The 54622-nt window shown below is 64.6% G+C and carries 59 protein-coding genes, 1 tRNA gene and 1 riboswitch (1 of these 61 only partly in view); of the genes, 34 read left to right on the forward strand and 26 right to left on the reverse strand.

Features of this window, described 5'->3' with window-relative positions; all coding sequences use genetic code 11:
* Positions 1-15: 15 nt before the first annotated feature.
* The gene (locus AABA86_RS08985) at positions 16-1569 is read right to left on the reverse strand and encodes an alpha/beta hydrolase (protein ID WP_338306489.1); all 1554 of its coding nucleotides are present in this window, start codon (positions 1567-1569) and stop codon (positions 16-18) included.
* Positions 1570-1716: 147 nt separating this feature from the next.
* Between AABA86_RS08985 and mddA the strand changes: the two genes are divergently transcribed.
* Genes mddA through AABA86_RS09005 form a run of 4 tightly spaced genes read left to right on the forward strand, consistent with a single transcriptional unit; the run spans position 1717 to position 4943 of the window.
* Positions 1717-2508, forward strand: coding sequence for a methanethiol S-methyltransferase (gene mddA, locus AABA86_RS08990; RefSeq protein ID WP_338306490.1), 792 nt, complete (start codon positions 1717-1719; stop codon positions 2506-2508).
* Complete coding sequence (locus tag AABA86_RS08995; RefSeq protein WP_283814281.1) at positions 2505-3191, forward strand: helix-turn-helix transcriptional regulator; 687 nt, start codon at positions 2505-2507, stop codon at positions 3189-3191. Before mddA ends, AABA86_RS08995 begins: the two co-directional genes overlap by 4 nt.
* The gene (locus tag AABA86_RS09000; RefSeq protein ID WP_338306491.1) at positions 3188-4165 is read left to right on the forward strand and encodes an NADPH:quinone oxidoreductase family protein; all 978 of its coding nucleotides are present in this window, start codon (positions 3188-3190) and stop codon (positions 4163-4165) included. The genes AABA86_RS08995 and AABA86_RS09000 overlap by 4 nt, the downstream gene beginning before the upstream one ends.
* A gap of 25 nt (positions 4166-4190) precedes the next feature.
* On the forward strand, positions 4191-4943 hold the full coding sequence (locus tag AABA86_RS09005) for a hypothetical protein (protein WP_212251806.1): 753 nt from the start codon (positions 4191-4193) through the stop codon (positions 4941-4943).
* A gap of 42 nt (positions 4944-4985) precedes the next feature.
* On the opposite strand, the gene AABA86_RS09010 is transcribed toward AABA86_RS09005, so the two are convergent.
* The 3 genes from AABA86_RS09010 to AABA86_RS09020 all read right to left on the reverse strand — a co-directional run bounded on the left by AABA86_RS09010 (position 4986) and on the right by AABA86_RS09020 (position 8463).
* Complete coding sequence (locus AABA86_RS09010; protein WP_338306492.1) at positions 4986-5423, reverse strand: DUF2721 domain-containing protein; 438 nt, start codon at positions 5421-5423, stop codon at positions 4986-4988.
* A gap of 44 nt (positions 5424-5467) precedes the next feature.
* Positions 5468-6907 (reverse strand): DUF1254 domain-containing protein, encoded by a 1440-nt coding sequence (locus AABA86_RS09015; RefSeq protein ID WP_212251810.1) that lies wholly within the window; start codon positions 6905-6907, stop codon positions 5468-5470.
* Between the two features lie 356 nt (positions 6908-7263).
* The gene (locus AABA86_RS09020) at positions 7264-8463 is read right to left on the reverse strand and encodes a TrmJ/YjtD family RNA methyltransferase (protein WP_212252809.1); all 1200 of its coding nucleotides are present in this window, start codon (positions 8461-8463) and stop codon (positions 7264-7266) included.
* A gap of 337 nt (positions 8464-8800) precedes the next feature.
* Here AABA86_RS09020 and AABA86_RS09025 point away from each other — a divergent pair, with 337 nt between their 5' ends.
* Together AABA86_RS09025 and AABA86_RS09030 are read left to right on the forward strand one after the other, a co-directional pair.
* A complete protein-coding gene (locus AABA86_RS09025) occupies positions 8801-10015 on the forward strand; it encodes an NADP-dependent isocitrate dehydrogenase (RefSeq protein ID WP_338306493.1) in 1215 nt (404 codons plus the stop codon).
* 97 nt (positions 10016-10112) lie between these two features.
* Entirely contained in the window at positions 10113-10613 is a 501-nt protein-coding gene (locus AABA86_RS09030) for a DUF3455 domain-containing protein (RefSeq protein ID WP_338306494.1), read from the forward strand.
* Between the two features lie 4 nt (positions 10614-10617).
* Here the strand turns inward: AABA86_RS09030 and AABA86_RS09035 are convergent, their stop codons facing one another.
* Both AABA86_RS09035 and alaS read right to left on the reverse strand, forming a co-directional pair.
* Positions 10618-11844, reverse strand: a complete 1227-nt coding sequence (locus AABA86_RS09035; RefSeq protein ID WP_338306495.1) for a cyclic nucleotide-gated ion channel — start codon at positions 11842-11844, stop codon at positions 10618-10620.
* 6 nt (positions 11845-11850) lie between these two features.
* Positions 11851-14532, reverse strand: coding sequence for an alanine--tRNA ligase (gene alaS / locus AABA86_RS09040; protein WP_212252817.1), 2682 nt, complete (start codon positions 14530-14532; stop codon positions 11851-11853).
* A 234-nt stretch (positions 14533-14766) separates the two neighbouring features.
* A riboswitch (glycine riboswitch) is annotated at positions 14767-14855 on the forward strand.
* Positions 14856-14999: 144 nt separating this feature from the next.
* On the opposite strand from alaS, the gene gcvT reads away from it, so the two are divergent.
* The 3 genes from gcvT to gcvP are packed head-to-tail and all read left to right on the forward strand — an operon-like array spanning position 15000 to position 19412.
* Positions 15000-16148, forward strand: a complete 1149-nt coding sequence (gene gcvT, locus AABA86_RS09045) for a glycine cleavage system aminomethyltransferase GcvT (RefSeq protein ID WP_338306727.1) — start codon at positions 15000-15002, stop codon at positions 16146-16148.
* Between the two features lie 10 nt (positions 16149-16158).
* Positions 16159-16527 carry a glycine cleavage system protein GcvH gene (gcvH, locus tag AABA86_RS09050; RefSeq protein ID WP_212252819.1) on the forward strand — a complete coding sequence of 123 codons (369 nt, stop codon included), beginning with the start codon at positions 16159-16161 and terminating at the stop codon, positions 16525-16527.
* A 17-nt stretch (positions 16528-16544) separates the two neighbouring features.
* Positions 16545-19412, forward strand: a complete 2868-nt coding sequence (gcvP, locus tag AABA86_RS09055; protein ID WP_338306496.1) for an aminomethyl-transferring glycine dehydrogenase — start codon at positions 16545-16547, stop codon at positions 19410-19412.
* Positions 19413-19530: 118 nt separating this feature from the next.
* Here the strand turns inward: gcvP and AABA86_RS09060 are convergent, their stop codons facing one another.
* Entirely contained in the window at positions 19531-20532 is a 1002-nt protein-coding gene (locus tag AABA86_RS09060; RefSeq protein ID WP_338306497.1) for a hypothetical protein, read from the reverse strand.
* A gap of 106 nt (positions 20533-20638) precedes the next feature.
* Positions 20639-21727 carry a recombinase RecA gene (gene recA, locus AABA86_RS09065; protein WP_063195387.1) on the reverse strand — a complete coding sequence of 363 codons (1089 nt, stop codon included), beginning with the start codon at positions 21725-21727 and terminating at the stop codon, positions 20639-20641.
* 223 nt (positions 21728-21950) lie between these two features.
* Between recA and AABA86_RS09070 the strand changes: the two genes are divergently transcribed.
* Positions 21951-22997 (forward strand): hypothetical protein, encoded by a 1047-nt coding sequence (locus tag AABA86_RS09070; protein WP_338306498.1) that lies wholly within the window; start codon positions 21951-21953, stop codon positions 22995-22997.
* Between the two features lie 28 nt (positions 22998-23025).
* Here the strand turns inward: AABA86_RS09070 and AABA86_RS09075 are convergent, their stop codons facing one another.
* Complete coding sequence (locus tag AABA86_RS09075; RefSeq protein ID WP_338306499.1) at positions 23026-23859, reverse strand: hypothetical protein; 834 nt, start codon at positions 23857-23859, stop codon at positions 23026-23028.
* Between the two features lie 258 nt (positions 23860-24117).
* Between AABA86_RS09075 and AABA86_RS09080 the strand changes: the two genes are divergently transcribed.
* Positions 24118-24189 (forward strand) — tRNA-OTHER (locus AABA86_RS09080).
* Positions 24190-24350: 161 nt separating this feature from the next.
* Positions 24351-25241: a transposase gene (locus tag AABA86_RS09085; RefSeq protein WP_338306500.1), complete on the forward strand. Its 891-nt coding sequence runs from the start codon at positions 24351-24353 to the stop codon at positions 25239-25241.
* A gap of 89 nt (positions 25242-25330) precedes the next feature.
* Here the strand turns inward: AABA86_RS09085 and AABA86_RS09090 are convergent, their stop codons facing one another.
* Positions 25331-25477: a hypothetical protein gene (locus tag AABA86_RS09090; RefSeq protein WP_338306501.1), complete on the reverse strand. Its 147-nt coding sequence runs from the start codon at positions 25475-25477 to the stop codon at positions 25331-25333.
* A 39-nt stretch (positions 25478-25516) separates the two neighbouring features.
* Positions 25517-26026 carry a hypothetical protein gene (locus AABA86_RS09095; protein ID WP_338306502.1) on the reverse strand — a complete coding sequence of 170 codons (510 nt, stop codon included), beginning with the start codon at positions 26024-26026 and terminating at the stop codon, positions 25517-25519.
* A 429-nt stretch (positions 26027-26455) separates the two neighbouring features.
* Here AABA86_RS09095 and AABA86_RS09100 point away from each other — a divergent pair, with 429 nt between their 5' ends.
* Both AABA86_RS09100 and AABA86_RS09105 read left to right on the forward strand, forming a co-directional pair.
* A complete protein-coding gene (locus AABA86_RS09100; RefSeq protein ID WP_212252825.1) occupies positions 26456-26659 on the forward strand; it encodes a hypothetical protein in 204 nt (67 codons plus the stop codon).
* A gap of 155 nt (positions 26660-26814) precedes the next feature.
* Positions 26815-26982, forward strand: coding sequence for a hypothetical protein (locus AABA86_RS09105; protein WP_338306503.1), 168 nt, complete (start codon positions 26815-26817; stop codon positions 26980-26982).
* Between the two features lie 672 nt (positions 26983-27654).
* Here AABA86_RS09105 and AABA86_RS09110 read toward each other — a convergent pair.
* The gene (locus tag AABA86_RS09110; protein ID WP_338306504.1) at positions 27655-27912 is read right to left on the reverse strand and encodes a DUF2798 domain-containing protein; all 258 of its coding nucleotides are present in this window, start codon (positions 27910-27912) and stop codon (positions 27655-27657) included.
* Positions 27913-28235: 323 nt separating this feature from the next.
* On the opposite strand from AABA86_RS09110, the gene AABA86_RS09115 reads away from it, so the two are divergent.
* Both AABA86_RS09115 and AABA86_RS09120 read left to right on the forward strand, forming a co-directional pair.
* Positions 28236-28433, forward strand: coding sequence for a hypothetical protein (locus AABA86_RS09115; RefSeq protein WP_212252831.1), 198 nt, complete (start codon positions 28236-28238; stop codon positions 28431-28433).
* 168 nt (positions 28434-28601) lie between these two features.
* Positions 28602-28835 (forward strand): DUF6894 family protein, encoded by a 234-nt coding sequence (locus tag AABA86_RS09120; RefSeq protein WP_212252833.1) that lies wholly within the window; start codon positions 28602-28604, stop codon positions 28833-28835.
* Positions 28836-28917: 82 nt separating this feature from the next.
* On the opposite strand, the gene AABA86_RS09125 is transcribed toward AABA86_RS09120, so the two are convergent.
* Both AABA86_RS09125 and AABA86_RS09130 read right to left on the reverse strand, forming a co-directional pair.
* On the reverse strand, positions 28918-29172 hold the full coding sequence (locus AABA86_RS09125) for a hypothetical protein (protein WP_338306505.1): 255 nt from the start codon (positions 29170-29172) through the stop codon (positions 28918-28920).
* Between the two features lie 127 nt (positions 29173-29299).
* Entirely contained in the window at positions 29300-29596 is a 297-nt protein-coding gene (locus AABA86_RS09130; RefSeq protein ID WP_091965475.1) for a hypothetical protein, read from the reverse strand.
* 365 nt (positions 29597-29961) lie between these two features.
* Between AABA86_RS09130 and AABA86_RS09135 the strand changes: the two genes are divergently transcribed.
* Positions 29962-30426, forward strand: coding sequence for a PaaI family thioesterase (locus tag AABA86_RS09135; RefSeq protein WP_338306506.1), 465 nt, complete (start codon positions 29962-29964; stop codon positions 30424-30426).
* 133 nt (positions 30427-30559) lie between these two features.
* Here the strand turns inward: AABA86_RS09135 and AABA86_RS09140 are convergent, their stop codons facing one another.
* Positions 30560-30853: an HdeA family protein gene (locus AABA86_RS09140; RefSeq protein ID WP_026201704.1), complete on the reverse strand. Its 294-nt coding sequence runs from the start codon at positions 30851-30853 to the stop codon at positions 30560-30562.
* A gap of 181 nt (positions 30854-31034) precedes the next feature.
* Between AABA86_RS09140 and AABA86_RS09145 the strand changes: the two genes are divergently transcribed.
* Positions 31035-31277: a PilZ domain-containing protein gene (locus AABA86_RS09145; protein ID WP_338306507.1), complete on the forward strand. Its 243-nt coding sequence runs from the start codon at positions 31035-31037 to the stop codon at positions 31275-31277.
* A gap of 44 nt (positions 31278-31321) precedes the next feature.
* Here AABA86_RS09145 and AABA86_RS09150 read toward each other — a convergent pair whose 3' ends face one another.
* Positions 31322-33358: a pyrroloquinoline quinone-dependent dehydrogenase gene (locus AABA86_RS09150; protein WP_338306508.1), complete on the reverse strand. Its 2037-nt coding sequence runs from the start codon at positions 33356-33358 to the stop codon at positions 31322-31324.
* Positions 33359-33371: 13 nt separating this feature from the next.
* Positions 33372-33596, reverse strand: coding sequence for a hypothetical protein (locus AABA86_RS09155; RefSeq protein ID WP_212252841.1), 225 nt, complete (start codon positions 33594-33596; stop codon positions 33372-33374).
* A 164-nt stretch (positions 33597-33760) separates the two neighbouring features.
* On the opposite strand from AABA86_RS09155, the gene AABA86_RS09160 reads away from it, so the two are divergent.
* Entirely contained in the window at positions 33761-34165 is a 405-nt protein-coding gene (locus tag AABA86_RS09160; protein WP_212252843.1) for a hypothetical protein, read from the forward strand.
* Positions 34166-34264: 99 nt separating this feature from the next.
* A complete protein-coding gene (locus tag AABA86_RS09165; protein WP_338306509.1) occupies positions 34265-34600 on the forward strand; it encodes a hypothetical protein in 336 nt (111 codons plus the stop codon).
* Between the two features lie 78 nt (positions 34601-34678).
* Here AABA86_RS09165 and AABA86_RS09170 read toward each other — a convergent pair whose 3' ends face one another.
* The 4 genes from AABA86_RS09170 to AABA86_RS09185 all read right to left on the reverse strand — a co-directional run bounded on the left by AABA86_RS09170 (position 34679) and on the right by AABA86_RS09185 (position 39690).
* On the reverse strand, positions 34679-35035 hold the full coding sequence (locus tag AABA86_RS09170) for a carboxymuconolactone decarboxylase family protein (RefSeq protein WP_212252847.1): 357 nt from the start codon (positions 35033-35035) through the stop codon (positions 34679-34681).
* 10 nt (positions 35036-35045) lie between these two features.
* A complete protein-coding gene (locus tag AABA86_RS09175; RefSeq protein ID WP_338306510.1) occupies positions 35046-38270 on the reverse strand; it encodes an efflux RND transporter permease subunit in 3225 nt (1074 codons plus the stop codon).
* A complete protein-coding gene (locus tag AABA86_RS09180; RefSeq protein ID WP_445083460.1) occupies positions 38267-39277 on the reverse strand; it encodes an efflux RND transporter periplasmic adaptor subunit in 1011 nt (336 codons plus the stop codon). Before AABA86_RS09180 ends, AABA86_RS09175 begins: the two co-directional genes overlap by 4 nt.
* Before the next feature lie 113 nt (positions 39278-39390).
* Complete coding sequence (locus tag AABA86_RS09185; RefSeq protein WP_246550997.1) at positions 39391-39690, reverse strand: ArsR/SmtB family transcription factor; 300 nt, start codon at positions 39688-39690, stop codon at positions 39391-39393.
* Between the two features lie 115 nt (positions 39691-39805).
* On the opposite strand from AABA86_RS09185, the gene AABA86_RS09190 reads away from it, so the two are divergent.
* The 4 genes from AABA86_RS09190 (at position 39806) to AABA86_RS09205 (ending at position 44183) form a co-directional block, all read left to right on the forward strand.
* Positions 39806-41092: an NAD(P)/FAD-dependent oxidoreductase gene (locus AABA86_RS09190; RefSeq protein ID WP_338306512.1), complete on the forward strand. Its 1287-nt coding sequence runs from the start codon at positions 39806-39808 to the stop codon at positions 41090-41092.
* A gap of 94 nt (positions 41093-41186) precedes the next feature.
* Positions 41187-41390 (forward strand): YgaP family membrane protein, encoded by a 204-nt coding sequence (locus AABA86_RS09195; RefSeq protein WP_106951808.1) that lies wholly within the window; start codon positions 41187-41189, stop codon positions 41388-41390.
* 39 nt (positions 41391-41429) lie between these two features.
* Positions 41430-42869: a cytochrome c oxidase accessory protein CcoG gene (gene ccoG / locus AABA86_RS09200; protein ID WP_338306513.1), complete on the forward strand. Its 1440-nt coding sequence runs from the start codon at positions 41430-41432 to the stop codon at positions 42867-42869.
* Between the two features lie 150 nt (positions 42870-43019).
* The gene (locus tag AABA86_RS09205; protein WP_338306514.1) at positions 43020-44183 is read left to right on the forward strand and encodes a GNAT family N-acetyltransferase; all 1164 of its coding nucleotides are present in this window, start codon (positions 43020-43022) and stop codon (positions 44181-44183) included.
* Positions 44184-44189: 6 nt separating this feature from the next.
* On the opposite strand, the gene AABA86_RS09210 is transcribed toward AABA86_RS09205, so the two are convergent.
* Together AABA86_RS09210 and AABA86_RS09215 are read right to left on the reverse strand one after the other, a co-directional pair.
* On the reverse strand, positions 44190-44855 hold the full coding sequence (locus tag AABA86_RS09210) for a DsbA family oxidoreductase (protein WP_166468788.1): 666 nt from the start codon (positions 44853-44855) through the stop codon (positions 44190-44192).
* Between the two features lie 106 nt (positions 44856-44961).
* Positions 44962-45783 carry a helix-turn-helix domain-containing protein gene (locus AABA86_RS09215; RefSeq protein ID WP_338306515.1) on the reverse strand — a complete coding sequence of 274 codons (822 nt, stop codon included), beginning with the start codon at positions 45781-45783 and terminating at the stop codon, positions 44962-44964.
* Positions 45784-45884: 101 nt separating this feature from the next.
* On the opposite strand from AABA86_RS09215, the gene AABA86_RS09220 reads away from it, so the two are divergent.
* Entirely contained in the window at positions 45885-46115 is a 231-nt protein-coding gene (locus AABA86_RS09220; RefSeq protein WP_212252865.1) for a hypothetical protein, read from the forward strand.
* Between the two features lie 38 nt (positions 46116-46153).
* Entirely contained in the window at positions 46154-46552 is a 399-nt protein-coding gene (locus AABA86_RS09225) for a hypothetical protein (RefSeq protein WP_338306516.1), read from the forward strand.
* A gap of 43 nt (positions 46553-46595) precedes the next feature.
* Here AABA86_RS09225 and AABA86_RS09230 read toward each other — a convergent pair whose 3' ends face one another.
* Complete coding sequence (locus AABA86_RS09230; protein ID WP_212252869.1) at positions 46596-47159, reverse strand: SET domain-containing protein; 564 nt, start codon at positions 47157-47159, stop codon at positions 46596-46598.
* A 163-nt stretch (positions 47160-47322) separates the two neighbouring features.
* On the opposite strand from AABA86_RS09230, the gene AABA86_RS09235 reads away from it, so the two are divergent.
* Positions 47323-47928: a hypothetical protein gene (locus AABA86_RS09235; protein ID WP_338306728.1), complete on the forward strand. Its 606-nt coding sequence runs from the start codon at positions 47323-47325 to the stop codon at positions 47926-47928.
* A 21-nt stretch (positions 47929-47949) separates the two neighbouring features.
* Here the strand turns inward: AABA86_RS09235 and AABA86_RS09240 are convergent, their stop codons facing one another.
* The gene (locus AABA86_RS09240; protein ID WP_338306517.1) at positions 47950-48693 is read right to left on the reverse strand and encodes a TetR/AcrR family transcriptional regulator; all 744 of its coding nucleotides are present in this window, start codon (positions 48691-48693) and stop codon (positions 47950-47952) included.
* Between the two features lie 106 nt (positions 48694-48799).
* Between AABA86_RS09240 and AABA86_RS09245 the strand changes: the two genes are divergently transcribed.
* The 7 genes from AABA86_RS09245 to AABA86_RS09275 all read left to right on the forward strand — a co-directional run bounded on the left by AABA86_RS09245 (position 48800) and on the right by AABA86_RS09275 (position 54225).
* Positions 48800-50197 carry a carotenoid oxygenase family protein gene (locus tag AABA86_RS09245; protein ID WP_338306518.1) on the forward strand — a complete coding sequence of 466 codons (1398 nt, stop codon included), beginning with the start codon at positions 48800-48802 and terminating at the stop codon, positions 50195-50197.
* Positions 50198-50270: 73 nt separating this feature from the next.
* Positions 50271-50546 carry a hypothetical protein gene (locus AABA86_RS09250; RefSeq protein ID WP_338306519.1) on the forward strand — a complete coding sequence of 92 codons (276 nt, stop codon included), beginning with the start codon at positions 50271-50273 and terminating at the stop codon, positions 50544-50546.
* Between the two features lie 76 nt (positions 50547-50622).
* Complete coding sequence (locus AABA86_RS09255; RefSeq protein ID WP_338306520.1) at positions 50623-51198, forward strand: hypothetical protein; 576 nt, start codon at positions 50623-50625, stop codon at positions 51196-51198.
* Between the two features lie 12 nt (positions 51199-51210).
* Positions 51211-51765: an inner membrane-spanning protein YciB gene (locus AABA86_RS09260; RefSeq protein ID WP_338306521.1), complete on the forward strand. Its 555-nt coding sequence runs from the start codon at positions 51211-51213 to the stop codon at positions 51763-51765.
* A 101-nt stretch (positions 51766-51866) separates the two neighbouring features.
* On the forward strand, positions 51867-52163 hold the full coding sequence (locus AABA86_RS09265) for a hypothetical protein (protein ID WP_338306522.1): 297 nt from the start codon (positions 51867-51869) through the stop codon (positions 52161-52163).
* A gap of 11 nt (positions 52164-52174) precedes the next feature.
* Positions 52175-53095, forward strand: a complete 921-nt coding sequence (locus AABA86_RS09270) for an SH3 domain-containing protein (protein WP_338306523.1) — start codon at positions 52175-52177, stop codon at positions 53093-53095.
* Positions 53053-54225, forward strand: a complete 1173-nt coding sequence (locus AABA86_RS09275) for a DUF3616 domain-containing protein (protein WP_338306524.1) — start codon at positions 53053-53055, stop codon at positions 54223-54225. Before AABA86_RS09270 ends, AABA86_RS09275 begins: the two co-directional genes overlap by 43 nt.
* 58 nt (positions 54226-54283) lie before the next feature.
* Here AABA86_RS09275 and AABA86_RS09280 read toward each other — a convergent pair whose 3' ends face one another.
* Positions 54284-54622: the 3' portion of a fumarate hydratase gene (locus AABA86_RS09280; protein WP_038948099.1), read on the reverse strand. The gene runs 1317 nt beyond the window's last position; only the last 339 of its 1656 coding nucleotides appear in the window; its start codon lies beyond the right edge, outside the window; its stop codon occupies positions 54284-54286.

The raw sequence follows: 54622 nt of genomic DNA on the forward strand, positions 1-54622 counted from the left end.
AATGGGAGCGGCGGGTTACGCCCTGCGAAGCGGCAGCGCATCCGTGAATCGCTTGATCGCCGCGAGCACCGGGCGCTGATCGCCGGCGAAGAACCAATGATCGTTGCCGTCGAGCTCGACGAACTCCGCACCGCTGATCCGGCTCGCGATATCGCGGCCGGCCGCGATCCGCACCGCCTGGTCGCCGCGCCGGTGCAGCACCAGCGTCGGCACCGTGATCTGCGCCAGGAGATGCCGCACGTCGGCGTCGCGAAAGGCCTCGAGCACGGCCGAGATGCCGCCGGGACTGGACGCCGCACGCAATAGCCCGGCCCACCAGGCGCGCGCCTGCGGATCACCGGCCAAACTCGGCGCAAAGGTCTCGATGCCGACCGGGCCGCCCCACTGCGCGACGAGCTGTCTGCTCCAGGCGTCATACTGGCTGGCGCGCAACGCGTACGGATAGTCCTCCGCCCAACATCCCTTGGCCAGCGCACCGAACAGGATGAGCCCGGCCACGCGGCGCGGCTCATCGACCGCAAATTTGACGCAGGCCGGCCCGCATTCGGAGGCGCCGAACAGCACGACGCGGCGGGAATCCACCGCCCGCAGCACGGTGCCGATATCCTCAGCGGTGACGTCGATCCCCGGGGCCGATCCGACCCGGTCGGACAGCCCGATGCCGCGACGGTCGAACACGATGAGACGCCCGAGCTTGATCAACGACGCCAGGAACGTCCGGCTTGCAGGGCTCTCCCAGGCCCGCTCCACATGCGACACGAAGCCGGGCATCACCAGGATATCGAGCGGGCCGCTGCCATAGGTCTGATACGCCAGGTGCACGCCGACGCCCTTCACATAGCGCGTGGTCGGAACAGCGTTCAGCGCCGTTGCGGGACTCATCAGCGCCTCGGTCTCGGCTTCCGGCGCAACCCCGAGTTCGTCCCGCAGCCGCTGTGTCAGGGCCGCATGATGACGTTCGGCCGCGCTGCGGTCGCCGGCCAGCAGAAGGCTGCGGATCAGATGCCGGCCATAGACTTCGCTGAGCGGATCGAGTTCAGCCAGGCGTCCCGCATGCGCGGCCGCGGCAAAATGGTCGCCGGCGGCATTCTTGTCCTGCACGAGACGCTCGAGCGCATGCATCAGCCGTCCCCTCAGCGCCTCCCGGTGAAAGAACGCCCAATCGTCGAACTCGGGACAGTCGCCTAGCGCAAAGCCCGCCAGGAAGTCGCCGCGATAGACCCGGCAGGCCTCCTCGAAGTCGCCGCGGTCACAGGCGCTCTCGAATGAATGCGCATCGGCCTTCAGCACGGTCGCCGGAGACCACCGCACGCTGGTGCGGTCGGTCTCGAATACCGGCTGACCGAGCGCGAGCTCGACGCGATGAAGCAGCCGCCGCAGCCGGGCGAGGCCCGTCTCTCGATCGGTCTCAGGCCAGAGCAGCGTGGCAATGACGTCGCGCGCGACCGCCGCCTTGGCCTCCGCCAAATAGACGAGCAGCGCAAGACCCTTGCGCAGGTTCAACTTGATCGGACGGCCGTCAGCATGGACCTCCGGGAACCCGAATGTCTCCAGCGAGAAAGCCGTCATGGAAATCCTCTCTCCCCCCAGGGCGTCCCCAGGGGACGCACAGGGGACGGCGCCGCGGTAGCCATCGGCCCAGATCGAGCCGGCTCGCCGGCGGCCGCCTCGAGCTCTGCATGCGGCACCGCTGGATCAGGCACAATAGGAAAAACCATGTTCTCACGCCTCGCAATCCTGCTCTACGCAATCGTGAGCTATGCCGTATTCACGGTGTCCTTCCTCTATGCACTCGGTTTCGTCGGCAATTATGTCGTACCCAAGTCAATCGATCAGTCGATCGACGTCGGCAACCCTTCGAACTTGACCGAGGCCATCGTCGTCAACCTGCTGCTGATGAGCCTGTTTGCCATCCAGCACAGCGTCATGGCGCGCCCGGCCTTCAAACGCTGGTGGACCAAAGTTCTTCCGGTGGCCTGCGAGCGCAGCACCTATGTGCTGCTTTCCAGCCTCATCCTCCTCCTGCTGTTCTGGCAGTGGCGTCCGATCCCGATATCGATTTGGCAGACCAGCGGAATCGTGGCGTGGTTGCTGACCGCCGTCCATTGGCTCGGCTGGCTGATCGCATTCGCATCGACCCACATGATCGATCATTTCGACCTGTTCGGCCTGCGCCAGGCCTTCTCGTCGCTGCGCGGGACCGAGTTGCCCGGTCAATCCTTCAAGGCGCCACTGCTTTACAAGATCGTGCGGCATCCGATCATGCTGGGCTTCCTCCTCGCATTCTGGGCCACGCCCGAGATGACCGCCGGCCATCTGCTGTTCGCGCTCGCGAACACCGCCTATATCCTGACCGCGTTGCAGTTCGAAGAACGGGATCTGATCGCGGAGTTCGGGGAGACCTATCGGCAGTATCGCCGCCGCGTGCCGATGCTGGTGCCGCGCCTTTTCGCGCGGACCCGGACCAAAGACCGTGACGTGACCCGGAGCATCGGAGCGCCCCGATGAGCGCGATGGTGTGGAGCGTGTCCCCCTGTCCCCAAATGTCTGCCGACGCTGCCATGTTTGCCGATGCTTTCGACGGGCTCCATGCCGGGATGTATCTGGTCGAGGCGGACGCCCATCTCATTCACACTAATATCGCCGGCCGGGCCCTCATCGATGCGGGGGACATCCTGCATGAGGTTCGCGGGCGTCTCGTCATCAGCGATCTGCCCGCCAACCTGACATTGCAACGGGCGTTCGCCGCGGCGGGCCGCGCGGAGTGGATTCCCGCCGCCGGCGCGACTGCCGTGCCGATGACCGGGATGGACGGACAGCGCTACGTCGCCGATACGCTGCCGCTGCCCGCGGGCCCGCGCCGACGCTCCGGCGCAAACCACCGAGCGGCGGCAGCGCTGTTCGTTCGCAAGACGGCGCTGCTGATCCCGTCCCGGGCGGACGTGATCAGCAAGGCGTTCAAATTGACGCCGGCCGAGTTACGCGTCCTGCTCGCCATCGTCGAGCTCGGCAGCATTCCCGAAGTCGCCGCGACGCTCGGCGTTGCCGGATCGACGGTCAAGACGCATGTCCGCCGTCTGTTCGAAAAGACCGGCGCGGCGCGGCAGGCTGATTTTGTCAAGATCGTCGCAGGATACGCGACACCGCTGAGAGAATTCGCCAAATGCAACCCCGTTGGAGCGCCACGATGAAAGCGGTTCTGTGCCATTCGTTCACTGGACCCGACGATTTGCGCCTCGGCGAGATCGATGCGCCCAAGCCTGCCGGCGATGAGATCCTCATCGACGTCCACGCGGCCTCCGTCAGCTTCATGGACCAGTTGCTGGTCTCGGGCCTCTACCAGATGCGGCCGCAGACGCCCTTCGTGCCCGGCACGGAATCATCCGGAACCGTCGTCGCGGTCGGCGGCAAGGTGACAAAGTTCGCGCCCGGCGATCGCGTCGCCTGCAGCAGCTGGACCGGCGGCTACGCCGAACGGATGATCGCGAAGGAGTCGAAGACCGTACGCCTGCCTGACGGCGTCGCGTTCGAAGCGGCGGCAACCATCCTGCACAATTACGGCACGGCCTATTATGCGCTGGTCGAACGGGCACGAGCCGAGCGCGGCGAAACGCTGTTCGTCACCGGCGCTGCCGGCGGGGTTGGACTGGCCGCCGTCGACCTCGGCCGCCATCTCGGCCTGCGCGTCGTCGCCGGCGTCGGCTCCGACGACAAGGCGGCCCTGGTCCGCGGCTACGGCGCCAGCGAGGTCATCAACTATCGCAGCGAGGATCTGCGCGACCGGATCAAGTCGATCACTTCAGGAAACGGTATCGATGTCGGCTTCGACAATGTCGGCGGCGCGATTTTCGAGCAAATGGCCCGGCTGATGAAATGGGGCGGACGGCTGATGCCGATCGGCTTCACCGGCGGCGAGATTCCGTCCATCCCGATGAACCTGCCGCTGCTGAAGAACTATTCCATCATCGGCGTCTTTGCCGGCGCCTGGGCGGAGAAATTCTCCAACGAGGCAGCGCGCATGAACGCCACGCTGATGCAATTGCTGGCGGAGGGACAAATCCGCCCGCACATCGACCGCATCCTCCCTTTGGAGGAGGCCGGCGAGGCCATGCGCGCCGTGGCCAACCGGACGGTTCAGGGACGAATTGTGCTCAAGATCAGGTAGAGTGCGCCAACTCTGAGGAAGACTGATGGCTCCGATCATCATCGACAAGCGCTATTGCGGCCCTCCGAACTCCGGCAACGGCGGCTATGTCTGCGGCCGGCTCGCCCGTCACATTCCCGGGGCTGCGGAGGTGACGCTGCGCGCTCCGCCTCCCCTGGACACGCCGCTCGATGCGATCGCGAGCGACGGCGGCACATGGGAGCTTCGCAATGGCGACACAGCCGTCGCCACCGGCCGCGCCGTGAGCGTCGAGCTTGCAGAGGTCGAGACAGCCAGCTTGCCGGAAGCCCGCGCGGCCGAATTGCTGGCGCTGTCCAGGCCGCACGAACATCCGCTGCCACACTGCTTCGTCTGCGGTCCCGCAAGGGCGCAAGGCGACGGCCTGCGCATCTTCGCCGGCCCGCTCCGCCGCCAAGCACAAACTCCCGTTCTCGCCGCGAGCTGGGCCCCCGACCCGAATCTCGCCGCCGAGGATGGCCTCATCGCGCCCGAATTCCTCTGGTCCGCGCTCGATTGCCCCACCGGCTTTGCCTGCAATTACGATCAGCAGAGCGGCAGCTTCGAGAAGACCCCGCTCCTGCTCGGACGGATGTCAGCCCGCATCGAAGCCCGCCCCCACCCCGGCGAGCCCTGCATCGTCACGGCCTGGCCCACCGGCCGCGACGGCCGCAAGCGCACAGCCGAGGCGGCATTGCATGATGAAGGTGGGAGATTGCTGGCGGTGGCGCGGACGACCTGGATCGCGGTGGAGCGCGACGTGCAGCTCGGGCGCGGGTAATTCGCCGCCGACGGACATGCGCAGGCGGCGGCTTCCGCGGCGCTAGCTCCCCAGATCGTACTCGTGCACGGAAACCCTGATCTCGCGGACGAGATTTATCAGCGCCAGGGTGAAAAACCCGAGGGCAATGGCGAAAAGCACAGCGACACCGTATTCGTGTCGCAGTTGATAGTATGCGCTGATGAACGCCACGATCACGAGCAGGCATGTCAGGATCGCGCTTGTTCCGGAGAACAGGATAGCCCGGTTCAGCAATTCGGCACGACGCCGCAGCTGAGGCAGATCCTTGTCGAGCCTCAACCTGGCGCCGTCACCATCCAGGACAGCATTGAGCGCTTGAATCCGGTCGCTGACCCGGTTCATGCGGGCGATCAGCAGCGAGACAAACCCGGCAACCGCTCCGAGAACGAAGGAAGGAGCGGTGACCTGAACGATCACCTGCGACAATTGCTCGACCGACGGAGTATCCGGAAACAGCATCTCGCCTCCCGCGCCATCGTTCACCGGCTGAGCAGGATATCTCCCTAGCTGCTCGTCACTTGCCGGACGGGAGGCGGCTTCCAGGTCCCGTTGACGATCGAGGGTGACTTCTCGTTCGGCCAGTACATCCGCAACATCAGGACGAACTTGCCCGCCGGCGCGGGAAGCCAATTGCTCTCCTTGTCGGGGCCGGGACTGTCCTTCTGGATGTAGAGATCGACCGAACCGTCCGGATTGGCTTTGAGATTCTGGCGGGCGCTGATCGACTGGCGGTTGATCGGATTGGCGATGAAGAAGTAGTTCTCGTCATACATCGTGATCGACCAGAAGCCTCCGACCGGAGGAAGCTGCCCCTTCGGGAAACGCATCACGTATTTGTTGCTGCCGACGTACCCTTTCCCGTCGGCGTCCTTCTGGGATGTCGGATAGCACGCATCCTGGATCCGGTTGGCGCCAAGGCCGATGGCCGTGACAAGCGCACGGTTGAGATAATTGGTGCCGTAGATACCGGCTTCGCTGTCGAAGGCCCAGCCGTTGATGTTCTTGATCGCCTTGTTGACCTTGAACTGGAGCATGATGCGGTCGAATGCCACCTGCGGGACGCGCTTGGCGAAGGCAGCATCGAATTTGCTCGCGTCAAAATCCTTGCCGGAGACAAGACCGATCTTCGCGAATTTGGCGACCTCAGCCGCGTCGGCGGCGGCCGGCGGATTGCGCTTCATCAATTGCGCGAGAAGGGTGAAATAGGCCGCGGCGTCCAGGCGGTTGACCTGCTCGCGCACCGCCGTCTTCATGTCGATCGACGCATCGACCTTGCCTGCCGGGGGCGTAAAGGACTTGTCGTATGCGCTGAGCGGCACGAGCTTGAACTGGTCCTGCGCGGCGTGCACGGCCGCGTAGTCCTCCGGCGTACCGGTGCAGTAGATGCGGCCCAAGATCCACACCATGCCCGTGGGGGATTTGTATTCCTTGACGCCGGCGGGAAGCGTTCCCTTCCAGCCCGGGCCGGTGATCGCATAGGTCTGCGCCTTGGTGCCGGTGGTGCGCTTGCCAGGCACCTGGAAGACATTGGTCCAGCCGTCCAGCATCGGAAACAGGAAGTAGCGGTCCTTCATGTCCGGCATGCTCAGGACCCAGGGCTCGTCTCCCACGTCGATCCAGGCCGTCGTGTAGAGCGTATCGGCATTGGGTGCCGTGACATCCTTGAAGGTGGCATCAGGGTACTTGCGGAGCTTGACGAATTGCCCCATCGGCCCGCGCGTGCCTTCCACCGCCGCAACGTTCGTCATGACCCGGCGGGTCATCTCCATCGTCACGAGAGGATATCCGTAGATATAGGCATCCTGGGCGAGCCAGAAATCTTCGCCGCCCTCCAGGGCCCTGACAACAGGACCGTCAAACTCGGCACGTGCGGTGCGGGAAATCGCGAGCGCCGATACAGCGGCGCTGAAGGCGGCAAGTGCTTGGCGACGGCTGATTGACATATCGAACCCTCCCTGTTGCCTCAAAACCGTAACGGGCGGGGTTCCATGTTCCTTGACATGCATCAATGGGGCTGGATGGTCTTGGGCGCAGCGCCGCTCGCTCGCCTGGGCGTGGCCGCCACGCCTGCGTCAACTGGCGGTAGAAGTGGTGGTTACGCCAACGCTAGCCTTCCCTAGACGACGTGTGCTCTTGGCACTCCCAACTCGTAGGGCGGGCAAAGGCGCGTAGCGCCGTGCCCACCACCTCTGTCTGAGCTTCGTCGATCGACATAGGTGGGCAAGCTTCCGCCTTCGCTCTTCGAGCTACGGCGGACAAGCCGCTTTGCCCACCCTACGAGACCTGCGCTCGACGACAGCTACGCCCTCTGCTCCATCATCCCCTGCAGCCGCACCAGCTCTGCCTCGAGATCGCGCTCTACGTCCGCCGCCCGGATCTCGAGCACACGATAGTCCCGTGCCTCGAGCCAGGCCCGACGCGCCGCGCGATCCGCTGCGATCGCTTCCCCCTCACCCGGATTCACCAGCTCGATCGCGATCCGGTGCGGGAACGAGACGAAGTCCGGGATGTGGCGGCCGACCGGGGTCTGGCGTTTGAACTGACCTGCGAAGCGACGATCACGTGTCAGCGCCTGCCAGAGCAGCCGCTCGGCATCGGTCGGGTTGCGGCGGAGCAGGCGGGCGAGGCCGCGCACGGTCGATCCGCTGTCGGGCACGCCGCCGCCCTGCCCGTGCTCGGCGAGCAGCGCGCGTAGCCGCGTGGCCTGCTCGCCATCGAGCACACCGCCCTTGGCCGGGCCCTTGCGTCCCTCGGCGATCGCCATGATCACCCCGTGCAGGGTGTGCATGTCCTGCTTGGTCGGCTCCATCCGGCTGAAGATGTTGCGCAGGTTCACCAGCATGGTGTCGCGCTTCTCGGCCGGGCGCAAAAATTCCACCTTGTCGAGCTCGCGGATGAGGTTGTCGAAGAACGCCTGCATCTGGTGCTGCGAGGCGCGCTCGGAGCGCTCCGGCATGGCGTGGGGCAACTCACCGGATGTCGCCAGCTTGAACCATTCATAGCCGACCAAGAGCACGGCCTGGGCGAGGTTGAGCGAGGCGAACCCCGGATTGACCGGGAAGGTGATGATGCGGTTGGAGAGGCCGACCTCCTCGTTGGTCAGCCCCCAGCGCTCGCGGCCGAACAGGATGCCGGCCTTGCCCCCGCTGGCGACGTGACCTGCAATCTCGCTGGCGGCCGCCTCCGGCCCGACCACCGGCTTGGCCTGGTCGTGGGGGCGAGCCGTGGTCGCGAACAGCAGGTCGAGGTCGGCAACGGCCTCGCCGACCGTGCCAAACAATTCGACCTTTTCCAGAATGTGGTCGGCGCCGGCCGCGGCGCGCTGGGCTGCGATATTGGGCCAGCCGTCCCTGGGGTTGACGATGCGCAAGGCGCCCAGGGCAAAATTGCCCATGGCGCGTGCGGCCATGCCGATGTTTTCGCCGAGCTGCGGCTCGACCAGGATCACGATGGGACCGTCGAGGGACAAACCCGCCTTGCTCTTGTCAGTCCCCGACATCTCGTTTCGCTTTCACTCTGGTTCTCAAGGCCTTGCAAAGGCCGCCTTAGGAATTGATCCAAACCGGCCGCCGGTCGAGCGCCGCCCTGCCGCCTGTCGTTTGCCTGTCCTGACAGAATTCTCAAGGAAAATAACGGGGTTAGAATCGACTTTTGAATCTCTTCTGAAGCCTCAGGCCGCCCCCGCCGGGGGCCGTCGCCCGCCCCCCATCCGGGCAAGCTGGATCGGCTAAAAGTGCATAATCCCTTGGCTTTCGCCCGCCGCGTCTGGGTGCTAAGAGGCGGCGGATATTCCCGTGGCGCGCCAAAAGCGCCGTTCCCAAGAGGCTTCCCCGATCATGGCAAAAATCAAGGTATCCAATCCCGTCGTCGAACTCGATGGCGACGAGATGACCCGGATCATCTGGCAGTACATCAAGGACAAGCTGATCACCCCGTTCCTGGATGTCGAGCTGATGTATTTCGACCTGGGCATGGAGTACCGCGACCACACCAACGATCAGGTCACCATCGACGCCGCCGAAGCCATCAAGAAGGTCGGCGTCGGCGTCAAGTGCGCCACCATCACCCCGGACGAGGCCCGGGTGAAGGAGTTCAACCTCAAGCAGATGTGGAAGTCGCCGAACGGCACCATCCGCAACATCCTCGGCGGCGTGATCTTCCGCGAGCCGATCATCTGCAAGAACGTGCCGCGCCTGGTTCCCGGCTGGACCAAGCCGATCATCATCGGCCGCCACGCCTATGGCGACCAGTACCGCGCCACCGACTTCAAGTTCCCCGGCAAGGGCACGCTGTCGATGAAGTTCGTCGGCGAGGACGGCACCGTGATCGAGAAGGAAGTGTTCAAGGCGCCCGACGCCGGCGTCGCGATGGGAATGTACAACCTCGACGACTCCATCATCGACTTCGCCCGCGCCTCGCTGAACTACGGCCTGCTGCGCAACTACCCGGTCTATCTCTCGACCAAGAACACGATTCTGAAGGTCTATGACGGCCGCTTCAAGGACATCTTCCAGGACATCTACGACCGCGAATTCAAGAAGGAATTCGAGGCCAAGGGCCTGACCTACGAGCACCGCCTGATCGACGACATGGTGGCCTCGGCGCTGAAATGGTCCGGCGGCTATGTCTGGGCCTGTAAGAACTACGACGGCGACGTGCAGTCCGACACGGTCGCGCAGGGCTACGGCTCGCTCGGCCTGATGACCTCGGTGCTGCTCACCCCCGACGGCAAGACCGTGGAAGCCGAGGCCGCCCACGGCACGGTGACCCGCCACTACCGCGAGCACCAGAAGGGCAAGGAGACCTCGACCAACTCGATCGCCTCGATCTTCGCCTGGACCCGCGGCCTGTCGCACCGCGCCAAGCTCGACAACAATGCCGAGCTCGCCAAATTCGCCAACACGCTGGAGAAGGTCTGCGTCGACACCGTCGAGGCCGGCTACATGACCAAGGACCTCGCGCTCCTGGTCGGCGCCGACCAGCGCTGGCTCTCGACCACCGGCTTCCTCGACAAGGTCGCCGAGAACCTGGCCAAGGAGCTGGCGGCCTGAGCCGACCGCAATTTCGCCCGACTGGGCCAGACATCATCCCGGGCCGCGCTCAAAGCGCGGCCCGTTTCTTTTTGAGACCTTGCGCGGAGATGCCACCATGTTCATCAAGCTTGCCGGCCCCACACTGCTGCTCGCGGCCCTGATCGGACCGGCCGGAGCTGCCGAGCCGCTTCCCGAGGCCATCGCCGCACCCGGCGAGAGCGTCGTGCTCAGCCTCCACGCCGAGGGGGCACAGGTCTATGAGTGCAAGGCTGGCCCCGATGGCAAGCTCGCCTGGGCCTTCCGCGAGCCGATCGCGACGCTCCTCTCGGACGGCAAGACGATCGGCCGGCACTATGCCGGCCCGAACTGGGAGCTCGCCGACGGCAGCGCCGTCGTCGCCAAGGCCGCCGGCAACGCGCCGGGCACAACAGTGGCCGACATCCCCTGGCTGAAGCTGGAAGTGACCGCCCGCCGCGGCAGCGGCGTGCTGACGCCGGTCACGACCGTCCAGCGCATCAACACCCATGGCGGCAAGCTCGACGGTGCGTGCGACAAGGCCGGCGAGTTCAGGAGCGCGCCCTACTCCGCCGAGTATGTTTTCCTGAAGAAAGGCTGACCGCTCAGCGGTCGGGGTTCTCCTTCTCTGCCTGCGCCAGCTCTGCCGCCGCGAGATCGCCGCTGTCGGCGAGCCGCGCCTTGGCGGTGGTATGGACGTGGTCGGCGAGCGTCGGCATGCGCGCGATCAGGGCGTGAAAGTCCTGGGCGTCGAGCACGAGCAGGCGCGTCTTCCGCGTCGCCGTCACCGTGCCGCTGCGCTTTGTCTTGTGCAGCAGCGCGATCTCGCCGAAGAAGGTGCCGTCCGTGAGCCGCACATGCTGGCTCGGCAGCGCGATCTCGACCTCGCCGGCGGTGATGAAATACATCGACGAGGCCGCATCGCCCCGACGCACCAGGATCTCGCCCTGCTCGATGGTGCGCGCGCGCAAGAGCCGCATGATGTCGGCGATCTCCGCGGCCGACAGATGCGAGAACAGCGGCACCCGCGCCAGCATGCCCCAGGTGACGACGAAATCGCGCCGCTTCACCTCTTCGGCAAAGGCCGTGGAGATGATCGCGACCGGCAGCGCGATCATGGCGAAGCCGCTGATGATCGTGAACACCGAGATGAGCTTGCCGAGCGCTGTCACCGGCACGACGTCGCCATAGCCGACGGTGCCGAGCGTCACGATCGCCCACCACATCGCATCCGGAATGGTGCCGAGCTTGCTGGGCTGCACGTCGCGCTCGATGGCGTAGAGCAGCGAGGCGAAGGTCAGCACCGCGCCGATCAAAATGACGATGCAGCCGATCAGTGCCCGCCGCTCGGCATGCACGGCCGCGAGCAGCGAGCGCATCGCCGGCGAGTACCGGATCAGCTTGAAGAACGGCAGCACGCCGAGCGCCGCCAGCGTCGCATGCCGGCCGGTAGTGAGCACGACGGAAGCGGGCAGGAACGCCATGAGGTCGATGATGCCGAGCGCGGAGAAGGCGTAGCCGAGCCGGTCGGACAGCGCGGAGGCGTTGCGCTGGGTATGGCCCGCCACGGTCCACAGCCGCGCCAGATATTCCAGCGCGAACACGATCACGGACAGGATGGTGACGGCTTCGAACAGCGTGCCGAACTGCGCGTCCAGCTCCGGCACCGAGGCGAGGATCATCGCGGCCACATTGAGCACGATGACGCCGATGATGATCTGGATGAAGCGCGACCCGGCTGAATAAGCCAGCGGATCGTGCTCCAGCAATTCGTAGAGGCGATCCCTCAAGTTGGGATCGCGCAAGCCACGTCCTCGCGGAACGGGGCGCATGGCGGCTTACGCGCCCGCCATCGCTTTTTCGATCGCCGCCAGCGCCTCGGTCGCCTTGGCGCCGTCAGGGCCGCCGGCCTGGGCCATGTCGGGCCGGCCGCCGCCGCCCTTGCCGCCGAGCGCCTCGGAGGCAACGCGCACCAGATTGACCGCGTTGAAGCGCGCGGTGAGGTCGGCGGTGACGCCGACCACGATGCCGGCCTTGCCGTCCTCGGTGACGCCGACGATGGCGACGACGCCAGAGCCGATCTGTTTCTTGCCGTCGTCGGCGAGGCTCTTGAGATCCTTCATCTCGATGCCCTCGACCGCGCGCGCCATCAGCTTGACGTCGCCGATTTCGCGCACGCCGCTGGCTGCGCCATTGCTGCCGGCCGAAGCGCCGCCGCCCATCGCCAGCTTCTTGCGGGCGTCGGAGAGCTCGCGCTCGAGCTTCTTGCGCTCCTCCATCAGCGCGGTGATGCGCGCCGGAACGTCGTCGAGCGAGGTGCGCAGCTCGTTCGCCGCGGTCTTGGCCAGCGCCATGGTCTCGTTGGCGTGCCTGCGCGCATAATTGCCGGTCAGCGCCTCGATGCGGCGCACGCCGGAGGCGACCGCGCTCTCGCCGGTGAGCGTGATCAGGCCGATGTCGCCGGTGCGCCTCACGTGGGTGCCGCCGCAGAGCTCGACCGACCAGCCGAGTGCATTGGCGCCGCGCTCACGCGCGGTCCGGCCCATCGAGACGACGCGAACTTCATCACCGTATTTCTCGCCGAACAGGGCGCGTGCGCCGGCTTCGCGGGCCTCATCCACGCCCATCACACGCGTGGTGACCTCGTCGTTCTCCAGCACCACGTCGTTGGCGATGTCCTCGACCCGGGCCAGCTCCTCCGCCGTGATCGGCTTCGGATGCACGAAGTCGAAACGCAGCCGATCCGGCGCCACCATCGAGCCGCGCTGGGCGATGTGGTCGCCAAGCACCTGGCGCAGCGCCTCGTGGATGAGATGCGTCGCCGAGTGATGCGCACGGATCGAGGAGCGCCTGGAATGATCGACCTCGAGCTGCAGCGCGGTGCCGAGCTTGACTTCGCCGCTCTCGACGGTGCCGACATGCACGAAGAAATCGCCGAGCTTCTTCTGCGTGTCGGTAACGCGGAACTTGATGCCGCCCTCGCCCGTGAGCACGCCGGTGTCGCCGACCTGGCCGCCGGATTCCGCGTAGAACGGCGTCTGGTTCAATAGAAGCGCGCCCGTCTCGCCGGCCTTGAGGCTGGCGACCTCCGCACCATCCTTCACCAGCGCCGACACCACACCTTCGGCGCTCTCGGTCTCGTAGCCCAAAAATTCGGTAGCCCCGAGCTTTTCGCGCAGCGGGAACCAGATCGCTTCGGAGGCCGCTTCGCCCGAGCCCTTCCAGGATTCGCGCGCCTTGGCCTTCTGGCGCTCCATCGCATCGGTGAACGATGCCTGATCGACGCCGATGCCGCGCGACTTCAGCGCGTCCTGCGTCAGGTCGAGCGGGAAGCCGTAGGTGTCGTACAGCGTGAAGGCGACATCGCCATCGAACATGTCGCCCTTTTTCAAGGACGCGCTCTTCTCGTCGAGGATGGCAAGGCCCCGCGACAGCGTCTTGCGGAAGCGGGTCTCTTCCAGCCGCAGCGTTTCCTCGATCAGGTTTTCCGCGCGCATCAGGTCGGGATAGGCCTGGCCCATCTCGCGCACCAGCGCCCAGACCAACCGATGCATCAGCGGCTCTTTCGCACCCAAGAGCTGCGCATGGCGCATCGCGCGGCGCATGATCCGGCGCAGCACGTAGCCGCGGCCCTCGTTCGAGGGCAGCACGCCGTCAGCGACCAGGAACGCCGAGGAGCGCAGATGGTCGGCGATGACGCGGAACGAGGCCACGGTCTGCTCGTTCGGCCCGCTGCCGAGCGCGGACGCGGTCGCATCGATCAGATGACGGAACAAATCGGTCTCGAACACGCTGTCGACGCCCTGCATGATGCAGGCCATGCGCTCCAGGCCCATGCCGGTGTCGATCGAGGGACGCGGCAGATCCACGCGCTCCTCTTTCGTCACCTGCTCGTATTGCATGAACACGAGATTCCAGAATTCGAGGAAGCGGTCGCCGTCCTCTTCCGGCGAGCCCGGAGGGCCGCCCCAGATGTGATCGCCGCGGTCGATGAAGATCTCCGAGCACGGGCCGCACGGCCCGGTGTCGCCCATCGCCCAGAAATTGTCCGAGGTCGGGATGCGGATGATGCGGTCGTCGGAGAAGCCCGCGATCTTCTTCCAGAGCCCGTGCGCTTCGTCGTCGGTGTGGTAGACGGTGACGAGCAGCTTGTCCTTGTTGAGCCCGAAGTCCTTGGTGATCAGCTTCCAGGCGAGCTCGATCGCGCGCTCCTTGAAATAGTCGCCGAAGGAGAAGTTGCCGAGCATCTCGAAGAAGGTGAGATGGCGCGCGGTGTAGCCGACATTGTCGAGGTCGTTGTGCTTGCCGCCGGCGCGCACGCATTTCTGCGACGTGGTGGCGCGCTGATAGGGCCGCTTCTCGACGCCGGTGAAGACGTTCTTGAACTGCACCATGCCGGCATTGGTGAACATCAACGTCGGATCGTTGCGCGGCACCAATGGCGAGGACGACACGATCTCGTGGCCGTTCTCGGCAAAGAAGTTCAGAAAGGTCGACCTGATCTCGTTGACGCCGCTCATGTTCATCCAATCGGGTGTGCTTGGACCCGCTTCTCGCCATCCAAACCGTAACGTTAAGGCTGATATCTGCGGGCCACAGCGCTTTTAGACAAGGCCAGCTTCGCTGTCCAGAAACTGTGCAAGGAGATCAGAGGGTTGCCGCAGGCGCTCAATCCCGGTTGCAATCCCGTTGATAGGGCAAGCGGACGCGTTGACAGGCTTGGCCGCCCTGTGGTCTGTACCCATCTGTATCGTACGGCCACGTCGGGAGAGACCGGCACTGGTGCCGGCGCCGAAGGAGCAACCGCCCCGGAAACTCTCAGGCAAAAGGACCGCGTGGCTTTGACAGCATCTGGAAAGAGGCGCCGACGGGCTTAGACCCGGACAGCGTCCGCCGACGGGATAATACTCTCAGGCACAGCGACAGATGGGGCTTCGACTGGTGTCCTCAGGGAATCCTCCCGGGGGAACCGCCGAGGGCCCCTGTGATGCTAGCGCGCGACGACCAAGATTCCCTGAAACGTACGCCCCTTCATGGGCTTCATGTCTCCCTGGGCGGCAAGATGGTGCCGTTCGCGGGCTATGACATGCCCGTGCAGTACCCCGCGGGCGTGCTGAAGGAGCACCTCCATACCCGAGCCTCCGCCGGCCTGTTCGACGTCTCCCATATGGGCCAGATCGCGCTCCGGCCGAAATCCGGCAAGGTGGAGGACGCCGCCCGCGCGCTGGAGCGGCTGGTGCCGCAGGACATCGTGGCGATTGCGCCGGGACGGCAGCGCTACGCCCAGTTCACCAATGAAGACGGCGGGATTCTCGACGATCTCATGGTCGCCAATTTCGGCGACCACCTCTTCCTGGTCGTCAACGCCGCCTGCAAGGAAGCTGACGAGGCGCATCTGCGCGCGAATCTCTCTGGCGACTGCGTCATCGATTCCCTCACAGACCGCGCGCTGATCGCGCTGCAGGGGCCGAAGGCCGAAGCCGCGCTGGCGAAATTGTGTGCAGAGGCGCCCGCCATGACATTCATGGATGCCGGCCCGCGCAAGGTTGCCGGCCTCGGCTGCTTCGTCTCGCGCTCCGGCTACACCGGCGAGGACGGTTTTGAGATTTCGGTTCCCGCAGGCGACGCCGAACGTCTCGCCAAAGCGCTGCTCGAGAACCCCGACGTGCTGCCGATCGGCCTGGGCGCCCGCGACAGCCTGCGGCTGGAAGCCGGGCTCTGCCTTTACGGCCACGACATCGACACCGCGACCACGCCGGTCGAGGCCGCGCTGGAATGGTCGGTGCAGAAGAGCCGCCGCACCGGTGGCGCCCGTGCCGGCGGCTTTCCCGGTGCCGACAAGATCCTCGCTCATTTCGATAACGGCGCGGCCCGCCGCCGCGTCGGCCTGCTCGCCCAGGGACGCGCGCCGGTGCGCGAGGGCGCGCTGCTGTTTGCTGACAGCACGGGCGGCGAGCCGATCGGACAAGTCACATCGGGCGGTTTCGGCCCGACCCTGAGCGCGCCGGTGGCGATGGGCTATGTGCCTACCGCATCGAGCGCGCTCGGCACACAAATCTTCGCCGAGGTGCGCGGCCAGCGGCTGCCGCTCACTGTCGCCGCCATGCCCTTCGTGAAAAACACCTACAAACGCTGAGGATTCGAGAATGACCACGACGCTGTACAGCTCCGACCATGAATGGCTCGCCATCGAGGGCGACGTCGCCACCGTCGGCATCACCGACTACGCCCAGCAGCAGCTCGGCGACGTCGTGTTCGTCGAACTGCCCAAGGTCGGCCGCGCGCTGAAGAAGGCAGAAGCCGCCGCCGTCGTCGAATCGGTCAAGGCCGCCTCCGACGTCTACGCGCCTGTGACCGGCGAGGTGCTCGAGACCAATGCCGAGCTCGCTGCCGAGCCGGCGCTGGTGAACTCGGACGCGCAAGGCAAGGCCTGGTTCTTCAAGATCAAGATTGCCGACAAGAGCGAGCTCGGCGGCCTCATGGATGAAGCCGCGTACAAGGCACATACGGCTTAAGGACGATGGAGCAAGCGATGACCGCGCACCGCAAGACCAACGGCGACACCGCCGCCAGTTTCGTTCGCCGCCACATCGGCCCGTCGGCGCGCGATGTCACCGCAATGCTTGAAACTGTCAGCGCGAAGAGCGTCGACGCGCTGATGGCGGAGACGCTGCCAGCCTCGATCCGGCAGGTCACCCCGCTCGATCTCGGCAGGCCGCTCAGCGAGACCGAGGCGATCGCGCATATGGGCGAACTCGCGGCCCAAAACCAGGTCTTCACCTCGCTGATCGGCCAAGGCTATTCCGGAACGATTTTGCCCGCGGTGATCCAGCGCAACATCCTGGAGAATCCGGCCTGGTACACCGCCTACACGCCCTACCAGCCCGAGATCAGCCAGGGCCGGCTGGAGGCGCTGCTCAACTTCCAGACTATGATCTGCGACCTCACCGGGCTCGACGTCGCCAACGCCTCGCTGCTCGACGAGGCGACCGCCGCGGCGGAAGCGATGGCGCTCGCGGAGCGGCATTCGCAGGTCAAGGCGCAGGCTTTCTTCGTCGACAAGGACGTGCATCCGCAGACACTCGCTGTGATGCGCACCCGCGCCGAGCCGCTGGGCTGGACCCTGATCGTCGGCGATCCCCTCACCGATCTCGCTGGGAGTGACGTGCTCGGCGCGCTGCTGCAATATCCGGGCTCTTCGGGCGCGGTGCGCGACCTCAGGCCCGCGATCGCAACACTGAAGGCCAAGGGCGCGCTCGCGATCGTGGCCGCCGATCTGCTGGCACTGACGCTGCTGGCTTCGCCCGGCGAGCTCGGCGCCGACATCGCGATCGGCTCCGCGCAGCGTTTTGGCGTACCGATGGGCTATGGCGGGCCGCATGCCGCCTATATGGCGGTGCGCGATGCGCTGAAGCGCTCGCTGCCCGGCCGCATCGTCGGCCTCTCGGTCGATTCCCGCGGGATGCCTGCCTACCGGCTCGCGCTGCAGACCCGCGAGCAGCACATCCGCCGCGAGAAGGCGACCTCCAACATCTGCACCGCGCAGGTCCTGCTCGCCGTGATCGCCTCGATGTACGCGGTCTATCACGGGCCCGAGGGGCTGACGCAGATCGCGCGCCACGTTCACCGTCGCACGGCCGTGCTCGCGGCTGGCCTGCGCAAGCTCGGCTTCGCGCCTGATAGCGAGAGCTTCTTCGACACGATCAGCGTCGATGCCGGTGCCAAGCGCGCCGAGATCGTTGCGCGCGCGGCGGCCGAGAAGATCAATCTCGGCGTCGGCGACACCAGCTTGCGCATCGCGCTCGACGAGACCACGACGGCTGCGACGGTCGAAGCGGTCTGGCGTGCATTCGGCGGCACGCTTGCCTACACCGAGATCGACGCGACCACGCGCGAGACGCTGCCGGAGGCGCTGAAGCGCGCGACCTCCTTCCTCACCCATCCGGTCTTCCATGCGCATCGCTCGGAGACCGAGATGCTGCGCTACATGCGCAAGCTCAGCGACCGCGACCTCGCGCTCGACCGCGCGATGATCCCGCTGGGCTCCTGCACGATGAAGCTGAACGCGACCACCGAGATGATGCCGCTGACCTGGCCGGAGTTCGGCTCGCTGCATCCGTTCGTCCCGCGCGAGCAGGCACGCGGCTATCACGCGCTGTTCGCGCGCCTGGAAAAATGGCTGTGCGACATCACCGGCTATGACGCGATCTCGCTGCAGCCGAATTCCGGCGCGCAGGGCGAGTACGCCGGACTGCTTGCGATCCGCGGCTATCACGCGTCGCGCGGCGAGGCGCACCGCAAGATCTGCCTGATCCCCTCCTCCGCTCATGGCACCAATCCGGCTTCGGCCGCGATGGTCGGCATGGACGTGGTGGTGGTCGCCTGCGAAAAGAACGGCGACGTCGACGTCAATGATCTCCGCGCCAAGGCGGAAAAGCATGCGAACGATCTCGCCGCGGTCATGATCACCTATCCCTCGACCCACGGCGTGTTCGAGGAGCACATCCGCGAGATCTGCGACATCGTGCATGGCCATGGCGGCCAGGTGTATCTCGACGGCGCCAACCTCAATGCGCAGGTCGGTCTCTCCAGGCCCGGCGATTACGGCGCCGATGTCAGCCACCTCAACCTGCACAAAACCTTCTGCATCCCGCATGGCGGCGGCGGCCCCGGCATGGGCCCGATCGGCGTCAAGGCGCATCTCGCGCCGTTCCTGCCGGGTCATCCGGTAACGAATGCTGAAGCTCCCGTCGGCCCGGTCTCGGCCGCACCGTTCGGCTCGGCCTCGATCCTGACCATCTCCTACATCTACATCCTGATGATGGGCGGCGAAGGCCTGAAGCGCGCCACCGAGATCGCGATCCTCAACGCCAATTACGTCGCGGCAAGGCTCGATGCGCACTTCCCGGTGCTCTACAAGAACGCAAAGGGCCGCGTCGCCCATGAGTGCATCGTCGATCCCCGGTCGCTGAAGAATACGTCTGGCGTCACCGTCGACGACATCGCAAAGCGCCTGATCGACTACGGCTTCCACGCGCCGACCATGAGCTTCCCGGTGCCGGGCACGCTGATGATCGAGCCGACCGAATCGGAATCCAAGGCCGAGCTCGACCGGTTCTGCGACGCCATGATCGCGATCCGGAAAGAAATCGCCGAGGTCGAGGCCGGCCGCTTTGAGATCGCGGCGTCACCGCTGCGCCATGCTCCGCACACCGTGCACGACATCGCCGATGATGATTGGAAGCGCGCCTATACCCGCGCCGAAGGCTGCTTCCCCGCGGGCACCTCGCGCAACGACAAATACTGGAGCCCGGTGGGGCGCGTCGACAACGTCTATGGCGACCGCAACCTCGTATGCTCCTGCCCGCCGGTGAGCGATTACGCGCAAGCCGCGGAGTAAGACACGGCGGAGGTTACGTAGGGTGGGCAAAGCGGAAGCGTGCCCACCACCCTTTCGCCGCGTTGGAATATGGTGGGCACGGCGCTCGCGCGCCTTTGCCTACCCTACGGCTGCTGACTTAAGGCGCAATCAACAATCGACTCTCGCGATCCCAACGCCATAGCTGCTCATTGGTCAGCAGCGTACCGCCCAACCAGCGCCGAATCGGATTGTGACGGCGAAAATCCTCCCGACCTTCCAGAACCGTTTTGCCAAACTCCGTCAGCGACAGCCGGCTCCGGCGAAAGGCGGCGTTGCGACCGCGCGCGTTGTCCGGATCGAGTGTCGCCAGCTTGCCGTCCAGACCCGCAACCGCTGGCGCAGGGCCGAATGCGAGCCCTTCGAGCAGCGCGCCCAATTCCCACTGATCGAACACGCGTGTTCCCAGCGCGCCCGGCTGAAACAGCTCATCGGTGCGACTGCGTCCGCTTGCGATGAGTTCGAGAAGCCGCGTCTCGGTCGCCCCCAGTCCCGTCGCTGGCGACGGCAGTTCTGCGAGCAGGTCTTCCATGGCCGGCTTCAGGAAAGACAGCTTGCCGAGCGGCCTGTCGAGCAGCCCGGCGCAAAGCTCGGGCGTCGGCGCGCGATAGGCCTCCCACGCGAGGGTCGCGCTTTCAAGATCGATTTCCGCGATATCGAACTGCTTCACGTCACGATGGCGAAGCTCTGAGGGATCTGCTCCGCGCAGATCGAAATCGACGAGTCGTAGTCTCAGACTCTCAGTAAGTGACGGCTCGAAACGCAGGTAATCGAGGATCCAGATCAGCTGCAATTGACTGTTAGGTTCGGGGTCGAACCACAGTTCAATGAGATCGACCCCGTAATTCTTGCAGACCCAGAGCAGGGCACCGGCTCGATCCTGGCGCCTGATGAGGGGCGACTGACGCACGGGGACGCAATCCGACCAGTGCATTTGGTCGACCCACGTCCTGGACTCCCGCCAGCCGAGATAGCGGATGAGGTGGTCAGCCGTCGGAAGTGGCCCCGAAACAAAGCGATAGATGAACGGGATGACCATGTCAGCGCGATCGGCATAGGTGAGACCGGCGCCGGACGAACTGGTCAGAATCATCCGTTTCATCGTCGGCGCACCCCACCCTTACGCAAAACGAAACGGGCACTGACGACGTCGGCAACTCAACGTCTTCAGCGCCCGCTCCTCGCGAAAACTCTCTTCGCGTTAGGTCTTACTCCTCCGCCGGCTCCTCGCCGTCGGCGTCGCGCTCCGGCGTGCCGGCGAGAATCTGCTCGGCGATCAGGCCGGAGTTCTGGCGGATCGAGGTCTCGATCTTGGCGGTGATGTCGGGATTGGCCTTCAGGAACGCTTTCGAGTTCTCGCGGCCCTGGCCGAGACGCTGGCTGTCATAGGAGAACCAGGCGCCTGATTTCTCGACGATGCCGGCCTTGACGCCGAGATCGAGGATCTCGCCCATCTTGGAAACGCCCTCGCCGTACATGATGTCGAACTCGACCTGCTTGAAGGGCGGCGCCAGCTTGTTCTTGACGACCTTGACGCGGGTGGTGTTGCCGACCACTTCGTCGCGCTCCTTGATCGCGCCGATGCGGCGGATGTCGAGGCGGACGGAGGCATAGAATTTCAGCGCGTTGCCGCCGGTGGTGGTTTCCGGCGAGCCGTACATCACACCGATCTTCATGCGGATCTGGTTGATGAAGATCACCATGGTGTTGGACTTGTTGATGGAGGCCGTCAGCTTGCGCAGCGCCTGGCTCATCAGACGGGCCTGCAGGCCCGGCAGCGCATCGCCCATCTCGCCCTCGAGCTCGGCCTTCGGCACCAGCGCCGCGACCGAATCGACCACCAGAACGTCCACCGCACCCGAGCGCACCAGCGTGTCGCAGATTTCCAGCGCCTGCTCGCCGGTGTCGGGCTGCGAGATCAGGAGCTCGTCGATATTGACGCCCAGCTTCCTCGCATAGACCGGATCGAGCGCGTGCTCGGCGTCGATGAAGGCGCAGATGCCGCCCTTCTTCTGCGCTTCCGCCACCGTATGCAGCGCCAGCGTGGTCTTGCCCGAGGATTCCGGCCCGTAGATTTCCACGACGCGCCCCTTCGGCAGGCCGCCGATGCCGAGCGCAATGTCGAGCCCGAGCGACCCGGAGGACACCGCCTCGACATCCATCGATCGATCGTTCTTGCCGAGCTTCATCACCGAGCCCTTGCCGAACTGGCGCTCGATCTGGGAGAGCGCGGCGGCCAGAGCTTTACTCTTGTCCATGGAAGATCCTTCGACGATACGCAGGGCAGTGGCGGACATTGGGTCGTGCTCCTTATGGCGAGGATTCGCTAGGGGGACAAACGATTGGCGAGGCGGCTCGGCGATAAAACCAATGTACCCCATTTGTTCTAGGTTCGCAATATGTTCTTTTTGCCTGCGCTGGTACTGTCCGTATTCGACCCCGCGCGTCCTAAGTTGAATCCGGCAGTGTCCTACTTTCCGACAGTGGACTGGTTCCATCAGGAGGGTAGCGAGAAGCGATGTGCGCTGGCATGTTGCGGCCCGCATGCCATCGAGAATCAGAAACTTCCTCGTCGTTGCCGGCGGTGTGGCGCTGTTGTGGTTGCTACAGCCCTTTTGGGTTCGGAATTTCGAAGCCGCTTTAGAGTCGCGAGGCTGGGACAAGCTCTTAGACAGAGCTTTGGCTGGCTTTCCGGAATGGTTCTCCGGAATGGTTAGTCAAAGCTCGGCATTTTGGGGCGGCGCTCTTCTAATGCTCCTTTTTTGGGGCGGCATTGAAGTCGCCAGTGCCGCTCTGCGGCGGCGGAAAGAAAAGTCGGCGTCTCCGGGAGATAATCCGCCACCGGGCGAACCGGTGCCGAAGGAGAGTAACCCTGCCCGGATCACCAACAGCATGCGCTCGTACTTCCGTGAAGAAGAAGTACCTATCGCTTCGCTACTTGGCCGGGACGATCCAGTAATCCAAGACAAGGTCTTTACGGATTGCTTGATATACGGCCCTGCCGTGACCCACTTTCAAGCTTGCCAAATCACGCACAGTGCGATGCAGGTTGCTGCGTCAGGGAACATAGATGCGCACTTCATGCTAGCGCCTCAGGACTACCTTGTCGGACCGGTGCTGTTCCTTAGATGCAAATTCGACAGGTGCAAATTTCGCAACATATCGATAGTTGGAACAGCGCAATATATTGCAGTGATGCGGCGCCATTTCGAAGCTGGAGGATTTCCAGCTTACAGCGGAGAGCATGAGGCTGGGCTGAACATGGCCGCATTCAGCGGCGGTAACGAACGACGGGCGCGAACGTTTCAATATGCGAAGTACTGGCGTCTACTCGGTGACGCCATCAATATAGAGCTTGCAAAAGCTTCAATGCGTGCGCCGCCTCCCTCCGAGACAGAATACAACCGCATTCGCACAGAGTGGAAGATACGATTTCTTCCTCAGATCGCGCGTGCTGAGGAAGAAATGCGGGAGGTTGGAGTTAGCAACCTTCCCCAGCTCGACGATCTCGCAGCATGGCGGGACAAGCTTCTTTCCGAAGCGAAATCGGCGGAGAGACCATCATAAGGCGAGCCGCCTTAGTTGGCGGCCTCTTTCATTTCGTATAATCCTCGCGCGGCGGGAGCCCATGAGACTTGCGATATTCGGCGTCTCCGGGCGGAGGGGGCAGCTGCGCCGGCTTTGCGTCCTTATAGATCATCTTGAAGATGCTAGACGCCGTATCAAGCCATAGTTTTCGTTGTTCCTCCGGCCACACGTTCCCGGCCGGAGGAAGCTCCTTGAGCAGTCCCTGAACGAAGGGGTGGAACCCGGGAGGTTCATCGCCCCCGCTGCCATTGTCACGCTTCTTTTCTTCGGCTGGCTTCTCATTCGCCGCTTCATCGCGTGCAGCGATCCCCGGCTTCACGAAGCGGCCTGATGACGCGTCTATAAAACCGGCATACTGCGCCGACTTCATGAAGGTCTGGCGTGCGCGCTCCTTTTGCTTGGGCGAGACGCCGAACTGCTCCACCTGACGTTCAATGGCCGGGGGAGGCGGCAACGCATGACCCTTGAACTGCTCATACATCGCGGCGAATAGTTCAACGTTGAGAAATGCGGTAACGCGTGCAAATCGCTCCTTCCCCGAGTTGGTGAGCGCATCGCGACCAAGTTGGGTCAACGTTGCTCGCCCCTCGCCTCGATCTATCAAGCCGAACATGCGAGCTGCACCGAGCCGCGTTCGGAACGTCCCACCGCTTGCAGATTGTCCCATCCAAGCGGCTAGTTCCTCAGTCTCACATGAAGAGCCCGCCTTGTCGTGGATGGTTTGGGCCACCTCTAGGGCGCTCTCCAAGTCTGCGTAAGGGAATTCGATCTCGGAACGGAATCGCTTCTTTTCCTCCGCCTTCTGAGCGGCGGCAGAACCCGCATTGTCGTTGTCCGCCATAAGTCTCTCCTGACTGTTTTAAGTCTCGCCGTATACAAGAGACCACAACGCAGAAGCTGTGTCAAACTTTTTCGTGTTACAGCCGTTGACGCTGACAAGAATTCCCGTATACTTCTTGTCAATGGAGGCAAGCATGACAACAGGGCCAGAGCCCCAGCGTAATCCCGACCGGCGCTGAGGCTATGACACACAGGTGGGGCCACCACCCCCGCTCTCTCACAAGGACGGTGGTGGCCCCTTAATCGGCTCTACTTGGGTGCCCCGTAGTCTAACGGTAGGACGCTCGCTGTTACACGCGGAGAGGTCCGGGTCCGAATCCCGGCGGGGCTGCCGAGATCGAAACAAGCGGGACCGCCGTGGTTGCAGCCTCAGCGATCCCTAGTCACCCACCCGAGATTGCGCCCCGGGCCAGCGACCAAACTAGAATATACGCTTTGCAGAGCGGCTTTTCTAGAGTCCCCGGGGCCAATCCTACAGAGGATTGCGCCCTCATGAACGTTCTTTCCCGCGACCAACAGATCCAAATCATTGCCTGCCTGACCGAAGGCCAGAGCATCCGCGCCACTGAGCGCATCACCGGCATTCACCGCGACACCATTATGCGCCTTGGCGAGCGCGTCGGGCGCGGTTGTGCCGAGTTGCACGACCGCATGATGGTCGGCATCCGCACCGGCCGCTTGGAACTGGACGAGATTTGGGGCTACGTCGGCAAGAAGCAAAAGAAGGTGCAGCGCCACGAGATCAGCCACAAGGGCGACCAGTACACGTTCATTGCGCTGGCCTCCTCCGCTAAGGCCATCGTTTCCTACCGCACCGGCAAGCGCGACAGCGAGAATACGGATCTGTTCGTGCAGGACCTTCGCCAGCGGGTGCTTGGTGCGCCCGAGATCAGCACTGACGGCTTCCTGCCATATCAGAACGCAATCCGTGACGCTTTCCGTGGCCGGGCTTCGCATGGTGTCATCGTAAAGACCTACAGCGTAACGAACCTGGCTGTAAAAGACGCCGCGCGCCGCTACAGCCCGGCCGAAGTAATCTCCGTGGAGCGCGACGTAGTAAGCGGCGTACCGTCCCACATCTCGACCAGCTACGTGGAGCGCCAGAACCTCACCTTGCGAATGACGCAGCGTCGGTTCGCCCGCCTCACCAACGGCTTCTCAAAGAAGCTCACCAACCACGCTGCGGCGGTCAGCCTGTACGTCGCGCACTACAATCTCTGCCGCGTCCATGAAGCTCTGCGGACCACGCCAGCGGTCGCGTTGGGCATTGCGGATCGGGTCTGGACGATTGGGGACCTGATTGACGCTGTGCTGCCGCTGGGGCCGAACAAGCCGGTTCGGGTAACTCGCAACTTCCGGGTAATCGATGGGGGCCGAACATAGAATTGCAGGTACCTGCAATTAATTGCACTCAACAAAAAACCCGCCGTTGATGGCGGGTTTTCGTTTTAGAAAGCTAAAAGAAGAAGCCGTTAGGCGGCACGTTTCAATGCTTGTGCCTGCTCATTCGACGCGAACCAAGAGATGCGCTTGAAGTTGCCAAAGCCAACCTTCTTGATGGCTTCAACAAAAGCGCCCTCTAGGGCGGCCCTAAATTCAGCGTTCTCATATGGGTTCATGATCGTCTCCACGGGCTCACTTGTGCTCATATAATGCATTCACTGCTTTTTTGTTACGTATAGCCATGCACCTTTCACCTCTACGGTGTCAAATAACGGAATATTTAGTAAAGGCTCGGTGAGGGCTTGAAAGAACGTTCTATCCGCCGGGCTCCTAAGATGGAACTTTATATGGGGAGCTTTCCTAACGGCATGACTTAGCGCAAGAATTCCGCCAAAAAGGCCAGTGAGCGCTTTCCCGTAGGAATCCACGCCAAGGTCCTCAAAGTCGAAACGAGGCGCGAAAGTCATGTTCCTGACGCGGAGTACATATCCATCGTATCCAGGTAACATGGTATGGTTTGCTTCGCAGATCACCCAGCACTCGGCACCAACGTGGAACCCGTAAACCTCGGCCTTGGGATGCCCAACATCCGCCAGCGGCGCCAGAACTCCGATTGTGGCGGTTGCAAACTCGTCAAAGTCCTGTCCATAGCCATCGCACTGCTTTTTCCAAGCATCGAGCACGGCCTGCCAAGACCCGTCTTGCGCTGATAATTGCTTCAACATAGGAACAACTGTGGCGGGAATCGATGCCGCACGCTAGCTAAGCGAGCCACCAAAATCTAGCTTTACGAAAGTAGGTGTCCTAATTCCCCTCTGCGGGTGTCCTAATTAGGACAGCACCGCCTGCGCTAGGGATTCTCGAACAGGGACGAACCGGCTTTTATCGGATAACGGAGATCGGACGCGCCGCCTTGGAAGCCGAACTCGACCGCGAATGAGGCCCTCTTGGTCGGCGGCCTCTTTTCATTCCCGCCGCTTGCCCGCCGGCGATTCTCTCTACTTCCGCCTCCCCAATTCGCCTTGTGCGCACAACTGAACAGACGCCGATCCGTGAACCGGCCTTAATCGTTCGTCACCGCACAACCGTGGCCACAATCGGTGACGAGAACACCGATTGTGCTCCCGCCTTCCTCGCACGGAAAGGAGCGCGCCATGCTCAAGAGACGACGTTTCAAGCAGCAGTTGACCCTTCAAGATCGGCTGTCCGCATGGGTGAAGCAGGTCCAGGAACAGGCCTTGAGGCTTCCGCCCGGGCCCGAGCGGGACGCCCTGCTCAAGAAGGCTCGCCAGGCCGACGTCGCCAATCACCTGCTGCACGACTGGGCCATATCCTCCGGGCTGCAACCGCCGAAATAGCAGGGCTGCCGCAACCTCTTTCCCGGGCCGGAGCTGACGCGTATCAAAGACGCCGCCGCCGGGCGCCGTCAGAATTCCGTAATCTTACGGCATCGAACCTTCTCGCGGTCTTGGGCCTTCTCCAGGATGAGACCGCAACTCTGGGGACCTCAGTCATGACGGAAAACACGCAGCGCGACGCGATCAGGCGCAAACCTCTGCTGGAGGCGGCGCATGAGGAGATGATGAAGTTCGAGCGTCAGGAAAACGAGTTCCGCAAGAGGGACCGCGACGAGCGCGCCGCCGAGCTCCAGCTTCCCCTGAACAAGATCGAGATTCACTGAAGGCCGGCGACACGCCGGCGAGGCGGCTGACGGCGCCCCGACGATCTGGCGGCAGAGGTGGCCGCCCGGAGCGGTCGCCAGATCACCCGCAAGGAGTCGGCATCGCAGCTCAGGGCGAGGCGCACGGCCCACAGGGCGGGTCGCGCGCAATGAAGTATCTAAACTCTACTCTTAAGTCACTGAGAAGACATATGAATTTCCATGCCGCCTACTGTGCATGGGGTTGTTTTTCCAATTTTGAGAATGCGGCATGCCTCGTGTCCCTGAACCTGGCAGGGCACGGCTGCCGCCCGCGCGCCGGTCCCTACAGCAGCGCCAGCAGCACGAGGCCGATCACCAGCACCACGAAGCCAGCCGCTGTCGCGGCGGCAAATGACCGCTCTACGTTATCCATGATGCCACCCCGTGGTCGGCGCGCCACGTTTCCCCCATGGCTGCGCCGAACGGTGTGAAATCTTGCCGACGGGTGTGTCCGCAGTTGTGCGAACGGATGTCGAAATTGGGACGGGTGCGGGGCCAGTCTGCGGCCCCGGCGTTGGGCCCGGAAATCTGCCGCCTGTCAGGCTGCCGTAAGCGGGGCCGGCTAGGATGATGAGGCTATGGTGTTGCAGCCCAGCACCTCAGCCTCCAATAACTCTCTGCCCCGCCTGGCTCTCCCCAGGCGGGGCTTTTTCATGCCTGCCGGGCGGTTCGCGGATCCCTCTCCTCCTGCGTCAGGAGCAACGAGAAGGCGCGGATCGCGGGCGCGGCCAGCAGCACGATCGGCAGCATCGCGGCCCATGCGATCAGCCACGACACCATCCAGTGCCCGACGAAGCTCATCGCGCCGCCCGCAGGCAAGCTGGCGATCCCCGCCGCGATCAGCGAGGTCAGTCCGGACTGGATGATGCCGAAGACGAAATGACTGTAGCGGCGGGGAATGCCGAGCATGACGGGCCCACGTTGTTTTTTGCTGTCGTCAGATCAAGCAAGGCACGTGCCGCTTGCATGGGATTCCGCAACCGTGGCCGGAACCGCGCAAGCGCATGCAGCTCAGGAACTCTGTTCATGGTCGGAGAACCACGGGTATGCGACAGCCTCACTGTCTCACGCACGGGCGTCTTTCGAACGCCGGCTTCGGTTGTTTCGGGACACGCGCGCTTTCGAGATATCCCCGAACTATCCGGGGCTTACCGACAGAATTTGCTTGTCTCTGGAATATTACGACGCCCAACATGTTTGCAGTCACGGAGAGTGAATCGTGGGAGGTCACCATGAATCACAGGGGCATCGAGTTCACCGTCGCCAAGACGGCGATCCCTGGAATCTGGCAGTGGCAGTTCCGCATCGGCGAGCAGGTCAAGACCGGCAAGACCGAGACGAAAATCGACCTGTTGGCGATCCGGCGCGTGCAGCTGCGCATCGACCGGGAGCTGAAGCGATCGGCCGGGCGGCCTGAGCCGACCGGATGAAGGTCGGTATCGGATGGCGCCTTGTGGCGCCCGCAGCGCCACGGCTGGCGGTTGCGGCGGAACATCATCCGTAGCCGCCCGGAATTGATCTGACGGTGGTTTGGGATTGGACTGCGCGCGCCCATGGCCCTGGGGGCGAGGCCATCACGCGCGCGATCGGTGCCAGCTATGCCGTTGTATTTCTTTCGAATCCGGAACGGCCGTTATTCGGGCTGCGCGGACCAGGCGACGGAATTCGTCGATCGCGATTCGGCCTGGAAAGAGATGACCAATGTCTGCGCCGACATGACCGCAGGCATTGCCCGCAAGCTCCAGGAAAATTCCGAATGGCACATGGAGCTACTGGACGAGACCAAGGAGCCCGTGTTCCGGATCCGCATCGTTGCCGAAACCCTCGACTAGCAAGACCGCTGGATCAAGCTTTAGGTTGTTGTTTGAGCATGATCTCTTCGGAAAACCGCTTCGCACTTTTCCGGATCATGCTCTAGTCGGCGCTGGGCAGCCGCCGCATGGTGAATTCGATGTCGCCGCCGGGCAGCTCGCGCCAGCTCTCGACAACGCTCATATAGCCGGCCTTGGGGTAGCGCGCGAAGAAGGCCTGCGCCCTTTCCCGCGCCGCCGCGCGCGGCAGCGTGAACGTCTCGCGCAGATAGCCGTCGCGGACCGTTTGGCCCGGCTTGCCGGCGATCCTGCGCCGGCGCGCCATCCGCTCGGCGAGATCCCGCGGACGGTCGGCCATGTCCTCCTCCTCTACGCACTACGCTCGGCCCAATGTAGGGCGTGAGCCGGGTGAAGAGGAGTCCCGTCCGAAAAGCGTTGCACCGCCTCCCGAAAGGAGCTGGGTCAGTTGGCAGCCGTGCCGCTCGTCAGTTGGCGGCCGTGCCGCTCTTGGATTTCTTCGGCGCGCTGGTTGCGGCCGAGGCCTTCGGCGCCGCCGGCTGCTTCGGTGGGTCGGCGCGCATGCCGCCCCAGGGATCGTTGGACGTCTTGGAATCCGGGATCTTCTTCAGCGTTTCCTTGTAGGCCTTGTCACGCTCGGCTTCCGCGGCCTTCTCCTCGGGGGTCTTGCTCGGGGCGTCCTGCAGCAAATTCAGATTGGGCATTTGCGCATAGGCAGGTCCCGCCAGCACGGCCAGCACCGCGGCCAAACGGAAAAGCTTCATCGTCTACTCCTTGATCATCCATACAGGCACGGATCGCCCGCGCCTGGTCATCCTTGTCGCGGCCGGTCGCGACCGCCGGGGCCCGCTAGAGCCGATCTGATTTGCACGATTTCGGCGCATGCAGCCAGTCGTCCCAGATCGGACCGCATTTGGTGCACCCGCTCAGCGCGAGGCCGAGCGCGGCCATGCAAAAGACGAGGACACACCGACGCAACATCGTCCACCCCTACCCAACCGAGCCATCATATCGGCCCAAGTCAGGCATTTTCAAGCCGGCGGGACCGGCGCCAGACCGGGTGACTTTGCCGCGCCGATGCGCGCACAATGGGGCGAAACATCCGGCAACACAGGAGAGCGCGACAGCAATGCAAATGCAGCCAGACGCCGAATTCGGCCTGCCCGACGCCAGACGCATCCTCGGCGAGGTTTTTGCCCCCTGGGTCCAGGATCTCAACCTCGCCGTCGAGCGCCTCGAGCACGCGCAGCCGGCGGATGTGCCCGACTGGCAGCCGGGCGCGCTGCTGCGCATGCCGTTCTCGGAGCGGCTGTGCCGGAACGGCGGCGTGGTCTGTGGGCAGGCCCTGATGGCGCTCGCCGACACCGCGATGGTGATCGCGATCCTGGCTGCCAATCGCGGCTACCGCCCGATGACCACGGTCGACCAGACCACGCATTTCATGCGCGCGGTGTCCTCGTCGGACGTGCTGGCGGACGCCCGCGTGGTGCGGCTCGGGCGCACCATGAGCTTTGGCCGCGTCACGCTGCTCTCGGCCGCCGACAACAAGCCGGTCGCGATGGTGTCGAGCGCGTTCGCGATGCTGCCGGGCTGAGCAGCATCTCAAGAGAAGAGAGCCGCCTGAGCGCAAAGCGCACCGCGACTCTCCATCACGATCTTGTCGAAGCAAGAGACCGAAGCGCGATTGCATCCTCGCTTCGGTCCGCACGCTTCATGACTTGCCGGGATTATTTGCCGAGCACTTCGTCGGCTGCGGTGACGATGCTGGCGGTCGGATTCTTTCCGCAATAGGCACCGAACTTCTTGGCGTTCTCGATGAACACGTCGGTGTCGATGATCGCGTTGTCCTCGTCGCCCTTGTACCAGCCGTCCATCCAGGTCAGCACGACCTGGATATTGTCTTCGCCGCTCTCGAGGAACTGCTTGCAGCTCATGGTCGAGAGGTCCCACTTGACGGCGTGGGCGGGCATCGACGACAGCGAGAACGCGGCGGCGAGCAAAATCGAAAGCGTGGTCTTCATCAGTATCTCCATCGGCGCGTAGCGCCACAAAAGAAAAGCGTGTGAGGAAAGTCGGCGGAGAGACTCTCCGCGTCGACGTCGTAAACGAAGTCTGAAGCGCTGTGCAAGTAGCGCCAGTATTGAGTTTAGTTCAACGTAATTTCTATGCACTATTCACGATCATCATGATGGACCAACGCGGATGATCGAGAAGCGTGCAGCGCAGCGGCACCGTGTTTTCAAGGGTGGAACGATCACCTTTGAAAACAGCGGCATCCCCTGCACCGTGCGAAACATGTCGGCGGGCGGCGCGGCGATCGACCTCGACACCCCCGTCACATTGCCGCAATCGTTCACGCTATCGATCGCGCGCGACGATTTCGTGCGGAATTGTCGCACAGTTTGGCGCAGTGACAAGCGCGTCGGCTTCGCCTTCGTGCAATAGCGCGCTCGATGTGAACGAACGTTCGCATCGCATCCACAACACGATTATGATTGCGTGATACGACGACGGCGACGCCAGCGCAGGCTTGCGATCACGAGCGCGGCGATTGCGATTCCGATCGCCGCGGATGCCCCGAAAAATCGTCCACCGGGACGATCAATGGTGCGCGACCACAATGTCGGCGCCTCGCCCGGCCGCGCCAGGCGGAACGCAACCACGCTGTCGCCGATCGAGGTGCCAGCTTCGGAGTGGCCGCCGGCGCCGATCGCGACATATTGCTCGCCCCTCCACAGATAGGTCATGGGATTGGCGACGCCGGGCACCGGCAGCCGTCCCTGCCACAACTCCTTGCCGCTTCGCGCATCGAAGGCACGCAGATAAGCATCCATCGCGCCGGTGAAGACGAGACCGCCCGCCGTGACCGCCAGTCCGTTGACGAGAGGTGCGCCCCAGGGCAGCGGCGCGCCGAGCGGCGCCAGATCTTCGGTGGTGCCGACCGTCGAGCGCCAGAGGATCTTGCCGGCCTTCAGATCGACCGCAACCATCTCACCCCAGGGCGGCTTGTTGCAGAGCAGACCGAGCGGCGACATCATCACCGCGCGCGACATCGCAAACGGCGCGCCGCGCTGCTGGCCGAAATCATGCCCCGGCGGCGGGTTGTACCCGGCGGCCTCGGCGCGCGGGATCAGCCTGATGAGATGAACGGCGCGCCCGGTGTTGGCATAGAGGATCTGCCGGACCGGATCGAAGGCCGCGCTGCCCCAGTTCACGCCACCGCCGGTGAAGGGAAACTCCAGCGTGCCCCGCACGGAAGGCGGCGTGAACAGACCTTCGTTGCGCGCCTCCGTGAACTGGCGCTCGCAGGACGAGCGGCGCAGCTCCGGCAACGGCGAGAGCGCGTCGTCGGTCGAGATCGTCTGCGACGTCAGCGCCGGCACATGCGTCGGAAACGGCTGCGTCGGCGACAACGTCTCCCCTTCCGCGCCGCCCTGCGGCACCGCGCGTTCTTCCACCGGCCAGACCGGCTTGCCGGTATCGCGGTCGAGCACGAAGACAAAACCCTGCTTGGTCGGCTGGATCACGACGTCGCGCTGGCCGTCAGCCGCATCGAGGCGCGCGAGCGTCGGCTGCGCCGCCAGATCGTAATCCCAGACGTCGTGATGCACGGTCTGAAATGCCCATGCGAGCTCGCCGGTCTCGATGCGCAGCGCGACCACCGAATTGGCATGCTCGTTGTTGCCAGGCCGCTTGCCGCCCCAGAAATCCGGCGACGGCGAGGACGTCGGCAGGAACACCAGGCCGCGCGCCGCGTCGACCGACATTGGCGCCCAGACATTGGCGTGCCCGGCTTCGATGCCGTCGCGCTTGAGCGGCTCGAAGCTCCAGCGCGCCCGGCCGCTGCGCGCGTCGAACGCACGTACGACGCCGCTCGGCGCATCGACGCGTCGGTTGTCGGAGATCGAGGAGCCGACCACGACGACACCCCGGCCGACGGCGGGCGGCGAGGTGATCTGGAATTCACCGGGCCATTCCAGGGCAACACCGATATCGAGCTTCACCTCGCCGCCATTGCCGAAACCGGCACAGGGAATTCCCGTCTTCGCGTCCAGCGCGATCAGGCGAACGTCGTTCGTGCCCATGAAGATGCGCGATCGACAGGCGGCATCCGCGGGCACCTCATCGTCGGTCCAGTGGGTGACGCCGCGGCAGACGTAACGATTGGCGGGACGCTGATTGGTCGCGATCTTCGGATCGTAGCGCCATTTCTGCGCGCCCGTGCCGGGATCGAGTGCAATCACCTCGTTGAAGGGCGAGCAGAAGATCAGGCTGTCCTCGACGAACAGCGGCGTTGCCTGGAATTTGGTTCGCCGCATCACCTCCGGCGGGCGCACCGCAAGATCGCCGGTGCGGAATTCGAAGGCCCGAACCAGATTGCCGACATTGTCGGGCGTGATCTGTTGCAGTGGCGAGAAGCGCGAGCCGCCGGCATCGCCGCCCCAACTCTCCCAGGCCGCGCTTGGCCGCACCGCAATCAGCAGCAGCGCAACGAGCCCGATCGGAATTCGCCGGCCGGTCCGCAACGTTTCCCTCGCTCTATTTCGGCTTCTTGGCGGGTTCGCTCGGACGAGCCCCGCCCCACGGGTCGTACTTGTCCTTGGGCTCGGGAATACGCTCGAGCGCAGCCTTGTAGGCTTTCTCGTCGACCTTGGGCTTGTTGTCCGCCGGTTTGGATGCGTCATTGGATGGCCGCCGGCCCTGCGCCTGCGCCGAGGCGACCGTCAGTGCCATGACCGCGGCCGCGATGACCAAAATCCTCATTGGTGCAATCCCCCTCGTCTGGGGTACAAACTTAGCCTGCAATTCCGGAATATGAAATGCCGCGAGCTCCCAGGCTTCCATAAGACTTCAGCAAATCTTGATCGCCGGGGACTTCGCCGGATCGCATTCCTGCCTATCTGTTGGCCCGCAGGGGACCTTCACGGATGTTGCGGATCATTGCTCATGCGGCGCTGCTCGCCGCCGCGCTCGCGCTCGGCGGCTGCGGCATTGCCGACAGCCGCGCGCCAGTGCCGGAATTCATGCGCATGAAGGAAACCGAGCAGCCGCCGCCCGAAGCGCCTCCCGACGTCAAGCGCCTGGTGCGCGAGCAGATCGACGTCGTCTTCCTCGCCACCTCCTATCCGCGCGAGGTGCACGTCGCTTCACCCCATCGGGAGGTGCGCGGGCCGGGCTGGACCGCCTGCGTCCGCGCCCAGCTCACCTCCGCGACCGGGACCTCGCTCGGCGCCCAGACCTACATCGTGACGATATCAGGCGGAAAGGTGGTCGACCGCCGGCGCGCGGAAGCCGACGATATCTGCGGAACGGAGACCTACGAGCCGATCTAGGACCGCAAAGACGGTGGTTCCGGGAAAAACCAGCATTAGAGCCGGGAACGATCGCCGCCTCCCCTTCTTGTTACCGGCAAGGGCAGTTCGGAGGAGGACATGATGAAGACATTTACGATTGCGCTGTTGGCGGGCGTCGGCGCTCTGGCAGCCGTCTCGGGCGCGAAGGCTTCCGATATCTACACGAGCAGCGAGTACACCAATCCGGATCTGGTTCAGCAGGTTCGGCTTGTCTGCGACGACGCCGGCCGCTGCTATCGCACGCGCGGCGGCTCGCGCGTGATCGTGCGCGATTCCTACAATTCCATGCCGCGCGAACGCTACTATGAGCGGCGGACGTATCATCACGACTGGGATGACGGGCCGCGCGGCGGCGTCGGCATTCGCGCGCCCGGCGTCAGCGTCGGCGTCGGCGTGGGCGACGACCGCTGGTAATGACCGCAAGGTAAGGCAAAAGGACCGGACGACGATCGTCGCCCGGTCCTTTTCGTGTCAGGCAGCCGACGGCGCCGCTCAGCCGGAAGCGGTTTGCTGCTGGAACTGCTCGTAGGCCGCGATCGCGTCCGCCGCATACATCAGCGACGGCCCGCCGCCCATATACACGGCCATGCCGAGCGTCTCCTCGATCTCTTCGCGGGTCGCACCGAGCTTGACGAGCGCCTCGGCGTGAAAGCCGATGCAGCCATCGCAATGCGCGGCGACGCCGAGCGCCAGCGCCATCAGCTCCTTGGTCTTCTTGTCCAGCGCGCCGTCCCGCGTGGCGGCCTGGGCGAGTGCGGAAAATCCCTTCATCGTATCGGGAATGTCGCTTCGCAGCTTCTTCAGATTGGCCGAGATGTTCCTGGTGATGTCGACATAGTTCTTGTCCATTGGACCCTCGTTAGCTGGATTTGGCTGTGGTCGGCGCCGCCTCGCGCGGGGCGCGCAAGGCGATATAGATCGCGGGAATCACCAGCACGGTGAGCAGCGTTGATGAGGCAAGCCCGAACAGGAGCGAGATCGCCAATCCCTGAAAGATCGGATCGAGCAGGATGGTCGCGGCCCCGATCATGGCGGCGAGCGCGGTGAGCAGGATCGGCTTGAAGCGGACCGCGCCGGCCTCCAGCACCACCTCGCGAAGCGACTTGCCGTCTGCGCCGCTGTGCCGGATGAAATCGACCAGCAGGATCGAATTGCGCACGATGATGCCGGCCAGCGCGATGAAGCCGATCATCGAGGTCGCGGTGAACGGCGCCCCCAGCAGCCAGTGCCCGATCAGGATGCCGATCAGCGTCAGCGGGATCGGCGTCAGGATGACGAGCGGCAGACGAAAACTCCTGAACTGGGCGACGACCAGCACGTAGATGCCGAGGATGGCTGCACCGAAGGCGGCACCCATGTCGCGGAAGGTCACCCAGGTGATCTCCCATTCGCCGTCCCACAGCAGCGTGGGTCGCGACTCGTCCGCCGGCTGGCCGTGCAGGCTGATCGCGGGCTTCGGGAGCTTGCCCCAATCATGGGCCTCCACACGATCGGCAACCGCGAGCATGCCGTAAAGCGGCGCTTCGAAGCGCCCGGCGAGTTCGGCCATCACCATGTCGGCGAAGCGGCCGTCGCGGCGGAAGATCGTCGGCGAGCCCTCCTCCAGGGTCGCCTTCACGACCTGACCGAGCTCGACCACCGTCTTGCTGCCGGGCAACGTGTTGGCCGGCACTGGCGTCGAGGCCAGAGCCTCGTCCCAGACCAGATCGCGCTTTCCGAGATGCACTGCGATCTCGATCGGGTTGCGGTCCTCGCCGCGATGCGAATAGCCGATCGAGATGCCGCCGAACAGCGCCTGGATGGTGTCGTAGACGTCGCGCTGCTCGACGCCGAAGAACTCGAGCCGGTCTTGGTCGATCGAGAGCCGCAGCCGCGGCCGCTTCTCGCCGATGGAATCGTCGACGTCGACGATGAACGGCACTTCCGCGAACACCTTCTTCAGCTCGGCCGTGACCGCACGGCGCGTGGTCGCATCGGGACCGTAGACCTCGGCGAGCAGCGTCGACAGCACCGGCGGCCCGGGCGGCACCTCGACGACCTTGATGCTGGTGCCGGCGGGCGGGTCGAGCGCCTTCAGCTTCTCGCGCAGCTCGAGCGCGATCTCATGGCTTGCGCGCTTGCGCTCGCCGCGCGCGGTCAGGTTGACCTGTACCTCGCCGAGCTCGGGCCTCTGGCGCAAGTAATAATGCCGCACAAGGCCGTTGAAATTGAAGGGAGCGGGCGTGCCGGCGTAGGATTGCAGCGAGGTGACCTCCGGCAATTGCCGCGCGATCTCGGCCGCGCCGAACAGCGTGCGCTCGGTCGCTTCCAGGCTCGCTCCTTCCGGAAGGTCGACAACCACGGCGATTTCGGACTTGTTGTCGAACGGCAGCAGCTTGACCGTGACCGACTTAGTCGCAAACAGCGTCATCGACAGCAGCGTCGCGATGCCGACGCCGAGCAGGAATATCCAGGCCGACCGTTTGCTCCGCACGATCGGCGTGGCGAAGCGCCGGTAGAGCCGGCCGAGCCGGCCTTCGTCGTGCGCCGCATGCGCGGAGGCAACCTCGCCCTTCGGCGCGAGCTTGAGCATCAGCCAGGGCGCGACCACCATCGCGACGAAGAACGAGAACAGCATGGCCGCCGACGCGTTGGCCGGGATCGGCGCCATATAGGGGCCCATCAGGCCCGACACGAACAGCATCGGCAACAGCGCCGCGACCACGGTCAAGGTCGCCACGATGGTGGGATTGCCGACCTCCGCCACCGCCTCGATGGTCGCCTGCAGGCGCGGCCGGCCGTCGCGCATGCCCCAATGCCGCGCGATGTTCTCGACGACGACGATGGCGTCGTCGACGAGAATGCCGATGGAGAAGATCAGCGCGAACAGGCTGACGCGGTTGATGGTGTAGCCCATCAAATTGGCGGCGAACATCGTGAGCAGGATCGTCGTGGGAATCACGACGAAGGTCACCAGCGCCTCGCGCCAGCCAATCGCGATCGCGATCAGGACGACGATCGAGACGGTCGCGAGGCCCAGGTGGAACAAGAGCTCGTTGGCCTTCTCGTTGGCGGTCTCGCCGTAGTCGCGCGTCACCGTCACCTGGATATCTTCGGGGATCAGGCGCGACTTCAAGCCTTCGAGGCGTTTGGCGATGTTCTCGGAGACTACGACCGCGTTCGCACCGGCCCGCTTGGCCAGCGCCAGGCTGACGGCAGGCGTCCGCGCCCACTGCCCACCGGCCTCGCGCGAATCCGTCCAGACCCGATGCTCGACAGTGCTCGGCCCGACGACGACGGAAGCGACGTCCTTGACATAGACCGGCCGGCCGTCACGGCTCGTGATCAGCAATAGTCCGATGTCGGGAATGCCGGACAGCGTCTGCCCCGCCACGACGCTCCGCACGATGCCGGCATCGCGGACCTGCCCGGCCAGGAACGAGCGGTTGGCGTCCTTCACCTTGGCCACGAGCTGCTGCAGCGTGATCCCGAACAGCGATAGCTTCTCCGGATCGGGCTCGACCCGAATCTGTTGCGCCGCGCCGCCGGAGATGTAGGTCAGGCCGATGTCATCGACCTTCATCAGCTCCGCGCGCAGCTTGTCGGCGAGCTCGTAGATGTCCTTGTCGGTCCAACGGCTGGCGGCTTCCGGCTTCGGCGACAGCGTGAGCACCGTCACCGCGACGTCGTTGATGCCCCGGCCTACGATCAGCGGCTCCGGGATGCCGACGGGAATGCGGTCGAGATTGGCGCGGATCTTCTCGTGCACCCTGAGGATGGCATCCTCGAACTTGGTGCCGACCAGGAACCGCGCGGTGACCATCACGCGGTCGTCCTCGGTCTGGCTATAGACGTGCTCGACGCCGTCGATGCCCTTGACGATCGATTCCAGCGGCTTGCTCACCAGTTCCACCGCGTCGGGCGCGCGCAGGCCGTCGGCATTGACGCGGATGTCCACCATGGGGACGCTGATCTGCGGCTCTTCCTCGCGCGGGATCACCACGACCGCGATCAGCCCCACCACGAGCGCCCCGATCAGGAACAGCGGCGTCAGCGGCGATGCGATGGTCGACCGGGTCAACCGTCCTGACAGACCGAGATTCACGGCCGCACCAATTGGTCACCGGCCTGGATGCCCGAGAGGATCTCGAGCCCGTCGGGGAGCGAAGGCGTCGGCATGTCGCGGCCGCGCTGCACGGGCACGTCGATCGTCTCGTTGCCTTTCCGGAGCTGGACGTAGTCGATTCCGAACCGCGTCGTCACATAGCTGGACGGAATGACGAAGGCCGGCCGCGCGCCGCCGGCGATCCAGACCCGCAAGCGATCGCCGACGAAATATTCGCCGAGCCCCTCGACGGTCGCGTCCGCAATGACGCGCCCCTCCTCGATCTGGGGATAGACGAGGTCGATCACGCCCCGTTTCGAAGCTTCTCCCCCCAGCTCCGCGCCATCGACGCGGACCCTGTCGCCGGCCTTCAAGGAGCGCGCGTGGCGCTCCGGCACGCGCAGCCGCAACTTGAAATTCTGCTCGGCGACCGTCACGATCGGGTCGCCGGCGAGCACGACGGACCCCAGGGTGATCAGCCGCTTCAACACGCGCCCGTCCGCGGGCGCGAGCACCTGTCCCTGGTTGAGCTGCTCGTTGATGACGGCACGCTCCGCAGTCCTGGCGCGCAGGCCGTTGTCGGCGACGTTGAGCGCCGTGCGCTGCTCGTCGAGCTTGACGCGCGGCAGAATACCGCGCTCGACCAGTCCTTCGGTCCGGGTGAAGTCGAGCTGCGCCTGCCTGGCCTGGGCCTGCAGCGCCTCGATCTGCGCATCGAGCGATTTCATCTGCAGGACCAGCTTCTCGTCGCCGATCGCCGCGATGACCTGGCCTGCGGTGACGCGATCGCCTTCCCGCACCTTGAGCTGAACGACGGTCCCGCCGATGCGGCCGCGCGCGGGAACCACGCTGATGCTCTCGACGGTCGCGAAGACGGCCTTCTCGTCGCTGACCGTCTGCTGCGCAACGGTCAGCGTTCCCGCGGCGGCAGCGGACCCCGCCGGTACTCCGATCGCCGCCCACGCGGCCAGAAGCCCCAGGCGCGCCAGATATTGCAAAGGACACATTCGTGTCGTCATCGGTTCATCACACCGCGCCGCGGTGCCCTCTCATTTCATCGACATCGGGCGAAGGCGCGTTGATCTCGCGCAAGGCGCGCCCTCCCGCCCACTCCTAAGCTTCACCTCGTCCTTGCGGACTTCGGCGCGCAAAACACCTGGTAAAGCGTCTTCAGGATCTCGCGGGCCGGCTCGCTGGCGATCGAATAGAAGATCGTCTGCGCATCGCGCCTGGCGGCGACCAGGCCATCCTTGCGAAGGAGCGCAAGATGCTGGGAGACCGTGGAGTCGCGCAGGCTCAGGAACTCGGCCAGCTCGCCGACCGACCGCTCACCGTCGATCAACTGGCAGATGATGAGAAGACGGTGACGGTTCGAGAGCGCCTTGAGCAACTCGCTCGCCTGGTCCGCCGCCCGCTCCATGATCTCGCTATTTATTTTCATACTTGCGTATATACGCAATTGCGAATATATAGTCAAGCGCTGCACGACAACCGGCACAGAACCGGTGAAGCGGCCTGATCCAACGGAGGAACCCATGGCGGAAGTTGTCGTAGTCGGAGCCGGTCTGAGCGGAACGCTGATGGCCTATGAATTACTACCCCAGTTGCGAAAGGAGGACCGCCTCAGCGTCATCTCGCAAGGCGCGGTCTATCATTTCGTGCCTTCGAATCCCTGGGTGGCCGTCGGCTGGCGCAAGCGCGAGGAGATCGAGATCGATCTCGCGGACATCATGAAACGCAAGGGCGTGCGGCTGCTGACGCAGGGCGCAAAGCGCGTCCACCCGGAGGAGAACCGTATCGAGCTCGGCGACGGCACCTCGATCGACTATGATTATCTGGTCGTCGCGACCGGTCCCGAACTTGCCTTCGACGAAATCCCGGGCCTCGGGCCGCAGGGCCATACCCAGTCGATCTGCCACGTCGATCACGCCGCGCATGCCCGCGACGCCTTCGAGCAGCTCGCGGCCAATCCCGGCCCGGTCGTGATCGGCGCCGTTCAGGGCGCCTCCTGCTTCGGCCCGGCCTACGAGTTCCTCTTCATCCTGGAGACCGAACTGCGCCGCCGCAAGCTGCGCGACCGGGTGCCGATGACGTTCGTCACCTCGGAGCCGTATATCGGCCACCTCGGTCTCGACGGCGTCGGGGATACCAAGGGTCTCCTGGAAAGCGAGATGCGGGAGAAGCACATCAAGTGGATCACCAACGCCCGCATCGACAACGTCGCCCCCGGCCTGATGACGGTGGAGGAGTTTTCCGACGACGGCACGTCCCGCAAGGCTCATGAGCTGCCATTCGTCTATTCGATGATGTTGCCCGCCTTTCGCGGCGTCGAGGCGGTGCGCGGCATCGAGAAGCTGACCAATCCGCGCGGCTTCGTCATCGTCGACAAGCACCAACAGAACCCCACCTTCCCCAATGTCTTTGCCGTCGGCGTCTGCGTCGCGATTGCGCCGGTCGGCGCGACACCGGTACCGGTGGGCGTCCCCAAGACCGGCTTCATGATCGAATCCATGGTGACGGCGACCGCGATGAACATCGGCGCCCTGCTCCGCGGCAAGGCGCCGACGGCGCAGCCGACCTGGAACGCGATCTGCCTCGCCGACTTCGGCGATTCCGGCGTCGCCTTCCTCGCGCAGCCGCAGATCCCGCCGCGCAACGTCAATTGGTCCTCCAAGGGCGAATGGGTGCACCTCGCCAAGGTCGCGTTCGAGAAATACTTCCTGCGCAAGATGCGGCGCGGCGAGAGCGAGCCGTTCTACGAGCGCTTCGTTCTCGACAAGCTGAACATCGCCAAGCTCAAGGAGGTCCGAACCGGCACCTGAGCACGACACGCCATTCCGGCGCGATGGATGCGCGCAGCATCCGTCGCCTGGACCGAAACCAACCTGACCTGTTCGAAAGTAGAAGGAGCCTGCCATGAATGTCGATAGAGCCGTCCTCGCCTTTGCGGGGTTCGTCGTCCTGCTCGGTCTCGCACTGGGCACCTATGTGAATGCGTATTGGTACCTGCTGACGGCGTTCGCCGGGCTGAACATGTTGCAGGCCTCGTTCACGGGCTTCTGCCCGGCAGCGATCGTGTTCAGGAAGCTGGGCCTGAGCAGCGGCTGCGCGTTCTCCTGAACACGCGCGGATGCAGCCAGTGATGCGGGGGAATTTGCCATGACCGACGACACCTTCATCGAGGGGCCTCTCTACGAGAAGCGCAGGAAGGTCTATCCGCAATCGGTCCACGGGCCGTTCCGCCGCATCAAATGGGCGATCCTGTGCGTCACGCTCGGGATCTATTATCTCTTGCCGTTCGTGCGCTGGAATCGCGGCCCCGGCTTGCCCGACCAGGCCGTGCTGATCGACTTGCCGCATCGCCGCTTCTATTTCTTCTTCATCGAGCTGTGGCCGCAGGAGGTGTATTACTTCACCGGTCTGCTCATCATCGCGGCGATGGCACTGTTCCTGATGAACGCGGTCGCGGGGCGACTGTGGTGCGGCTATTTGTGCCCGCAGACCGTGTGGACCGACTTGTTCTACGCCGTCGAGCGCTGGGTCGAAGGCGACCGGCGCGAGCGCATGCAGGGCGACAAGCGCTACTGGACGTTCGACCACATCCGAAAGGTGGCGCTGAAGCATTTTCTCTGGATCATGATCGCCTGGTGGACCGGCGGCGCCTGGGTGCTGTATTTCGACGACGCGCCGACGCTGGTGAAGGAGCTCGCCACCTTCCAGGCCCCGTTCATCGCCTATCTCTGGATCGGCATCCTGACCGCGACGACCTACGTCTTCGCCGGCCACGCCCGCGAGCAGATGTGCATCTACATGTGCCCGTGGCCGCGCATCCAGGCAGCCCTGACCGACGAATGGGCGCTCAACGTCACCTATCGCCGCGACCGCGGCGAGCCGCGCATGTCGGTGAAGAAAGCGGAAGCTGCCCGCGCCCATGGCGATTTCGCCGGCGATTGCGTCGACTGCCACCAATGCATCAACGTCTGCCCGACCGGCGTCGACATCCGCCACGGCATCCAGCTCGGCTGCATCCAGTGCGGCCTGTGCATCGACGCCTGCGACAACGTCATGCAAGAGATCGGACGGCCCAAGGGCCTGATCGGCTACGACACCGACATCAACATGCAGCGCCGGCGCGACGGCGAGCCGCCGATCTATCGCATCGTCCGCGCGCGCACGCTGATCTATACCGCAGCCATTGCCATCGTCGGCACCATCATGGTCTACACCCTCGCCACACGCGCGACCATGGACGTCAACGTGCTGCACGAGCGCAATCCGCTGTTCGTTCAGCTCTCGGACGGCGGGGTCCGCAACGATTACACCGTGCGCATTCTCAACAAGGGCGCACAGCGATCGTTTGCGATCGAGGTCTCCGGACTGCCCGGCGCGAGCATTCGGGTTGCCGGCATCGAAGCCGCCCCCGGTGGCAAGCCCGTCGTCGAGGTCGGGCAGGACCAGACCCGCGAGGTCAGGCTGTCGGTGCAGGTCGGGCCCGCCGATCTGCCGAAGAGCTCGCGCGATCTCGAGGTTGCGATCACCGATACCGCCAGCGGCGGACGGGCGAGCGCCCGTGATCACTTCCTGCCCGGCGACAAATAGGGATCTGCGTTGAGCATCCGGCACCGGATGCTCAACGAGACGTTAACATTACCGTTCGAATTGAAGCGGCGCGCCAACGGTATTTTCCAATCTTTGCGCTAAGCATGGCCACGTGACGCGGCCTTTGCCCGCGTGAACGGACGAGGGGACGTGGTCGACATCGCGCAGCAGGCAGCGATCCATGCGGCATCGAGAACGGATGCCATGGCGGCGCGCGTCCCGCTCATTGCGATCGATCCCGGCCAGTGGCGCGCGCTCGCGCAGCGGGCGATCGAGCCGAACGGATATTATTTGCCCGCCTGGGAGCTCGCGGTCAGCGCAACCGCGCGCGGCCGCAGCTCAGCCTCGGCGCTGCCCGCATTCGACGGCTCTTCGACGCGGCTGATCGGGCTGATGCCTGTGGTCTCGCTGTGGCACGCGCTCAAAATTCCCCTGCCCGCGCTGGTGAGCGCGCATCCCTACGGCACGCTGTGCAGCCCGCTGATCGACCGCGACGCCCCGATCGAGGCGGCCGCGCGGCTGTTGCAGCGGGCCCGCGAGGCCGGCGCGCGTGCGCTCGTGCTGAACGACGTCGCGCTCGACGGCGCCGCGATGACTGCGCTCAAGCAGGTCCTGAGCCGCGACGGCCTGAAGCCGCGCGTGCTGTCCTCCTACATGCGCGCCAGCCTTGATGCGACACAGGATGACGAAACGCTGCTGCGCGACGCACTCGGCGCCAAGAAGCTCAAGGAGCTGCGCCGACAACGCCATCGCCTCGAAGAGCACGGCCCTGTTACGTTCGACGTCGCACGCAGGCCTGACGAGATCAGACCCGCGCTCGAAACGTTCCTGCAGCTCGAGGCCAGCGGCTGGAAGGGCAAGCGCGGCACTGCGCTGGTGCAGCATGCGGGCGATGCGACCTTCATCCGCCGAGCCGTCCCGGCGCTGGCGGAGACTGCGCAGTGCGAGATCATCACGCTTCGCGCCGGCACGACACCAGTGGCCGCCGGCATCGTGCTGCGCCATCAGGACCGCGCCTTTTTCTTCAAGCTCGGCATCGACGAGCGCTTCGCAAGATATTCGCCGGGCGTGCAGCTCACAATCGAGCTCACCCGCCATCTCTGCGCCGATCCCGCCATCGCCAGCGCGGATTCCACCGCCAGCGCCGATCACCCCATGATCAACCCGATCTGGCGCGGGCGTTTTGCGGTCGGCGACGTGCTGATCCCGCTGCGGCGGCACGATCCGGTCGTGGCGCTGGTGCACGGGGCGTTGGTCGGCCTCAACGCCGCGCACGAAAGCGCGCGGCGCCTGGTCCGCCGGCTCCGCAAATAAGGGAAGCTACTCCGCCGCCTGCGCGTTGATCTCCGCGGAGACCTGGCGGATGGCGCGCGCGAGCAGGTTCGGATCCTGCGCGCCGGAGACGGCGTATTTCTGCGCGAAGACGTAGGTCGGCACGCCCGAGATTCCCTTCTCGGCGGCTTCCTGCGCGTCGGCCGAAACGCGCGCGACGTCTTCGTCGGTGGCAAGGCGCCGGCGCACGTCCTCGGCATCGAGGCCGACATCGGCGGCCGCCTGCACCAGCACGTTCACATCGGTGAGATCGCCGCCGTCGCGGAAATACAGCTCCATCAGGCGCTGCTTCATCTCGGGCGCCTTGCCGATCGCTTCCGCCCACAGGATGAGGCGATGGCAGTCGGTGGTGTTGGGCTGACGCGCCACCAGCTCGGGCTTGTAGAGCAGGCCCTCCTCGCTTGCGGCCGCAACGACGCGCCCGGCAATGCCCTTATAGGCCTCGACCGAGCCGAACTTCTGGGTGAGATAGGCCTCGCGGCTGATGCCCTCGCGCGGCACCCAGGGATTGAGGAAGAACGGGCGGAAATTGAGCTTGACCGGGACGTCTGGCACGAGCGCCAGCGCGCTCTCGATCCGGTGCTTGCCGATATAGCACCAGGGGCACACCACGTCGGAGACGACGTCGATCTGGAGCGGTTTCAGCGTGCTCATGTCAGGCGCCTCCTTCGGGCGATCAAGGTTGGCCCAAAGATAAGCCGAAGCCGCTCGGAGGCAAGGGCGCCAAGGGCTCCAGGTCAAGGGCTCTAGGTCAAGGGCTCTAGGTCATGGCTGCCGCGATCTGCCTCAGCCGCTCTGCGGTGCGCTCGTCGGCCGGGAAGAAGGTCTCCAGCGCCAGCTCCGACAGGGTGATATCGACGGGCGTGCCGAACACCATGGTGGTGGAGAAGAAACTTAGTATCTCCCCGCCGTGGCGCAGCTTGAACGGGATCGCGACATTGTCGCTCGACAGCGGCCCCGCGCGCGCCGGGATGGGGTAGCTCTTGAGATCGTTGTAGAGCTTGATCAGCTCAGGATCGGCCGTCACTTCGCACTGCCGGTGCAGACGCTCCAAAAGGTGGCCGCACCACTCCGCGAGATTGACCGTGCGCGGCGCCAGTGCCTCGGGATGAAAGGCGAGCCGCAGCACGTTGAAGGGCTGACCGAGCAGCCGCTGCGGAATGCCGTCGAGCAGCGGCGCCACCATGCGGTTGGCCGACACCAGGTTCCAGTGCCGGTCCACCGCGAGCGCGGGATTGGGCTCATGCGCCCTCAGCACGAGATCGATCGCCTGGCGGGCTGATTTCAAGGCCGGGTCCTCCAGCTGGCGCTGCGGAAACGCCGGCGCGTAGCCGGCCGCGACCAGCAGCACGTTGCGTTCGCGCAAGGGCACGTCGAGACGCTCGGCGAGCCGCAGCACCATGTCGCGCGAGGGCGCGGCGCGGCCGGTCTCGACGAAGCTGAGGTGACGCGCCGATATTTCGGCCTCGCCCGCGAGATCGAGCTGGCTCATGCGGCGGCGCTGCCGCCATTCGCGCAAATGGTCGCCGATGTGAACCGGCTGGCTGCGGTCGGCCTGCGCCGTGGATGCATGTGCGTTCATGACCAGAAACCTAGCATGCGGATTTCGGCCCTTCCATTACCCGCGAGGTAATCGAATTGGCGCGCCGGCGCGCGCATCTTCATCGGCGACAGGAGATGACCATGATCGCGCTGCTGCTCTACCGGACCGTCGCAGACCACCTTGTTCCCTGGGCCATGGCCTTCGCAACGCGGATGCTGGCGCGCAGCCTCAACATGCCCGAGCCGCTGGTGCACTCGACCGGCGACTATGTGCTCGCGCAGGTCACGGCCTTCGAGCACGGCGTCGGCAGGAGCCTCTGTCCGTTCCGCCTCGCCCGCCTGGTCCGCGCCTGGTGGCGCGGACGGCACTGAGTTTCACCCCGAGCCCACCCCAACCACGGAGACCTCCGATGATCGACACTTCCACCTTCCTGCGCCGCGCGCTGCTTGCCGATGCCATCTTCAGCGGCGTCGCCGCCCTCGGCTTCAGCTTCGGCGCGAGCGCGTTCGCGACGCTGTTCAACCTGCCGGAAGCGCTGCTGCGCGAGACCGGCCTGTTCCTGATCGCCTACGCCGCGCTGGTCGGCTGGCTGGCGTCACGCGCCTCGGTGGCGAAGGCGCTCGTGCTGCTGGTCGTGATCGGCAATGCGGCCTGGACGGTCGGCAGCATTGCGCTGCTGCTCTCGGGCGCGGTGTCGCCGAACCTTGCCGGCGAGCTCATGGTCGTGGCGCAGGCGATCGCCACCGGCGTGTTCGCCGAGCTGCAATATGTGGGATTGCGAAGAAGCGCGAGTGCGGTGGCGGCGTGAGGCCCGGGCTTGGCCGCGCATCATTCGCGGCCATCGCCTGCGACTACGCCCTCGCCCGGCCGACCTTGCCGGCGAAGTGCTTGCCGTTCAGCTTCTTCTTTTTTGCCGTGCTTTTCGTGCCCGCCTTCTTGGCCTTGGCTTCCGTGCGCGCCTTCACCTTGGCGCGCTCGGCCCGCGCCTCGGCGCGCAGCTTCTTGCGCTTCTTCTCGCAAGACTCGCACTTGCAACCGATCGGCTTCAGATAGGCTTTGAAATAGTCGGTGCCGTAATCATAGTTGATCTCGTCACCCGGCTCGATGTTCCTGATGGCGCGGATGAAGACCTTGCGCTCGCGCGGCCGGACGTCGGACTCGGCGTTGGGCCGGCAGGAATGGTTGATGTAGCGGGCCAGATTCTTGCGCACCGAACCGTCGATGGTCCAGCGGCCGTTGAGCTCGAACAGGTACTTGTTCTCGATGTCGTCCTGCTCGGGGATCCGCGAATCCAGGATCGGTCCGTAATAGCGGATGATCCGGGTGCCCTTCTTGATCGGCTTGGTGGCGAAGAGGCCGAGTCCGGTCTTGGAGCGGCCGACGCGGTAGGGTTTTTGCGAGGAGATGGCTGGCATGATCAAGTAAAGGAGGACGCGAACGAGGCTGGAGGAGCCCAAGCGAAGCCGCTCTTCTAGAACGATTCCGCGCCGCTGTCAGGTCTATCCCACCCCTGTTTGAACCTTGCCCACAATGAAGACGTCTGATGGTACGGAGTTCCCAGCGATCGAAGCCCTCATGATGACCCGCATCACCTGCACAGGCCTGGCTGTCTTGATGATTTGCATCGGTCTGAACAGCGCCGGCGCCCAATCCGTGGGCAGCACCTACACCTCGGCGGCGCCAAAGGATTGCCGCCAGATCGGCAAGCCCAGCGAGCTCGACGGCAGCACGACGCGCAGCTGCCCGGGCAAGGACGGCCTTCTGGTGCTGATCGCCGAGGACGATCTTCGCGAAATCGTCTCGATCGGCCGCAATCGCAGGCAAGCAGCCGAGGAACCGGCAGCCAAGGTCTGGTTCGCACCGTTCAATTCGTCGGAGACCACGATCGAATGGCGCGCCGTGGGCGCAAAGCCGTTCGCGATCATCCAGCGCTGGCACATCGCCGACAATGCCGATCCCGACAAGCAGGGCCGGCCGAACACCAAGGCTATGCTGGTCGTGACCCGGCTGCCGCCGGGCCCGGTCTGTCACGTCGCCTATGTCGATGCGATCGCCAACCCCGCCGCCAATGAGCTTGCGCGCAAGGCCGCGGACGATTTCGCCCGCGGCTTCATGTGCGGCAAGGACGAGGTGAAGATCATCGGCACGCGCGGCCGCGCCGTCGAGCTTGCGACGATGCGGTAGCGTTGCCTTCGTGCCAGGCGATCAGGGGCCGGGCAGCTTCCCCGCCACCGGCGCCATCAGCATCGCCTCCATTAGCCGCTCGGCCGTCGTTCCCTCAGGCAGACGTCCCAAGATATCCTCGAGCCGTCCGTCGAGCAGCAGCATGGTGAAGCCATGCACCATCGACCAGGCACGTGCGATCGCGGCCCCCTGGCTCAGCGTCAGCGCGTCACCGCTGATCTGCTCCTGCCGCATCATGCCGATCGCATTCGCGAGCCCGGCGAAGGAGGCTTCGGCCGCCTCGTGCAGCGAGGGCCTGGAATAGTCCAGGCGCTCGGTACGGAACATGATGCTGTACATGCCGGGATGGGCTTGCGCGTAGGCGACGTAGGCCTTGGGCCGCGCCAGCGCGGCTTCGAGCGGCGTGGTGGCGGCACCGCAGGATGCCGCCATCGCCGCGTTGAACTGGCGGAAGCCGACGGCCGCGAGTTCGCTGAGCAGGCCGGTGAGATCACCGAAATGGTGGGTGGGTGCGGCATGGGAGACGCCCGCCTCCCGCGCCACTGCGCGCAAGGTGAGGCCGGCGAGTCCGTCGCGCTCCAGCACCCGTTCGGCAGCCTGCAGCAGCGCCTCGCGCAAGGCACCGTGGTGATAGGGCGTCTCGGACTTCGCGCTCGCCGCGCCACGCCTTGGGCGCGATGCCGCAGGCGAATTCGTCTTTCTGGGGGCACGCGCGCGTCGCGCCGTTTCGCTCTTGGTATCGGTCTTGGTGTCGATCTTGGCCATTTGCAAGCTATATGACGCAATATTGACAGTGTAAAGATTTCGCTTGACCGATGCGGCAATCGGCGCTATCCGATCTTTACGATGTAAAGATAGGGAGAGATACGCCGTGCAGCACGACGCCGTCGCCGAGCGCCGCAACAACATCGCGCCGATCCCGTTCGAAGCGGACGCGCCATTCCTGAAGATCATCGGCGAATTGCCGCGCGAGCTGAACGGCACGCTCTATCGCAACGGTCCCAATCCGCAGTTCGATTCCCCCGGCGCCCATTGGTTCGTCGGCGACGGCATGCTGCACGCGTTCCACCTCGACAATGGGCGCGCCAGCTACCGCAACCGCTGGGTCCGCACGCCGAAATGGCTCGCCGAGCACGACGCCGGCCGCGCCTTGTTCGGCGGCTTCGGCCGCAAGCTGCCGGATGCGCCGACTGATCTCACCGACGGCGGCGTCGCCAACACCAACATCATCTTCCATGCCGGCAAGCTGCTGGCGCTGGAAGAGGCGCATCTGCCGACCGAGATCGAGCCGGGCACGCTGGCGACGCGCGGCTATCACAACTACCAGGGCCGCGTCGCCGGCAGCTTCACGGCGCATCCGAAGATCGATCCCGTCACCGGCGAGCTCGTGTTCTTCGGCTACAACGCCGCAGGTCCGTTGACCCCTGCCCTCTCCTACGGCTCGATCGATGCCTCCGGCAAGGCGACCCGCTTCGAGCGGTTCGAGGCGCCCTATGCCAGCATGGTGCACGACTTCATCGTCACCGCGAACCATGTGCTGTTTCCGATCCTGTCGATCACCGGCAGCATGGAGCGCGCGATGCGCGGGCAGCCGCCCTACGCCTGGGAGCCGGACAAGGGCGCCTATGTCGGCGTGATGAAGCGGAGCGGCACCGCAAAGGACATCGTCTGGTTTCGCGGTGAAGCCTGCTACGTCTTCCACATCATGAACGCGTGGGAGGACGACAACCGCATCATCGCCGACGTCATGCAGTTCGAGGAAGCACCGCTGTTTCCGCATCCCGACGGCCGGCCGACCGATCCGGACAAGTCGCGCGCCCGGCACTGCCGCTGGACCTTCGATCTCTCAGGCAATACCGACCGCTTCCAGCAGACCTATCTCGACGATCTCACCGGCGAATTCCCGCGCATCGACGACCGCCACGCCGGGCTGAAGAACCGTCACGGCTGGTACGCCTGCGCCAATCCGAAACTGCCGATGTTCGGCGCGCTCTCCGGCGTCGTCCATGTCGACGGCAACGGAAGACGTCTCGGCCATTATCTGCTGCCCGCCGGCGACACCATCTCCGAACCGGTGTTCGTCGAGCGATCCAAGGATGCGGTCGAAGGCGATGGCTGGCTGCTCGCCGTGGTCTGGCGGGCGCGGGAGAACCGCAGCGACCTCGCGGTGTTCAACGCCACCGATATCGAAGCGGGCCCCGTCGCGCTGGTGCAGCTCGGCCATCGCGTGCCCGACGGCTTTCACGGCAATTGGGTGGGTGCGCAGTAGCTCCCCTCATTCCGCGGCGCGCCACTTGGCGCGCCCGGAGCCACAGCACGGACGTGTCACCAAAGAGGCCCGTATGCAGATGCCCTCAATCACCGCAGACCTCCTCGCCATCCTCGCCATGGTCTGCGCCGCGCTCACGCTCGAGGTGGTCCATCTGCGGCGGAGCGGCCAAGTCATCTTCAACGGCATCTTCAACGGCGGCATCCTGCTCGCCCTCGGCCTCGCGATCGCCTGCGCGCTCCCCATTCTGTCGCGCCTGCCCTGGGCGGAATTGGCCGACGAGGCGTCCGACCAAGCCGTTGCGGCACTTCAACTTTTACATGCCGCCTACATCATTTTGACACTGTAAAGATTTCGCTTGACCCAGCCTCGCCTCTGACCTATTGATCTTTACATCGTAAAGATCGGCCTGACCGAGGTAGGCAATGGCGATTTTCCTGATCCTTGCGCCCTACGGCGCTTACAGCTTCCTGATGCTGGTGACGTCGGCCGCGATGAGCGTGTTCGTGGCCTCCGCGATCTGCCTCGCCACCGTCGCCATCGATGTGGCGCGCGGGCGCTCGGTGAAGACCCTGGCCGCGGGCTCGGCGATCGTGTTCGCCGCAATCGGCCTCTACCTGGCGCTGCTCGACCCGCAGCTCGGCACGCTCGGCGTCAAGCTGTCGGTCGATATCGGCATCTTCGTCATCTCGCTCGGCTCGCTGCTGGTCCGCCGTCCCTTCACGCTGCAATATGCGCTGGAATCAGTGCCGGCCGAGACCGCGGCGATGCCCGGCTTTCTCACCGCCAATTACGTCATCACCGGCGCCTGGACCGTGGCCGCGCTGTTGATGGCGGCCGGCAATCTTGTGCTGCTCTACGTCCCCGGCCTGCCGCTCTGGTCGAGCCTTGCGGTCGCCTTCGCCGCCCGCAACAGCGCGATTTACTTCACAAAATGGTATCCCGAGTATCGCCAGATCAAGTACGGTACGCCCGCCCGCGCATTGCCCAACGCCCGCTGAACAGGATTGACGATGAAGGACGTATTCGCCCGCCTCGCCTCCGATCTCTTCTCCGCCATCGTCTTCCTGGTCGTCTATCTCGTCACCGACAACGTCATCCTGGCGACCTCGGTGGCAGTGGCCGGCGCGATCGCGCAGGTGATCTACGCCCGCATCAAGGGGCAGCAACTCAATTACATGACGTATGCGAGCCTCGCGCTCGTCGTCGGACTGGGCGCGGTCACGCTGCTGACCAATGATCCCCGCTTCATGATGGCAAAGCCTTCGATCGCGCATTTCGCCATCGGCGCGATCATGCTCAAGCGCGGTTGGATGCTGCGCTACATGCCGCCGATCGTCGTCGAGACCGTTCCGGAATACGTGACGGCCGCGGGCTATGCCTGGGCGGTGCTGATATTCGTGATCGGCGTCGGCATGATCGTCGTCGCCTCCACGGGCGATCTGAAGCTGTGGGCGTTCTACCTCACGGTGGTCGCCGGGGGCGCCAAGATTCTCGCCTTCGCCGTGCAGTATGTCGTGCTCCGGCTCATCGTCACCAGCCGCCGTCGCGCCGCCGCCCGCGCTTAAATGCTCTATCGGAGGGTTAGGCAGGAGTTGCGAGTTGGGTTATAGGCTCGCTCGGACTGACCGCGGATCGTCGCGGTCCGCCAGAATTTTGGGAGACGCGAATGGCCGTGGACGGCACCTGGACTCTGACCACGACGACGCCGATGGGCGAGCGCCAGACGACCCTGAGCCTCAAGGCCGCGGGCGGCACGCTCACGGGCACGCAGAGTGCGGAAGGTAATACCACCGAAATTTTCGACGGCACCGTCTCTGGCGACAATGTCTCCTGGAAGGTCTCGATCGACAAACCGATGCCGCTCACGCTCGAATTCACCGGCACCGTCTCCGGCGACAGCATCAGCGGCGAGATGGGCATCGGCCCGATGGGCAGCTTCCCGTTCTCGGGCGCCCGCGCGTAAGGCCGCAGCACATGCGCGTGCTTCGTCTCATCGCGGCGACGATGCTCTGCGTCGCGACGCAAGCGGCGCGCGCGGATGATACCGAACCGGCGTGGCGCGCAAGCGCGCTCGCCATGGTGCCGGCAGGCTATGTCGCCGGCACAGCTTATCGGACTGATGGCTCGACGGGATATCTCGCCGTCTATCCGGCGCCATCGAACGATCCGAAAACACCGGCAAGCGTGTTCGCTGCGCGCCAGGCCCTCGTGGTCAAGCTGACACCGGATGCGACACACGCAGTTTCCGCCGAGTTGAAGCCGCGCGCGGAGCCAGATCCGGACAATGACGAGACCGATTTCGCCAAGCTGCACGCCGATCTCGCCGCGAAGCGCACGACGCTGCCCGATGGCACCGAGCCCTGCAGTCTCGGCGCCTGGTCCATCGACAAGGACCCCGCTGGGCTCAACGTGCGCGCCGAGCCGTCGGCGACAGCGCGTGTGCTCGGCACACTGCCGCCGCCCTACCGCTTGAAGTTGGGAGGCGCTGAGAACACGCCCGATGGCGGCTGGCTCACCGAATTCCGCATCATCGGCTTCAAGAGCGGCTGGTTTCTGATCGAAGGCGCCAAGCCGCCGGGCAAGGACTACGAGGACGAGAAGAGATATCCGCGCAGCGCGCCCAAACCCTATGCCGGGCGCGGCTGGGTCGCCTCCAACAAGGTCGGCGCGAGCTACGCCAACGGCTATACGCGCGCCGGCGGGCTGTTCCAGGCGCCCTTCGTCGATGCCAAATGGATGCCGGCCCAGCGCGAGCTCGGCGGCCCGATCGACGGTGACGGCGGCCCGAAGCGCCTCTTCGCCTGCAGCGGCTTCTGGGGTCTGGTCGAGAGCCATGACGGCGTCCGCGGCTGGTGGCGCGCGCTGTGCTCGAACCAGGTCACGAACTGCAGCTGAGAAGAGAGCGCTCCGCGACATTCTCGCCCTTGCCTTCTTCACAATTGGGGATTGTATTTGAGCATTGCACCCGGGAGGGAAAAATGCCGTACATCACGCATGCATTTCATCGACCACTGACGGCCGCGTTCGTTTGCGTATTGCTGGGGGCAACGATCTCAGCCGCACGCGGTGAATCGTTGCCGCCGAAGATTCCTCCGGAGGCGACCGCCTGGAAGCCCGCCTCGATCTTCGAGAAGGACGACAAGGACGACAAGTTCAAGGATCAGCCGCGCATGAATTTGAGCGGAGCGGCGTGCGTGCCAACCACGCCGAAGTTCACGTCGTGCCTGATTGCCAATGACGAGAAGAAATATGCGCAGTTCTTCTCGATCGAAGGCAACGTCCTCGTTCCCCGGAAGCTCATCCGGCTTTCGGATGACGACAAGGATGCCGATGCCGAAGGCGTCGCGTATGAAAAGGGCTTCTTCTATGTGACCGGCTCGCACGGCCGAAGCCGCAAGAGCGACAAGGAGAATCTGTCGAGCTATGTCGTGTTTCGGATTGCCGTGGATCCGCAAACCGGCGTTCCCAAGACCGAACCCAACGCCAAGAAGGTCGATGGCGTGGAGTCGAGCGCGCGGATGCGCGAGGTCATTGAAAAGGACGAACACGTCAAAGCAAAATTCAACAAGCCGCTTTCGGAAGGCGGGGTCAATATCGAAGGGATTGCGGTCAGGAACGGCCGCATGTACTTCGGATTGCGAGGACCGTCGCTGGAGCAACAGGCCTTCGTTCTCAGCGTCAATGCGGACGCGCTCTTCACCAAGCTCGATGATCTCAAGCCGGAGCCGACCCCGCTAAAGCTGGGGGAGAACACCGGGATACGCGACCTTGCCGTGGTGAACGACGGCATCTTGATCCTCGCAGGCCCGACACGGGACGAAGAGGTTCCCTATACGGTCTGGTTATGGGATGGCAGCAGCAAGACGGCAAAGCCGCTCGCTACGCTCGACCTCAGCACGGTCACAGCGGGCGCCAAAGCCGAGATTTTGGTTCCTCTCGAGGAAGACGCAGCGAGCATTCGCGTCCTCGTGATGTTCGACAGCGCGGAAAATGGCGGTGCCGTCTCGTTCAACGTCAAGCGCTGAGGGCACGCTCCATAGATCGTCCGCCGGTTCAGGAACCGGCGGACGACGCAGGACCTGACTAGCCCAGGTTCAACTCCTTGAAGAAGTCGTTGCCCTTGTCGTCGATGATGATGAAGGCGGGGAAGTCGACGACCTCGATGCGCCAGATCGCTTCCATGCCGAGCTCGGGATATTCGAGCACCTCGACCTTCTTGATGCAGTGCTCGGCAAGGTTCGCCGCGGCGCCGCCGATCGAGCCGAGATAGAAGCCGCCATATTTCTTGCAGGCCTCGCGCACGGCCGGCGCACGGTTGCCCTTGGCCACCATCACCATCGAGCCGCCAGCGGCCTGGAACTGGTCGACGAAGGAATCCATGCGGCCCGCCGTGGTCGGACCGAACGCACCGGAGGCGTAGCC

Origin of the sequence: Bradyrhizobium sp. TM233 (assembly GCF_036247965.1) — a bacterium.
GTDB lineage: Bacteria > Pseudomonadota > Alphaproteobacteria > Rhizobiales > Xanthobacteraceae > Bradyrhizobium > Bradyrhizobium ottawaense.

Coding starts and splice junctions, on each gene's coding strand:
- AABA86_RS09125 (WP_338306505.1), bottom strand. CDS start 29,172: ATGGCCGACCGTCCGCGGGATCTCGCCGAGCGGATGGCGCGCCGGCGC.
- AABA86_RS09170 (WP_212252847.1), bottom strand. CDS start 35,035: ATGGACAAGAACTATGTCGACATCACCAGGAACATCTCGGCCAATCTG.
- gcvT (WP_338306727.1), top strand. CDS start 15,000: ATGCTAGCGCGCGACGACCAAGATTCCCTGAAACGTACGCCCCTTCAT.
- AABA86_RS09210 (WP_166468788.1), bottom strand. CDS start 44,855: ATGAGCACGCTGAAACCGCTCCAGATCGACGTCGTCTCCGACGTGGTG.
- AABA86_RS09020 (WP_212252809.1), bottom strand. CDS start 8,463: ATGTCGGGGACTGACAAGAGCAAGGCGGGTTTGTCCCTCGACGGTCCC.
- AABA86_RS09235 (WP_338306728.1), top strand. CDS start 47,323: ATGACCCGCATCACCTGCACAGGCCTGGCTGTCTTGATGATTTGCATC.
- AABA86_RS09035 (WP_338306495.1), bottom strand. CDS start 11,844: ATGCGCCCCGTTCCGCGAGGACGTGGCTTGCGCGATCCCAACTTGAGG.
- AABA86_RS09165 (WP_338306509.1), top strand. CDS start 34,265: ATGATGAAGACATTTACGATTGCGCTGTTGGCGGGCGTCGGCGCTCTG.
- AABA86_RS09185 (WP_246550997.1), bottom strand. CDS start 39,690: ATGGAGCGGGCGGCGGACCAGGCGAGCGAGTTGCTCAAGGCGCTCTCG.
- AABA86_RS09100 (WP_212252825.1), top strand. CDS start 26,456: ATGCTCAAGAGACGACGTTTCAAGCAGCAGTTGACCCTTCAAGATCGG.
- AABA86_RS09000 (WP_338306491.1), top strand. CDS start 3,188: ATGAAAGCGGTTCTGTGCCATTCGTTCACTGGACCCGACGATTTGCGC.
- AABA86_RS09260 (WP_338306521.1), top strand. CDS start 51,211: ATGAAGGACGTATTCGCCCGCCTCGCCTCCGATCTCTTCTCCGCCATC.
- AABA86_RS09115 (WP_212252831.1), top strand. CDS start 28,236: ATGAATCACAGGGGCATCGAGTTCACCGTCGCCAAGACGGCGATCCCT.
- AABA86_RS09240 (WP_338306517.1), bottom strand. CDS start 48,693: ATGGCCAAGATCGACACCAAGACCGATACCAAGAGCGAAACGGCGCGA.
- AABA86_RS09030 (WP_338306494.1), top strand. CDS start 10,113: ATGTTCATCAAGCTTGCCGGCCCCACACTGCTGCTCGCGGCCCTGATC.
- AABA86_RS09215 (WP_338306515.1), bottom strand. CDS start 45,783: ATGAACGCACATGCATCCACGGCGCAGGCCGACCGCAGCCAGCCGGTT.
- AABA86_RS09155 (WP_212252841.1), bottom strand. CDS start 33,596: ATGAGGATTTTGGTCATCGCGGCCGCGGTCATGGCACTGACGGTCGCC.
- AABA86_RS09140 (WP_026201704.1), bottom strand. CDS start 30,853: ATGAAGACCACGCTTTCGATTTTGCTCGCCGCCGCGTTCTCGCTGTCG.
- gcvP (WP_338306496.1), top strand. CDS start 16,545: ATGACCGCGCACCGCAAGACCAACGGCGACACCGCCGCCAGTTTCGTT.
- AABA86_RS09075 (WP_338306499.1), bottom strand. CDS start 23,859: ATGGCGGACAACGACAATGCGGGTTCTGCCGCCGCTCAGAAGGCGGAG.
- AABA86_RS09195 (WP_106951808.1), top strand. CDS start 41,187: ATGAATGTCGATAGAGCCGTCCTCGCCTTTGCGGGGTTCGTCGTCCTG.
- AABA86_RS08995 (WP_283814281.1), top strand. CDS start 2,505: ATGAGCGCGATGGTGTGGAGCGTGTCCCCCTGTCCCCAAATGTCTGCC.
- AABA86_RS09095 (WP_338306502.1), bottom strand. CDS start 26,026: ATGTTGAAGCAATTATCAGCGCAAGACGGGTCTTGGCAGGCCGTGCTC.
- AABA86_RS09105 (WP_338306503.1), top strand. CDS start 26,815: ATGACGGAAAACACGCAGCGCGACGCGATCAGGCGCAAACCTCTGCTG.
- AABA86_RS09085 (WP_338306500.1), top strand. CDS start 24,351: ATGAACGTTCTTTCCCGCGACCAACAGATCCAAATCATTGCCTGCCTG.
- gcvH (WP_212252819.1), top strand. CDS start 16,159: ATGACCACGACGCTGTACAGCTCCGACCATGAATGGCTCGCCATCGAG.
- AABA86_RS09090 (WP_338306501.1), bottom strand. CDS start 25,477: ATGAACCCATATGAGAACGCTGAATTTAGGGCCGCCCTAGAGGGCGCT.
- AABA86_RS09220 (WP_212252865.1), top strand. CDS start 45,885: ATGATCGCGCTGCTGCTCTACCGGACCGTCGCAGACCACCTTGTTCCC.
- AABA86_RS09265 (WP_338306522.1), top strand. CDS start 51,867: ATGGCCGTGGACGGCACCTGGACTCTGACCACGACGACGCCGATGGGC.
- AABA86_RS09025 (WP_338306493.1), top strand. CDS start 8,801: ATGGCAAAAATCAAGGTATCCAATCCCGTCGTCGAACTCGATGGCGAC.
- AABA86_RS09250 (WP_338306519.1), top strand. CDS start 50,271: ATGCAGATGCCCTCAATCACCGCAGACCTCCTCGCCATCCTCGCCATG.
- AABA86_RS09180 (WP_445083460.1), bottom strand. CDS start 39,277: ATGTGTCCTTTGCAATATCTGGCGCGCCTGGGGCTTCTGGCCGCGTGG.
- AABA86_RS09225 (WP_338306516.1), top strand. CDS start 46,154: ATGATCGACACTTCCACCTTCCTGCGCCGCGCGCTGCTTGCCGATGCC.
- AABA86_RS09110 (WP_338306504.1), bottom strand. CDS start 27,912: ATGCTCGGCATTCCCCGCCGCTACAGTCATTTCGTCTTCGGCATCATC.
- AABA86_RS09060 (WP_338306497.1), bottom strand. CDS start 20,532: ATGAAACGGATGATTCTGACCAGTTCGTCCGGCGCCGGTCTCACCTAT.
- ccoG (WP_338306513.1), top strand. CDS start 41,430: ATGACCGACGACACCTTCATCGAGGGGCCTCTCTACGAGAAGCGCAGG.
- AABA86_RS09230 (WP_212252869.1), bottom strand. CDS start 47,159: ATGCCAGCCATCTCCTCGCAAAAACCCTACCGCGTCGGCCGCTCCAAG.
- AABA86_RS09005 (WP_212251806.1), top strand. CDS start 4,191: ATGGCTCCGATCATCATCGACAAGCGCTATTGCGGCCCTCCGAACTCC.
- AABA86_RS08985 (WP_338306489.1), bottom strand. CDS start 1,569: ATGACGGCTTTCTCGCTGGAGACATTCGGGTTCCCGGAGGTCCATGCT.
- AABA86_RS09270 (WP_338306523.1), top strand. CDS start 52,175: ATGCGCGTGCTTCGTCTCATCGCGGCGACGATGCTCTGCGTCGCGACG.
- AABA86_RS09120 (WP_212252833.1), top strand. CDS start 28,602: ATGCCGTTGTATTTCTTTCGAATCCGGAACGGCCGTTATTCGGGCTGC.
- AABA86_RS09145 (WP_338306507.1), top strand. CDS start 31,035: ATGATCGAGAAGCGTGCAGCGCAGCGGCACCGTGTTTTCAAGGGTGGA.
- AABA86_RS09255 (WP_338306520.1), top strand. CDS start 50,623: ATGGCGATTTTCCTGATCCTTGCGCCCTACGGCGCTTACAGCTTCCTG.
- AABA86_RS09015 (WP_212251810.1), bottom strand. CDS start 6,907: ATGTCAATCAGCCGTCGCCAAGCACTTGCCGCCTTCAGCGCCGCTGTA.
- mddA (WP_338306490.1), top strand. CDS start 1,717: ATGTTCTCACGCCTCGCAATCCTGCTCTACGCAATCGTGAGCTATGCC.
- AABA86_RS09160 (WP_212252843.1), top strand. CDS start 33,761: ATGTTGCGGATCATTGCTCATGCGGCGCTGCTCGCCGCCGCGCTCGCG.
- alaS (WP_212252817.1), bottom strand. CDS start 14,532: ATGAGCGGCGTCAACGAGATCAGGTCGACCTTTCTGAACTTCTTTGCC.
- recA (WP_063195387.1), bottom strand. CDS start 21,727: ATGTCCGCCACTGCCCTGCGTATCGTCGAAGGATCTTCCATGGACAAG.
- AABA86_RS09135 (WP_338306506.1), top strand. CDS start 29,962: ATGCAAATGCAGCCAGACGCCGAATTCGGCCTGCCCGACGCCAGACGC.
- AABA86_RS09190 (WP_338306512.1), top strand. CDS start 39,806: ATGGCGGAAGTTGTCGTAGTCGGAGCCGGTCTGAGCGGAACGCTGATG.
- AABA86_RS09130 (WP_091965475.1), bottom strand. CDS start 29,596: ATGAAGCTTTTCCGTTTGGCCGCGGTGCTGGCCGTGCTGGCGGGACCT.
- AABA86_RS09010 (WP_338306492.1), bottom strand. CDS start 5,423: ATGCTGTTTCCGGATACTCCGTCGGTCGAGCAATTGTCGCAGGTGATC.